The organism is Pseudomonas sp. zbq_18 (assembly GCF_043102245.1).
In the GTDB taxonomy this organism is placed as follows: domain Bacteria; phylum Pseudomonadota; class Gammaproteobacteria; order Pseudomonadales; family Pseudomonadaceae; genus Aquipseudomonas.
Genome location: NZ_JBICIT010000001.1, coordinates 1 through 56,423, shown reverse-complemented (window position 1 = coordinate 56,423; position 56,423 = coordinate 1). Strand labels below are relative to the sequence as shown.

Annotated in this window: 52 protein-coding genes, 3 tRNA genes and 1 pseudogene (1 of these 56 running past the window's edge); 30 read left to right on the top strand and 26 right to left on the bottom strand. The window is 63.9% G+C overall.

The window, feature by feature from the left end:
- Positions 1-701: the end of a membrane-bound lytic murein transglycosylase MltF gene (gene mltF, locus ACF8C6_RS00280; RefSeq protein WP_277689960.1), read on the top strand. It extends 790 nt beyond the left edge of the window; 701 of the gene's 1,491 nt are visible here — the last part of the coding sequence; its start codon lies off the left edge, out of view; it ends in the stop codon at positions 699-701.
- 13 nt (positions 702-714) lie between these two features.
- On the opposite strand, the gene tadA is transcribed toward mltF, so the two are convergent.
- The 5 genes from tadA to ACF8C6_RS00255 all read right to left on the bottom strand — a co-directional run bounded on the left by tadA (position 715) and on the right by ACF8C6_RS00255 (position 6,575).
- Positions 715-1,200 carry a tRNA adenosine(34) deaminase TadA gene (gene tadA, locus ACF8C6_RS00275; protein ID WP_392497470.1) on the bottom strand — a complete coding sequence of 162 codons (486 nt, stop codon included), beginning with the start codon at positions 1,198-1,200 and terminating at the stop codon, positions 715-717.
- 1 nt (position 1,201) lies between these two features.
- Positions 1,202-2,572: a multicopper oxidase family protein gene (locus tag ACF8C6_RS00270; RefSeq protein WP_392497468.1), complete on the bottom strand. Its 1,371-nt coding sequence runs from the start codon at positions 2,570-2,572 to the stop codon at positions 1,202-1,204.
- Positions 2,573-2,689: 117 nt separating this feature from the next.
- Entirely contained in the window at positions 2,690-4,267 is a 1,578-nt protein-coding gene (guaA, locus tag ACF8C6_RS00265) for a glutamine-hydrolyzing GMP synthase (RefSeq protein WP_392497466.1), read from the bottom strand.
- 209 nt (positions 4,268-4,476) lie between these two features.
- Complete coding sequence (gene guaB / locus ACF8C6_RS00260) at positions 4,477-5,946, bottom strand: IMP dehydrogenase (protein WP_392497465.1); 1,470 nt, start codon at positions 5,944-5,946, stop codon at positions 4,477-4,479.
- A gap of 80 nt (positions 5,947-6,026) precedes the next feature.
- Positions 6,027-6,575 (bottom strand): sugar ABC transporter ATPase, encoded by a 549-nt coding sequence (locus ACF8C6_RS00255; protein ID WP_392497463.1) that lies wholly within the window; start codon positions 6,573-6,575, stop codon positions 6,027-6,029.
- A gap of 85 nt (positions 6,576-6,660) precedes the next feature.
- Between ACF8C6_RS00255 and xseA the strand changes: the two genes are divergently transcribed.
- From xseA to leuA, 4 genes are all read left to right on the top strand, one after another.
- Entirely contained in the window at positions 6,661-8,040 is a 1,380-nt protein-coding gene (gene xseA, locus ACF8C6_RS00250) for an exodeoxyribonuclease VII large subunit (protein ID WP_392497862.1), read from the top strand.
- A 20-nt stretch (positions 8,041-8,060) separates the two neighbouring features.
- Positions 8,061-8,882, top strand: coding sequence for a peptidoglycan DD-metalloendopeptidase family protein (locus tag ACF8C6_RS00245; protein ID WP_392497461.1), 822 nt, complete (start codon positions 8,061-8,063; stop codon positions 8,880-8,882).
- Between the two features lie 93 nt (positions 8,883-8,975).
- Complete coding sequence (locus tag ACF8C6_RS00240) at positions 8,976-10,247, top strand: mechanosensitive ion channel family protein (RefSeq protein WP_392497861.1); 1,272 nt, start codon at positions 8,976-8,978, stop codon at positions 10,245-10,247.
- Between the two features lie 319 nt (positions 10,248-10,566).
- Positions 10,567-12,237 (top strand): 2-isopropylmalate synthase, encoded by a 1,671-nt coding sequence (gene leuA / locus ACF8C6_RS00235; RefSeq protein WP_392497460.1) that lies wholly within the window; start codon positions 10,567-10,569, stop codon positions 12,235-12,237.
- Between the two features lie 203 nt (positions 12,238-12,440).
- Here leuA and ACF8C6_RS00230 read toward each other — a convergent pair whose 3' ends face one another.
- Entirely contained in the window at positions 12,441-13,601 is a 1,161-nt protein-coding gene (locus ACF8C6_RS00230) for an OmpP1/FadL family transporter (RefSeq protein WP_392497458.1), read from the bottom strand.
- Between the two features lie 254 nt (positions 13,602-13,855).
- On the opposite strand from ACF8C6_RS00230, the gene ACF8C6_RS00225 reads away from it, so the two are divergent.
- Positions 13,856-14,905, top strand: coding sequence for an NAD(P)-dependent alcohol dehydrogenase (locus tag ACF8C6_RS00225; RefSeq protein ID WP_392497457.1), 1,050 nt, complete (start codon positions 13,856-13,858; stop codon positions 14,903-14,905).
- Between the two features lie 184 nt (positions 14,906-15,089).
- Here ACF8C6_RS00225 and ACF8C6_RS00220 read toward each other — a convergent pair whose 3' ends face one another.
- Entirely contained in the window at positions 15,090-15,881 is a 792-nt protein-coding gene (locus tag ACF8C6_RS00220; RefSeq protein WP_392497455.1) for an amidohydrolase, read from the bottom strand.
- Positions 15,882-15,952: 71 nt separating this feature from the next.
- Between ACF8C6_RS00220 and ACF8C6_RS00215 the strand changes: the two genes are divergently transcribed.
- The 11 genes from ACF8C6_RS00215 to ACF8C6_RS00165 all read left to right on the top strand — a co-directional run bounded on the left by ACF8C6_RS00215 (position 15,953) and on the right by ACF8C6_RS00165 (position 25,262).
- Complete coding sequence (locus tag ACF8C6_RS00215) at positions 15,953-16,249, top strand: helix-turn-helix domain-containing protein (protein WP_392497454.1); 297 nt, start codon at positions 15,953-15,955, stop codon at positions 16,247-16,249.
- A 246-nt stretch (positions 16,250-16,495) separates the two neighbouring features.
- The gene (locus ACF8C6_RS00210) at positions 16,496-17,443 is read left to right on the top strand and encodes a YbgA family protein (protein WP_392497452.1); all 948 of its coding nucleotides are present in this window, start codon (positions 16,496-16,498) and stop codon (positions 17,441-17,443) included.
- Positions 17,440-18,366, top strand: a complete 927-nt coding sequence (locus ACF8C6_RS00205; RefSeq protein ID WP_392497450.1) for a MerR family transcriptional regulator — start codon at positions 17,440-17,442, stop codon at positions 18,364-18,366. Before ACF8C6_RS00210 ends, ACF8C6_RS00205 begins: the two co-directional genes overlap by 4 nt.
- Complete coding sequence (gene phrB / locus ACF8C6_RS00200) at positions 18,354-19,793, top strand: deoxyribodipyrimidine photo-lyase (RefSeq protein ID WP_392497448.1); 1,440 nt, start codon at positions 18,354-18,356, stop codon at positions 19,791-19,793. Before ACF8C6_RS00205 ends, phrB begins: the two co-directional genes overlap by 13 nt.
- Positions 19,786-20,208, top strand: a complete 423-nt coding sequence (locus ACF8C6_RS00195; protein ID WP_392497447.1) for a nuclear transport factor 2 family protein — start codon at positions 19,786-19,788, stop codon at positions 20,206-20,208. The genes phrB and ACF8C6_RS00195 overlap by 8 nt, the downstream gene beginning before the upstream one ends.
- Positions 20,205-20,963 (top strand): SDR family NAD(P)-dependent oxidoreductase, encoded by a 759-nt coding sequence (locus ACF8C6_RS00190; protein ID WP_392497445.1) that lies wholly within the window; start codon positions 20,205-20,207, stop codon positions 20,961-20,963. The genes ACF8C6_RS00195 and ACF8C6_RS00190 overlap by 4 nt, the downstream gene beginning before the upstream one ends.
- On the top strand, positions 20,960-22,207 hold the full coding sequence (locus ACF8C6_RS00185) for an NAD(P)/FAD-dependent oxidoreductase (RefSeq protein WP_392497443.1): 1,248 nt from the start codon (positions 20,960-20,962) through the stop codon (positions 22,205-22,207). The genes ACF8C6_RS00190 and ACF8C6_RS00185 overlap by 4 nt, the downstream gene beginning before the upstream one ends.
- Positions 22,204-22,995, top strand: a complete 792-nt coding sequence (locus ACF8C6_RS00180; protein WP_392497441.1) for a DUF1365 domain-containing protein — start codon at positions 22,204-22,206, stop codon at positions 22,993-22,995. The genes ACF8C6_RS00185 and ACF8C6_RS00180 overlap by 4 nt, the downstream gene beginning before the upstream one ends.
- Positions 22,982-24,256 carry a class I SAM-dependent methyltransferase gene (locus ACF8C6_RS00175; protein WP_392497439.1) on the top strand — a complete coding sequence of 425 codons (1,275 nt, stop codon included), beginning with the start codon at positions 22,982-22,984 and terminating at the stop codon, positions 24,254-24,256. Before ACF8C6_RS00180 ends, ACF8C6_RS00175 begins: the two co-directional genes overlap by 14 nt.
- An 84-nt stretch (positions 24,257-24,340) precedes the next feature.
- Entirely contained in the window at positions 24,341-24,883 is a 543-nt protein-coding gene (locus tag ACF8C6_RS00170) for a DUF2878 domain-containing protein (protein WP_392497437.1), read from the top strand.
- Between the two features lie 70 nt (positions 24,884-24,953).
- Positions 24,954-25,262, top strand: a complete 309-nt coding sequence (locus ACF8C6_RS00165) for a YkgJ family cysteine cluster protein (protein WP_392497435.1) — start codon at positions 24,954-24,956, stop codon at positions 25,260-25,262.
- Between the two features lie 230 nt (positions 25,263-25,492).
- Here the strand turns inward: ACF8C6_RS00165 and ACF8C6_RS00160 are convergent, their stop codons facing one another.
- The 6 genes from ACF8C6_RS00160 to hemA form a co-directional block, all read right to left on the bottom strand.
- Entirely contained in the window at positions 25,493-26,005 is a 513-nt protein-coding gene (locus ACF8C6_RS00160) for an acyloxyacyl hydrolase (protein WP_277689983.1), read from the bottom strand.
- Positions 26,006-26,113: 108 nt separating this feature from the next.
- A complete protein-coding gene (murI, locus tag ACF8C6_RS00155) occupies positions 26,114-26,905 on the bottom strand; it encodes a glutamate racemase (RefSeq protein WP_392497433.1) in 792 nt (263 codons plus the stop codon).
- Complete coding sequence (locus tag ACF8C6_RS00150; RefSeq protein WP_392497860.1) at positions 26,902-27,657, bottom strand: molybdopterin-synthase adenylyltransferase MoeB; 756 nt, start codon at positions 27,655-27,657, stop codon at positions 26,902-26,904. The genes murI and ACF8C6_RS00150 overlap by 4 nt, the downstream gene beginning before the upstream one ends.
- Positions 27,658-27,659: 2 nt before the next feature.
- Positions 27,660-28,490: a peptide chain release factor N(5)-glutamine methyltransferase gene (gene prmC / locus ACF8C6_RS00145; RefSeq protein WP_392497431.1), complete on the bottom strand. Its 831-nt coding sequence runs from the start codon at positions 28,488-28,490 to the stop codon at positions 27,660-27,662.
- 132 nt (positions 28,491-28,622) lie between these two features.
- The gene (gene prfA, locus ACF8C6_RS00140) at positions 28,623-29,705 is read right to left on the bottom strand and encodes a peptide chain release factor 1 (RefSeq protein ID WP_392497429.1); all 1,083 of its coding nucleotides are present in this window, start codon (positions 29,703-29,705) and stop codon (positions 28,623-28,625) included.
- A complete protein-coding gene (gene hemA, locus ACF8C6_RS00135; RefSeq protein WP_277689987.1) occupies positions 29,702-30,970 on the bottom strand; it encodes a glutamyl-tRNA reductase in 1,269 nt (422 codons plus the stop codon). Before hemA ends, prfA begins: the two co-directional genes overlap by 4 nt.
- 177 nt (positions 30,971-31,147) lie before the next feature.
- On the opposite strand from hemA, the gene ACF8C6_RS00130 reads away from it, so the two are divergent.
- The 10 genes from ACF8C6_RS00130 (at position 31,148) to ACF8C6_RS00085 (ending at position 38,360) form a co-directional block, all read left to right on the top strand.
- Positions 31,148-32,875, top strand: a complete 1,728-nt coding sequence (locus ACF8C6_RS00130; protein WP_392497426.1) for a tetratricopeptide repeat protein — start codon at positions 31,148-31,150, stop codon at positions 32,873-32,875.
- Between the two features lie 2 nt (positions 32,876-32,877).
- Positions 32,878-33,492 carry a lipoprotein insertase outer membrane protein LolB gene (gene lolB / locus ACF8C6_RS00125; RefSeq protein WP_392497425.1) on the top strand — a complete coding sequence of 205 codons (615 nt, stop codon included), beginning with the start codon at positions 32,878-32,880 and terminating at the stop codon, positions 33,490-33,492.
- 78 nt (positions 33,493-33,570) lie between these two features.
- Positions 33,571-34,446: a 4-(cytidine 5'-diphospho)-2-C-methyl-D-erythritol kinase gene (gene ispE, locus ACF8C6_RS00120; protein WP_392497859.1), complete on the top strand. Its 876-nt coding sequence runs from the start codon at positions 33,571-33,573 to the stop codon at positions 34,444-34,446.
- Positions 34,447-34,462: 16 nt separating this feature from the next.
- A tRNA-Gln gene (locus tag ACF8C6_RS00115) sits at positions 34,463-34,537 on the top strand.
- 25 nt (positions 34,538-34,562) lie between these two features.
- A tRNA-Gln gene (locus ACF8C6_RS00110) sits at positions 34,563-34,637 on the top strand.
- 80 nt (positions 34,638-34,717) lie between these two features.
- Positions 34,718-35,659 carry a ribose-phosphate pyrophosphokinase gene (locus ACF8C6_RS00105; RefSeq protein WP_277690005.1) on the top strand — a complete coding sequence of 314 codons (942 nt, stop codon included), beginning with the start codon at positions 34,718-34,720 and terminating at the stop codon, positions 35,657-35,659.
- Positions 35,660-35,770: 111 nt separating this feature from the next.
- Positions 35,771-36,385 carry a 50S ribosomal protein L25/general stress protein Ctc gene (locus ACF8C6_RS00100; RefSeq protein ID WP_277689991.1) on the top strand — a complete coding sequence of 205 codons (615 nt, stop codon included), beginning with the start codon at positions 35,771-35,773 and terminating at the stop codon, positions 36,383-36,385.
- 30 nt (positions 36,386-36,415) lie between these two features.
- Positions 36,416-37,000, top strand: coding sequence for an aminoacyl-tRNA hydrolase (pth, locus tag ACF8C6_RS00095; protein ID WP_392497422.1), 585 nt, complete (start codon positions 36,416-36,418; stop codon positions 36,998-37,000).
- A gap of 38 nt (positions 37,001-37,038) precedes the next feature.
- Entirely contained in the window at positions 37,039-38,139 is a 1,101-nt protein-coding gene (gene ychF / locus ACF8C6_RS00090) for a redox-regulated ATPase YchF (protein ID WP_392497420.1), read from the top strand.
- Positions 38,140-38,283: 144 nt separating this feature from the next.
- Positions 38,284-38,360 (top strand) — tRNA-Met (locus ACF8C6_RS00085).
- Positions 38,361-38,435: 75 nt separating this feature from the next.
- On the opposite strand, the gene ACF8C6_RS00080 is transcribed toward ACF8C6_RS00085, so the two are convergent.
- The 11 genes and pseudogenes from ACF8C6_RS00080 to ACF8C6_RS00030 all read right to left on the bottom strand — a co-directional run bounded on the left by ACF8C6_RS00080 (position 38,436) and on the right by ACF8C6_RS00030 (position 48,512).
- Positions 38,436-39,086 carry a hypothetical protein gene (locus ACF8C6_RS00080; protein ID WP_392497419.1) on the bottom strand — a complete coding sequence of 217 codons (651 nt, stop codon included), beginning with the start codon at positions 39,084-39,086 and terminating at the stop codon, positions 38,436-38,438.
- 221 nt (positions 39,087-39,307) lie between these two features.
- Entirely contained in the window at positions 39,308-39,724 is a 417-nt protein-coding gene (locus ACF8C6_RS00075; RefSeq protein WP_392497417.1) for a type II toxin-antitoxin system VapC family toxin, read from the bottom strand.
- Positions 39,721-39,966: an Arc family DNA-binding protein gene (locus tag ACF8C6_RS00070; protein WP_392497415.1), complete on the bottom strand. Its 246-nt coding sequence runs from the start codon at positions 39,964-39,966 to the stop codon at positions 39,721-39,723. The genes ACF8C6_RS00075 and ACF8C6_RS00070 overlap by 4 nt, the downstream gene beginning before the upstream one ends.
- A 52-nt stretch (positions 39,967-40,018) precedes the next feature.
- Positions 40,019-40,591, bottom strand: a pseudogene (locus ACF8C6_RS00065) (tyrosine-type recombinase/integrase); the annotation flags it as partial.
- 203 nt (positions 40,592-40,794) lie between these two features.
- The gene (locus ACF8C6_RS00060; RefSeq protein ID WP_392497414.1) at positions 40,795-41,742 is read right to left on the bottom strand and encodes a DMT family transporter; all 948 of its coding nucleotides are present in this window, start codon (positions 41,740-41,742) and stop codon (positions 40,795-40,797) included.
- 47 nt (positions 41,743-41,789) lie between these two features.
- The gene (locus tag ACF8C6_RS00055) at positions 41,790-43,034 is read right to left on the bottom strand and encodes a C69 family dipeptidase (RefSeq protein WP_392497412.1); all 1,245 of its coding nucleotides are present in this window, start codon (positions 43,032-43,034) and stop codon (positions 41,790-41,792) included.
- Positions 43,027-44,388: a flavin monoamine oxidase family protein gene (locus tag ACF8C6_RS00050; RefSeq protein WP_392497411.1), complete on the bottom strand. Its 1,362-nt coding sequence runs from the start codon at positions 44,386-44,388 to the stop codon at positions 43,027-43,029. The genes ACF8C6_RS00055 and ACF8C6_RS00050 overlap by 8 nt, the downstream gene beginning before the upstream one ends.
- An 89-nt stretch (positions 44,389-44,477) precedes the next feature.
- Positions 44,478-44,930, bottom strand: a complete 453-nt coding sequence (gene rimI / locus ACF8C6_RS00045; protein WP_392497409.1) for a ribosomal protein S18-alanine N-acetyltransferase — start codon at positions 44,928-44,930, stop codon at positions 44,478-44,480.
- Positions 44,927-45,712 carry an energy transducer TonB gene (locus ACF8C6_RS00040; protein WP_392497407.1) on the bottom strand — a complete coding sequence of 262 codons (786 nt, stop codon included), beginning with the start codon at positions 45,710-45,712 and terminating at the stop codon, positions 44,927-44,929. The genes rimI and ACF8C6_RS00040 overlap by 4 nt, the downstream gene beginning before the upstream one ends.
- Positions 45,713-46,137: 425 nt before the next feature.
- Positions 46,138-47,382, bottom strand: coding sequence for a saccharopine dehydrogenase family protein (locus ACF8C6_RS00035; protein WP_392497406.1), 1,245 nt, complete (start codon positions 47,380-47,382; stop codon positions 46,138-46,140).
- A 32-nt stretch (positions 47,383-47,414) separates the two neighbouring features.
- Positions 47,415-48,512 (bottom strand): carboxynorspermidine decarboxylase, encoded by a 1,098-nt coding sequence (locus ACF8C6_RS00030; protein WP_392497404.1) that lies wholly within the window; start codon positions 48,510-48,512, stop codon positions 47,415-47,417.
- Between the two features lie 237 nt (positions 48,513-48,749).
- Between ACF8C6_RS00030 and mksB the strand changes: the two genes are divergently transcribed.
- From mksB to mksF, 3 genes are read left to right on the top strand one after another with little or no spacing between them, the layout of a single operon-like run.
- Entirely contained in the window at positions 48,750-49,997 is a 1,248-nt protein-coding gene (gene mksB, locus ACF8C6_RS00025) for an Mks condensin complex protein MksB (RefSeq protein WP_392497402.1), read from the top strand.
- Positions 49,994-50,695 (top strand): Mks condensin complex protein MksE, encoded by a 702-nt coding sequence (mksE, locus tag ACF8C6_RS00020; RefSeq protein ID WP_392497401.1) that lies wholly within the window; start codon positions 49,994-49,996, stop codon positions 50,693-50,695. Before mksB ends, mksE begins: the two co-directional genes overlap by 4 nt.
- The gene (gene mksF / locus ACF8C6_RS00015; protein WP_392497400.1) at positions 50,692-53,511 is read left to right on the top strand and encodes an Mks condensin complex protein MksF; all 2,820 of its coding nucleotides are present in this window, start codon (positions 50,692-50,694) and stop codon (positions 53,509-53,511) included. The genes mksE and mksF overlap by 4 nt, the downstream gene beginning before the upstream one ends.
- 55 nt (positions 53,512-53,566) lie before the next feature.
- Here mksF and ACF8C6_RS00010 read toward each other — a convergent pair whose 3' ends face one another.
- Together ACF8C6_RS00010 and ACF8C6_RS00005 are read right to left on the bottom strand one after the other, a co-directional pair.
- Positions 53,567-53,875: a PepSY domain-containing protein gene (locus ACF8C6_RS00010; protein WP_392497399.1), complete on the bottom strand. Its 309-nt coding sequence runs from the start codon at positions 53,873-53,875 to the stop codon at positions 53,567-53,569.
- A gap of 77 nt (positions 53,876-53,952) precedes the next feature.
- A complete protein-coding gene (locus tag ACF8C6_RS00005) occupies positions 53,953-56,259 on the bottom strand; it encodes an MlaD family protein (protein WP_392497398.1) in 2,307 nt (768 codons plus the stop codon).
- Positions 56,260-56,423 lie beyond the last annotated feature (164 nt).

Below are 56,423 nucleotides of genomic sequence, written 5' to 3'. Positions count from 1 at the left end.
GCCTCAAGGATCGCTACTACGGCCACGTCGACGTGCTTGGCTACGTTGGCGCCTACACCTTCGCCAAACACCTGCAGCAACGCCTGCCGCGCTACGAGAAGGATTTCCGCAAGGCCGCCGAGAAATACAAGGTGGACTGGCGCCTGCTGGCCGCCATCGGCTATCAGGAGTCACTCTGGACTCCGGACGCCACCTCCAAGACCGGCGTGCGCGGCCTGATGATGCTGACCCAGAACACCGCGCAGGCCATGGGCGTGGTCAACCGCCTGGACCCCAAACAGAGCATCGCCGGGGGGGCCAAGTATTTTGCCCTGGTACACAGCGGCCTGACCGAGGACATGAGCGAACCGGACCGCACCTGGTTCGCCCTGGCCGCCTACAACATCGGCATCGCCCACCTGGCCGACGCACGCAAGCTGGCCAAGGCCGAGGGTCTGAACCCGAACAAGTGGCTGGACGTGCAGAAGATGCTGCCGCGCCTGGCGCAGAAGCAGTGGTACAGCAAGACCCGCTACGGTTATGCCCGAGGCGGCGAGACCGTGCATTTCGTGCGCAACATCCGCCGCTACTACGACATTCTCAACTGGGTGACCCAGCCACAGATGGAAGGCTCCCGCGTGGCCGAAAGCGGCCTGCATGTGCCGGGCGTCAACCGCACCATTCCGCGTGGAGAAGCCGAGGCCAACCCCACGCAACTCTGACGCCCAACGCCGACTACTTGGCGCCGCCCCGCCTGGCCTTGAAGAAGGCACTCAACATAGCGCCGCACTCCTCGGCCAAGAGCCCACCCTCGACCAATACCCGGTGATTGAGAAAGTCCTGGCTGAAGAACTGGCCACGACTGACCGCCACCCCAGCCCTGGGCTCGGCAGCGCCATAGACCACGCGACTGACCCGCGAATGCACGATCAGCCCGGCACACATGCTGCACGGCTCCAGCGTTACGTAGAGGGTGCTACCGGGCAGCCGGTAATTCTGCAGCGCAGCGGCAGCAGCACGAATCGCCACCATTTCGGCATGGGCACTGGGATCTGAGGTACCGATCGGGCAGTTGAAACCACGACCGATCACTTCGCCTTCCTGCACCAGCACCGCACCCACCGGCACCTCGCCGCGTTGCGCACCTTCGGCGGCCAACATGAGGGCCTCACGCATGAAGCGCTCGTCCTGACTGCGGTCGATGATTTTCACTCTCTGCATGTCATACCACGGCGATGGCGGCCATCAGGCCGGTTTCCATGTGGTCGATCACATGGCAATGAAACATCCACACTCCGGGATTATCGGCGACGAAGGCAATGCGCGCTGTCTCGTTCTTGCCCAGCAGATAAGTGTCTGTGTAGTAGGGCGTGATGCGTTTGCGGTCGGAGTCCAGCACCTTGAAGGTCATCCCATGCAAATGGATCGGATGCAGGTACTGCGCCATGTTGCGCAGCTCGAAAATGTAGCTGCGATCCTTCTGCAGCGTGGCGATGGGCCGCTCCGCACAGCGTTTGTCGTTGATGTCCCAGGCCTGGCCGTTGATCTGCCAGTAACTCGCCGGCCCCTGCTGCTGCGGCGATGCCAAAACAGCCGACCACTCGAAGTTGAAGCGCAGGGTCTCGGCGCCGGTCAGGTCAGGCTCGGCTACCGGATTGGCCGGCAGAGCCGGCGGCCAGTCGCCGGGCACCTCGGCACTGGCCACACTGCGCAGGGTGGCCAGGCGCAGCGGACCATTGCGCAGGGCGATTTCCTGACCTGCGGCCGGCACCTTCACCGCCAGATCGATACGCATGCCGGCACCGAGGAGATACTCCTTGCCCAGCGGCCGTGGTGCTACCGGGTGACCGTCCAGCGCATAGATGCGCGCCTCGCCGCCGCCCTTGAGGTTGAGTCGATAGCTGATGGTGTTATCCAGATTGAGCAGGCGCAGACGCACCACCTGGCCAGCCGGCAGGTCGAGCACCGGCAGGTGCTGTCCGTTGATGGTCGACAGCCGGCCACGGGTCCCCTCGCGAGCGGCCAGGCGCGGTACCGAAAACGCAGTGAAGGCGCCCTGCTCGTCCACGTGCCAGCTCTTCAGGCTCAGCGTGCGCTCATGGACAAACCCTGTCGGTTCGCGCTCTTCGACGATCAGCGGGCCAACCAGCCCCCGCCCCAGCTGCTCGGAGCTGGCGGTATGCGGGTGATACCAGAAGCTGCCGGCATCGTGACAGAGGAACTGATAGTCGAAGTACTCGCCCGGCTTGACCGGCGCCTGAGACACGTAGGGCACGCCATCCATTTCCAGCGGCAGGCGGATGCCGTGCCAGTGAATGGTGGTCTCCACCTCCAACTGGTTGATGAAGCGCACCCGCAGCATATCGCCCTGGCGTACGCGCAGCTCCAGGCCAGGTGCCTGGCCGCCAAACGCCCAGGCCGGGGTTGTGTGCCCCGGTACCAGCTCCAAGTCCAGCGGCGCGGCAATCAGCTCGTAGTCGTGGGTTGTCACATTGGCCGGACGACCCAACCAATAGCGCACACCACCAGCGCCGAGCCCGGCCACGCCGAGGGCGCCAAGGCCGAGCAGTATCTGTCTGCGGGTAAACGTCATGTCTCTTCCGTCGCCGGTCATTTGCGACATTTTCTCATTGCCAAAAGCCCACGGCGAGCAGCCGATTGCCGCAGGCAGATACGACAAGGGCAGCTCACGCTGCCCTTGTCGGTCACATCACTCCCACTCGATGGTGGCAGGCGGCTTGCTCGACACGTCGTAGGTGACGCGGGAGATGCCGGAGATCTCGTTGATGATGCGGTTGGAGACCTTCTCCAGCAGCTCGTAGGGCAGGTGCGCCCAGCGTGCAGTCATGAAATCGATCGTTTCCACGGCGCGCAGGGCGACGACCCAGGCGTAGCGACGGCCGTCGCCGACCACGCCGACCGATTTCACCGGCTGGAACACCACGAAGGCCTGGCTGGTCTTGTGGTACCAGTCGAAGTTGCGCAGCTCTTCGATGAAGATGTGGTCAGCCAGACGCAGCAGGTCGGCGTACTCCTTCTTCACTTCACCGAGGATGCGCACGCCCAGGCCTGGGCCCGGGAAGGGGTGGCGGTAGACCATGTCGTAGGGCAGGCCCAGCTCCAGACCGATCTTGCGCACCTCGTCCTTGAACAGCTCGCGCAGCGGCTCGACCAGTTCGAACTGCATGTCTTCCGGCAGGCCACCGACGTTGTGGTGGCTCTTGATCACGTGGGCCTTGCCGGTCTTGGCGCCGGCCGACTCGATCACGTCCGGGTAGATGGTGCCCTGGGCGAGGAACTTCACGTCCTGCAGCTTGGTGGCCTCCTCGTCGAATACTTCGATGAAGGTGCGGCCGATGATCTTGCGTTTCTCTTCCGGGTCGCTGACGCCGGCCAGGCGGCCGAGGAACAGGTCTTCGGCGTTGGCACGGATCACCTTGACGCCCATGTTCTCGGCGAACATGGCCATCACTTGGTCGCCTTCCTTGTGACGCAGCAGGCCGTTGTCGACGAACACGCAAGTCAGCTGGTCGCCGATGGCCTTGTGCAGCAGCGCCGCGACCACCGAGGAGTCGACACCGCCGGACAGGCCGAGCAGCACCTTGGAGGTACCCACCTGGGCACGCACGGTAGCGATGGCATCTTCGACGATGTTGGCCGGGGTCCACAGGGCCTCGCAGCCGCAGATGTCGAGAATGAAGCGCGAGAGGATGCGCCCACCCTGCTTGGTGTGGGTCACTTCCGGGTGGAACTGCACGCCGTAGTAGGCGCGGCTGTCGTCGGCCATGGCGGCGATCGGGCAGCTCGGAGTGCTGGCCAGGATATGGAAACCTTCCGGCAGGGCGGTGACCTTGTCGCCGTGGCTCATCCACACGTCCAGGCCCAGTACGCCGTCGGTGTCCACATGGTCTTCAATGCCGTCGAGCAGGCGCGCCTTGCCAACCACGTCGACGCGGGCGTAGCCGAACTCGCGCAGGTCAGAGCCTTCCACCTTGCCGCCGAGCTGCTCGGCCATGGTCTGCATGCCATAGCAGATGCCGAACAGCGGTACGTTCAGGTCGAACACCGCCTGCGGCGCGCGCGGGCTGTTCGCCTCATGCACCGACTCCGGGCCACCGGCGAGGATGATGCCGCGCGGGGCGAAGGCTTGGATGGCGGCGTCGTCCATGTCGAACGGATGGATCTCGCAGTACACGCCGATCTCGCGCACGCGGCGGGCGATCAGCTGGGTGTACTGGGAACCGAAATCGAGGATGAGGATGCGGTGGGCGTGAATGTCGTGGGCCATGGCCGTCGTCTCGTAGAGGAATCACAAATGACAAAGGGCTGATAGCAGCCCCGTGTCTTATCAAAATTCAAAAATCGATTTGCCACGTCGCGAGCGCAGAGCCGGCAAGGCGGAGAGAAACGAGAAAGCGGAGTTGGCTGTAGCCAATGAGCATTTCGAATTTTTCTCCAACGCCGCCGGATCAAGCGCAGCAGCGGCAAATCGATTTTTCAGCCCACGCGATAGTTCGGGGCTTCCTTGGTGATCTGCACATCGTGTACGTGCGACTCGGCCATGCCGGCGCCGGTGATGCGCACGAACTCCGGCTTGGTACGCATCTCCTCGATGGTGGCGCAGCCGGTGTAGCCCATGGAGGCACGCAGGCCGCCCATCAGCTGATGCACGATGGCGGCCATCGCGCCCTTGTACGGTACACGGCCTTCGATGCCTTCCGGCACCAGCTTCTCAGCGCCGGCCGAGGAGTCCTGGAAGTAACGGTCGGAAGAGCCCTGCGCCTGGGCCATGGCGCCCAGCGAACCCATGCCACGGTAGGCCTTGTAGGAGCGACCCTGGAACAGCTCGACTTCGCCCGGTGCCTCTTCGGTACCGGCCAGCATGGAGCCGATCATCACCGCGGAGGCACCAGCGACGATGGCCTTGGACAGGTCGCCGGAGAAGCGGATGCCACCGTCGGCGATCAGCGGCACACCGGTGCCGGCCAGGGCGGCGGCAACGTTGGCCACGGCGGAAATCTGCGGCACGCCGACACCGGCGACGATGCGGGTGGTGCAGATCGAGCCCGGGCCGATGCCGACCTTGACGCCATCGGCGCCAGCCTCGACCAGCGCCTTGGCGGCGTCACCGGTGGCAATGTTGCCGCCGATCACCTGGACTTCCGGGAAGTTCTGCTTGACCCAGCGCACGCGGTCGATCACGCCCTTGGAGTGGCCGTGGGCAGTGTCGACGATGATTACGTCAACGCCGGCGTGAACCAGCGCGGCCACGCGGTCACCGGTGTCGGCGCCGGTGCCAACGGCAGCGCCGACGCGCAGGCGACCCTGGTCGTCCTTGCTGGCCAGCGGGTAGGCCTTGGCCTTCTCGATGTCGTTGACGGTCATCATGCCTTTCAGGCGGTACTGGTCGTCGACGATCAGCACGCGCTCGATGCGGTGCTTGTGCAGCAGCTTGCGCACGGCATCCTTGTCCTCGCCTTCCTTGACGGTGACCAGGCGCTCTTTCGGCGTCATCACCTCACGCACCTTGGCATCCATACGGCTTTCGAAGCGCACGTCACGCGAGGTGACGATGCCGACCAGGTCGCCATGGTGCAGCACCGGCACGCCAGAGATGTTGTGCTGGCGGGTCAGGTCGAACAGGTCGCCAACGCTGGCATCGGCCTCGATGGTGATTGGGTCTTTCACCACGCCGGACTCATAGCGCTTGACCTTGCGCACTTCGGCCGCCTGCTGCTCGATGGTCATGTTCTTATGGATGATGCCGATGCCGCCTTCCTGGGCCATGGCGATGGCCAGGCGCGCCTCGGTGACGGTATCCATGGCTGCGGACAGCAGCGGGATATTCAGCTCGATGCCACGGGTCAGGCGGGTCTTGAGACTGACGTCCTTGGGCAGGACTTCCGAGTAACCGGGGATGAGCAGGACGTCGTCGAAGGTGAGTGCTTCTTGGCTGATACGCAGCATGGCGGGGCTCCCGAGAGGGAAAAATAAGAAGCGCGGCATTATACCTAGCGGGCCACCTTCGCTCAATGGCGATACGCCACTCAGTCGTGCACCTGCACCAGGCGCATGGGAAAGCCCAGGCGCTCGGCAAACTGCTCCAGCAGCTGCGGCGAAAAGCACTCCGGCGGCCAGCCGTTGAACACGAATGCCAGGTTGGAGAAAGCACAGGGTTGCAGGAAGAGAAAGCCGTTGATGTCATCCTCATGGCCACATTCGGGGCAAGTGAAGTTGTCGCTGACCCCGGCCATCCACTCGTCAAGGCTCTCGAACAGCGCCACGCCGACTTCCTGGCGGCACTCGGGGCAACCGGCCTCTTCGAGAAAATCGCGGGTCGGCGTGTAAATGCTGCGCAGGGTCACCACCTGCAGGCCGTTGTAAGGCTGACCGAACGGCAGACGCTCGGCATGGGGCAGGCGCCGCGCACCCTCGCCAATGGCATGGGCCATGCCGTTGCCCAGGCGTCCGCAGGTGCTCAACTGGGCGTCGATCAGCCGCTGACCGCTGAGCCAGCGCACGATCCGCTGCGAGTGCGCGCCAAGGTGCGGCAGGCTGGAAATCTGCGGCACCAGGATGCTTTGTATGACGTTCATATAAGGAAGGATGGCTGAAAAGGCGGCGCAGTCTACTGGCTTGCCGCGCTTTGGGCACGCCGGGCAACCCGCTATCATGCCGGCCATGATTACCGACCCGTTCCAGCGCCTGGGCCTCGACCGCGAGGCCCTCAGCGTCAGCCAACTGAACAACCGTGCGCGCCTGCTGCTGGAGGACGTTTTCGCCCAGGTCTGGGTCGAAGGCGAAATCTCCAACCTGGCCCGCCCGGCCTCCGGCCACCTCTACTTCACCCTCAAGGACAACCAGGCCCAGGTGCGCTGCGCGCTGTTCCGGCAGAACGCCGCCCGCGTGCGCCAGGCGCTGCGCGACGGCCTGGCGGTAAAGGTACGCGGCAAAGTCTCGCTGTTCGAGGGCCGCGGCGACTACCAGCTGATCCTCGATACGGTCGAGCCCGCCGGTGATGGCGCCCTGCGCCTGGCCTTCGAAGCGCTCAAGGAGAAACTCTCTGCCGAGGGTCTGTTCGCCGCCGAGCGCAAACGCGCCCTGCCCACCCATCCGCAGCGCATCGGCATTGTCAGCTCGCCGACCGGCGCAGTGATCCGCGACATCATCAGCGTGTTCCGCCGCCGCGCGCCACAGGTGGCGCTGACCCTGATCCCCACCGCCGTGCAGGGCCGCGAGGCCACCGCGCAGATCGTCCGCGGCCTTGAGCTGGCCGACCGCGCCGGCTTCGACGCGATCATCCTGGCCCGTGGTGGCGGCTCGCTGGAGGACCTCTGGTGCTTCAACGAGGAGGCCGTGGCGCGCGCCGTGGCCGCCTGTCGCACTCCGATCGTCAGCGCCGTCGGCCATGAAACGGACGTGTCGATCAGCGATTTCGTCGCCGACGTGCGCGCGCCGACGCCCTCCGCCGCCGCCGAGCTACTGGCGCCGGACAGCTCCGACCTGCAACGTCGCCTGGACAGTCTCAAGCGTCGCCTGGCCCTGACCCTGCAAACCCGCCTGAGCCGCGAACGCCTGCGCCTGGACGGCCTGGCCCGGCGCCTGCGCCACCCTGGCGAGCGCCTGCGCCAGCAGGCTCAGCGCCTGGACGATCTGGACATGCGCCTGCGCCGCGCCTTCGCGCAACAGGCCAATAACCGCCACGAGCGCCTGGCCCGCCTGGAAGGTCGCCTCAGCGCCCAGCATCCGGGCCGTGCCCTGGCCCTGCTGCGCCAGCGCCTGGACAGCCTGGCCACGCGCCTGCCCCGCGCTATCGAGTTGCAGCTGCGCCAGCAACGCCGACAGCTGGAAAACCTCGCGCAAACGCTGCACATCGTCAGCCCGCTGGCCACCCTCGGCCGCGGTTACAGCATCCTTCTCGACGAGCGCGGCCAGGCCGTGCGTGCCGCCAGCCAGACCCATCCCGGCCAGCGCCTCAAGGCGCGTCTGGGCGAAGGCGAGCTGGACGTTCGCGTCGAGGACAACCACCTGGAGCCGGTGACCCTGTCACTGCTCGACTGATACCGCCACACGGACAGCCCATGCGCCTCGTCAGCCTGCTCACCCTGCTCTGCCTCGCCCTTCCCGTACAAGCCGAAGGCTTCCTCACCCGCCTGCTCAACAAGCCGGTGCCCGGCGGTGTAGCAGTCGTCGACCTGGGAGCTGGCGCGAGCGCGCCGCAGGTGCGCTACCAGGGCAAGCCGGTGCTGGTGGTGAAGGAAGATGGCCAGCGCTGGATCGCCATCGTCGGCATCCCACTGACGGTCAAGCCCGGCCAGCAACAGATCGAGGCCGGGGGCCAGAAGCTGAGCTTCCAAGTCGGCGGCAAGCACTATCGCGAGCAACGCATCACCCTGAAGAACCCCCAGCAGGTCAACCCGAACGCCAAGAACCTGGCCCGCATCGAACGCGAGCTGGCCGAACAGAATGCCGCCTACCGCCAGTTCAGCCCACGCCAGCCAAGCAACCTGCTGCTCGACAAACCGGTCAGCGGGCCACTGTCCTCGCCCTTCGGCCTGCGCCGTTTCTTCAACGGCGAGGAACGTAACCCGCACTCAGGCCTGGATTTCGCCGTGCCAGCCGGCACGCCGATCAAGGCCCCGGCCGCCGGCAAGGTGATCCTCATCGGCGACTACTTCTTCAACGGCAAGACCGTGTTCGTCGACCACGGTCAGGGGCTGATCAGCATGTTCTGCCACCTGTCGGCGGTGAGCGTGCAGCTTGGCGACGAGCTGCCGCGCGGCGGCGTACTGGGCAAGGTCGGCAGCACCGGCCGCGCCACCGGCCCGCACCTGCACTGGAATATCAGCCTTAACGATGCGCGGGTCGATCCGGCGATCTTTATCGGCGCGTTCAAGCCCTGAGCGGAAAACCGGACTTACAGTTGCAGGTTGGGCTCAGGCAAGGGCTTTGCTAAGGTTCTGCAGCTTGATCCGCAGCCCACGAGGCCCATGTACATGCCCGCCCAACTGCAACAAGCCCTGGACTGGCTGAACCAGCATCCCCAGTTGCATACCGTCATCGCCCTCGGCTTTCTGCTGTTTATCGCCTGGCTAGCCAACTGGCTGGTCAAACGCATTCTCGTGCGCGGCCTGAATCGCGTCATGGGCGCCACCCACCTGGGGCGCACCACGAACATCAGCCACAGCGGCATGATCAAGCGCTTATCCAACATCGTGCCGGCGCTGATCCTGATCAGTGGCGTACACCTGCTACCCAACCTGCCCGACGCGGTAGCCGTGGTGGTGGTCAATGTCGCCTCCGCCTTTATCGTGGTGACCGTGGCCCTGGCCCTCAGCGCCCTGCTGGACATCATCAACACCCTGTACCAGCTACGCCCCGACGCCCACATGAGGCCGATCAAGGGTTACCTGCAGGTGGTCAAGATCGCCATCTTCGCCATCGCCACCATCCTGGTCATCGCCAGCCTGATCGACCGATCGCCGCTGATCCTGCTGTCCGGCCTCGGCGCCATGGCCGCCGTGCTGCTACTGATCTTCCAGGACACCCTGCTGTCGCTGGTGGCCAGCGTGCAGATCAGTTCCAACGACATCATCCGCGTCGGCGACTGGGTGGAGATGCCACAGCTCAACGTCGATGGCGACGTGATCGACATCGCCCTGCACACGGTGAAGGTGCAGAACTGGGACAAGACCATCAGCACCATCCCGACCAAGCGTTTTATCACCGACGCCTTCAAAAACTGGCGCGGCATGGAGGAAAGCGGCGGTCGCCGGATCAAGCGCTGCCTGTATCTGGATCAGAACAGCGTGCACTTTCTCGACGCCGAGCAACTGCAGGAGCTACGCGGTTTTGCGTTGCTGGCCGACTACCTGGACGAAAAACAGGCCGAGCTCAAAGCCAGCAACGCCGGCCATGACGACCCGCGCAACACCCGCCGCCTGACCAACCTCGGCACCTTCCGCGCCTACGTCGAACGCTACCTGCGCCAGCACCCCAGCGTGCACCAGCAGATGACCCTCATGACCCGCCAACTGCAGCCGGGTGCAGACGGTCTACCGCTGGAGATCTACTGCTTCACCAACACCACCACCTGGCTGGTATACGAGGGCATCCAGGCCGATATCTTCGACCACCTGCTGGCGATCCTGCCGGCCTTTGGACTGCGCGTGTTCCAGAGTCCCAGCGGGGCGGATTTTCGTGTACTGATCGACAGTCGCCTAGCCATCGCCCAGCAGGATCGTGCAGCGCCTGCTGTACACCAGTGATGCCTCCGCCGGCAGGCACGCGCAGGACGTGCCTGCCGGAAAGCCTCAGCGCAATTTATTGCAAATAACACCAACAAAACGGCAACTAACAACCCAAATAGTGATTTAGCGGCAATTTTCAGGCGTTTTCTCCACAAGCATTGCCATCTTTCCCCCTCAGCAGTAGGGTTAGCGGCATGAAAACAGCTCATACCCTCATTCTTCTACGGCAACACGCCTGCCTGCGTCTGGTCAGCCCGCGACTGCGTAGCTGAACCCTCCTCTCGCCCCAACCCTTTCGTGTTGCCCCGGCCTGCCGCCGAATTCAAGGATTTGCCTGATGACCATGCTCAAAGACCCGTCGAAGAAATACCGTCCCTTCACCCAGATCCAGTTGCCCGACCGTACCTGGCCGGACCAGATCATCGACAAGGCGCCGATCTGGCTGTCCACCGACCTGCGCGACGGCAACCAGTCGCTGATCGAGCCGATGGACGCCGAGAAGAAGATGCGCTTCTTCAAGTGCCTGGTCGCCGTGGGCCTGAAGGAGATCGAGGTGGGTTTCCCGTCCGCCTCGCAGACCGACTTCGACTTCGTCCGCGAGCTGATCGAGGGCGGCCATATCCCTGATGACGTGACCATCCAGGTGCTGACCCAGGCCCGCGAGGACCTGATCACCCGCACCTTCGAGTCGCTCAAGGGCGCGAAGAAGGCCATCGTCCACTACTACAACGCCACCGCGCCGAGCTTCCGCCGCATCGTCTTCAACCAGGACAAGGCCGGCGTGATCGAGATCGCCACCAGCGCCGCACGCATCATCAAGCGCCTGGCCGCCGCCCAGCCGGAGACCCAGTGGGGCTTCGAGTACTCGCCGGAAGTGTTCAGCTCCACCGAAATCGACTTCGCCGTCGAGGTGTGCAATGCGGTGATCGGCGTATTCGAGCCGACGCCGGCGCAGAAGCTGATCCTCAACCTGCCGGCCACCATCGAGTGCGCCACGCCGAACAACTACGCCGACCAGATCGAGTGGTTCGGCCGCCATGTTGATCGCCGTGACAGCGTGCTGATCAGCGTGCACACCCATAATGACCGTGGCACCGGTGTAGCAGCCTCCGAGCTGGCCGTGATGGCCGGCGCCGACCGCGTCGAAGGCTGCCTGTTCGGCAACGGCGAACGCACCGGCAACGTCTGCCTGGTCACCTTGGCGCTCAACCTCTACACCCAGGGCGTCGACCCCGAACTGGACTTCTCCGACATCGATGCCGTGCGCAAGGTGGTGGAAGAGTGCAACCAGCTGCCGGTGCACCCGCGCCATCCGTATGTCGGCGACCTGGTCCACACCGCCTTCTCCGGCTCGCACCAGGACGCCATCCGCAAGGGCTTCGCCCAGCAGGACCCGGAAGGCATCTGGGAAGTGCCGTACCTGCCGATCGACCCGGCCGATATCGGTCGCGACTACGAGGCGGTCATTCGCGTCAACAGCCAGTCCGGCAAGGGCGGCATCACCTTCCTGCTCGAACAGGAATACGGCATCAGCCTGCCTCGCCGCATGCAGATCGAGTTCAGCCAGGTAGTCCAGCGCGAAACCGACCGCCTCGGCCTGGAGATGACGGCCCAGCAGATCTATAGCCTGCTGCAAAGCGAATACCTCGAAGCCAATAGCCCGTACGCACTGAAGAGCCATCGTCTGCAGGAAGAGAACGGCATCTGCAGCGTCGACGTCGAAGTCGCCTACGACGGCGAAACCCGTCGCAAGCACGGCACCGGCAAGGGCCCGCTGGAGGCGCTGGTCGCCGCACTGCCGCAGAACATCGAGATCATGGACTACCACGAGCACGCCATCAGCGCCGGCACCAACGCCCAGGCCGTGGCCTATATCGAGGTACGCCTGAACGGTGGCCGCCCGCTGCACGGCATCGGCATCGACGAAAACCTGACCACCGCGACCTTCCGCGCCCTGTTCAGCGCACTGAACCGGGCACTGGAGCAGGCCGAGGCGCAGGCTGCCTGATCGCTCAGAACCTGCTCACGATCTCCTGGCCGTCGGCCATACGGCGTTAAAAACAGCCTCGGAATGCTCATTTACAGCACGTAAACTCCGCTTCCTCGACTGTTTTTGCCTTGTCTGGCTCTAGTCCAAAAGATCGTGAACAAGGTTCTCAGAGGTGAATGAAAACGCCGGGTACTTGCCCGGCGTTTTCGTTGCTGCCCAGCCTAAAAGTGATAGGCGCCACTGATGATCAGCGCGTAGGGATTATCGGTCTCCCCCACCACCCGCCCGCGGACGGCCGACGCGCCGGTGTCGACCGGCCCTTCGCCGAAATCGACCAGATGCACATTGAATTCGACCAGTTGGCCCTTGCCATGGTCGACCTGCACCCCTGCCCCGAACCCCCAGATACGGTCTAGCGCCAGCGCCAGGGTGCGCTTGTCGTCGTCCACCGGCGCCTGCACATAAAAGGCATCCAGGGTGTAGCGCAGGCCATTGTGCTCGGGGAAGCCATAGCCCACGGCCCCCGCCCAGAAGTTGTTGAAGCCGCCCTCCTCGACATTGAGGTCTTGGCCATCGAGGGAAATCGAGTTGGCGCCGAAACGCGAGAACTCGACCCAGCCGATATCGGCCACGATGAAGTCACCCGCCTCCAGCTCGTGATACAGACCACCGATGATGCGCTGCGGCTGTACCTGCTCGACCTCGATCTCGTCGCTGAGAATGCCGCGTTCCAGCAACCCGCCGATCACCGGACCGGTATTGCGGAATTTCAGGTCGCCATCGATATCGGTTTTCGACTCGCTGGTGTAGGACAGCCCGAAGCGGGTCTTGTCGGTCATCTCCCACAACAGCGACAGCGTGAAGTTGGTGCCGACACCGTCGAGCTCAGCCTTCATCCGCCCATCGGCCGCCCCCGGCACCAGGGTGTTGATGGCCACTTCCGACTCCGAGGCGATGTAGTTGATACCCACGGCAGCCCCTATCGACCACTGCTCGTTGATACGCCAGGAAATCGCCGGTGTCAGGGCGACATAGACCAGCGAATAGCTGTCCGTGTAATAACGCCCGGCCCAGTCCGAGCCGTACTCCGAGCCAAAGCCGGTGGGCACGGTCAGGGAGAGGCCGACATGCACATCCTCGCTCAACGGCCGCACATGGTAGGCCTGGGGCAGAAACACCGGACTGGAGTCATTGTCAGGGTTACCGCCGCCGGTCGTGGTCTTGCCCTCATCCACCTCGAACTCGCCAAAACCCCGGGCCATCATCAGACTGAGGCTGGTCGTCGGCTCCGCCAGGCGCGACATCCCCGCCGGATTGCTGTTGGCGGTCTCCGCCGAATCGGCGCTGGCGACAATGCCGGCGAAGCCTGCCGAACCAGCCACGACCGGCCCCGTGAAACATCCCGCCAGTGAAACCACCAGCCCCAAATGTCGTGAAGATTGCATGGCGCCCCCGTCTGCAAACCGCAATGGTGATGTGTAGTCCGGATGAGCATAGACGGTCGCCAGAACGCTTTTAGGAAAGAGCCTGGCGCAGCCGTGCACCTCTGGGCATGGATTCGGCAGGATCGGGCAAGCCGTCTGTAACCTGCCTGCCTTAGCCTCTCCTGCATCCTTTGCATACCCCAGGAGACGCCATGAGCAGCACCCTCGCCTTCGCCGCACAAAATCCAGAATCCCCACTGGCCGCCATGGAAATCCAGCGCCGCGCCGTCGGCCCGGACGACGTGGCCATCGACATTCTCTACTGCGGCGTCTGCCACTCCGACCTGCACACCGCACGCAACGAGTGGAACAACACCCTGTATCCCTCGGTGCCGGGCCACGAGATCGTCGGCCGGGTCAGCGCCGTCGGCAGCAATGTCAGCCAGTTCAAGGTTGGCGACGTGGCCGGCGTCGGCTGCATGGTCGACAGCTGCCGCCAGTGCGCCTCCTGTGGCGAAAGCCTGGAGCAGTACTGCGAGAGCGGCTTCACCGGCACCTACAACGGTCCGGTGTTCGGCGGCGAAAACACCTTCGGCGGCTACTCCCAGCACATCGTGGTCGACCAGCGCTTCGTCCTGCAGATTCGCCACAGCGCCGAGCAACTGGCGGCCGTGGCGCCGCTGCTGTGCGCCGGCATCACCACCTACTCGCCGCTGCGCCAGTGGAAGGTCGGGCCAGGGCAGAAGGTCGGCATCGTCGGGCTTGGCGGTCTCGGCCACATGGGCGTGAAGATCGCCGCGGCGATGGGCGCCCATGTGGTGCTGTTCACCACCTCGCCGAACAAGCGCGATGACGCCCTGCGCCTGGGCGCCAGTGAAGTGGTGGTATCCAAGCATGCCGAGGAAATGGCCGCGCACGCCGGCAGCTTCGACTTCATCCTCAATACCGTGGCCGCGCCCCACGACCTCAACCCGTTCCTCAACCTGCTCAAGCGCGACGCCACCCTGTGCCTGGTCGGCGCGCCGGATTCGCCACACCCGCCGGCGGACGTATTCGGCCTGATCTTCAAGCGCCGCCGCATCGCCGGCTCGCTGATCGGTGGTATCGCCGAAACCCAGGAAATGCTCGACTTCTGCGCCGAACACGGCATCGTCTCGGACATCGAGATGATCCCCATGCAGGCGATCAACCAGGCCTACGAGCGCATGCTCAAGAGCGACGTGAAGTACCGCTTCGTGATCGACATGGCATCGCTGGGTTAAGACAGCAGTTGCACAAAGGGCTAAGAGCATCGCGGCTGAAGCCGCTCCCACGGAAGCGCGTAGGTGCACCGGTAGGTTGGGTTGAGGCGCAAAGCGCCGAAGCCCAACAGCGGAGTTGCCTGAAAGCTCGTTTGTTGGGCTTCGCTGCGCTCAACCCAACCTACACGCTACCTGTTCCTAGCTCTTACTGCCCAGCCAGATAGAACCGATCCGCATCCAGATACGCCGGGAAGCGCTGCCGGTAGGCCGCCAGCTCGGCTGCCGACAGCCGCACGCGAAACACGCCGGCAGCATCGCCCGGCGCCAGCAGGCTCTCGCCCTGGAAGTCCAGTACCTGGCTGTCGCCGCTGTAGGGGTGGCCGTTGCCGTCGCGGCCGATGCGGTTCACCGCAGCCACGTAGCACAGGTTCTCGATGGCCCGTGCCGGCAGCAGGCGATTCCAGTGCTGCCGCCGCGCCGCCGGCCAGTTGGCGGTGTACAGCAACAGGTCGGTTTTCTCGGGATCGCGGCTCCACACCGGGAAGCGCAGGTCGTAGCAGATCAGCGTGCGCACCCGCCAGCCCTTAACCTCCAGCACCACCTGCTCCTCACCCGCCGCATAGTGCTTGTGCTCGCCGGCCATGCGGAACAGGTGGCGCTTGTCGTAGTGTGCCAGCGAACCGTCCGGGCGCGCCCACAGCAGGCGGTTGCGGTAGCTGCCGTCGGCAGCCTGGATGATCAGGCTACCGGTGACCACCGCGCCGATACGCTGCGCCTGCTCGCGCAGCCAGAGCGTGGTGGGGCCGTCTTCCGGCTCGGCCAGCTCGGCCGAATGCATGGAGAAGCCGGTGCTGAACATCTCGGGTAGCACCACCAGGTCGGCGCCGCGCGCCTGCTCCAGCTGGGCTGCGAGGTATTCCCGGTTGGTCGCGGGGTCCTGCCAGGCCAGTTCACACTGCACCAGCGCCACTTCCAGGTCGTCGTTCTGCTCGTTCATCGCTATCCTCCGCAAGACCTGCGTAGATACCCCCGCGCCACCTCGCCTGGCAAGCCACCTCAGGAGAAAACATGGACGTCAGCAAGACCCGCACCAGCTTCTACCGCCGCCTCTATGTCGCCTGGCTGGTCGACAGCGGCAGCGCCACCAGCGTGCCGGCGTTGATCGAGGCCACCGGCATGCCCCGGCGCACCGCCCAGGACACCCTGGCGGCGCTGGCCGAGCTGGATATCCAGTGCGAGTTCATCCAGCACGATGGCGAGCGCAACAACGCCGGGCACTATGTGATCCGCGACTGGGGCGCCATCGACAAGCGCTGGGTCGCTGCCCACCTGGCCCAGATCAAGGCGCTGCTGGGCTATCCGTGATCCCAGCTGTGATCACAGCTCGGACTACATTCACAGCAACTGGCCGCTTTCGGCCAGCTATTCGCCTCCGTCGGACGCCTAGGACGCCCCCACCGCGCCTGGATACAGCGTTGCTGCGGGCATCGGGGTCACGGCCGTCACCCTGCAAAAAGCTGTACACAAATTAATACTTGCACAACTTTTATCTCGCGTATTTACTTGTACAAGATTCAACTCAGGTACAAGTAATCGCGGGAGGTACAGGTTGTGGAACGTCTCAAGCTCGGTATCAGCGCCTGCCTGATCGGCGCCCCGGTACGCTTCAATGGCGGTCACAAGGAGTCGCGTCTGTGCAGCCAGGTATTGGCCGAACACTTCGACTTCGTGGCGCTGTGCCCGGAAGCCGCCATCGGCCTGGGCACGCCCCGAGAGCCCATTCGCCTGGTCGGCGATCCCGCCGCACCGCGCGCCGTGGGCACCGTACACCCCGACCGCGACCACACCCAGGCGCTGGCCGATTACGGCACGCGCATCGCCACCGAACTGCAGGATATCTGCGGCTACATCCTCATGCAGAAATCGCCCTCCTGCGGCATGGAGCGGGTCAAGGTCTACCGCGACAACGGCTACCCCGAGACCGAAGGGGGCTCCGGCATCTTCGCCGCCACCCTGGCACGCCTGCGTCCTGACCTGCCCATCGAAGAGGACGGCCGGCTGAATGACCCCGTACTGCGCGAAAACTTCCTGACCCGCGTATTCGCCTATGCCGAGTGGCAGCGTCTGCTGGCGGCTGGTCTGACCCACAAGGCGATCGGTCAGTTTCACGCCCGCTACAAATATCAGCTGATGGCCAGCCATCCGCAGCAGTACAAGGCCCTTGGCCGCCTGCTGGCCGACCTGGGCAAATACGACCCGGCCGAGTTCGGCCCGCGCTACTTCAGCCAGCTGATGGCTGCGCTGAAGCGCTGCGCCACCCGTGGCACCCACAGCAATGTGCTGCAGCACCTGAGCGGCTACCTCAAGCGTGCCCTGAGCAACGAGGACCGCCAGGAGATCGCCCACATCATCGAGCAGTACCGCCGCGGCATCGTGCCTCTGGTGGTGCCACTGACCCTGCTCAAGCACCACTTCCGCCGCCATCCGGATGACTACGTGGCCCGCCAGGCCTACCTGCAGCCACACCCGGAAAACCTCAGCCTGCGCAACGCCCTATGAGCCCGCCGGACGACTATCAGGACGCCCTCGCCCAGGGCTACCTGCCGATTCGTGAGGTGGCCCGCCATACCGGGGTCAACCCGGTAACCCTGCGCGCCTGGGAGCGCCGTTATGGGCTGATCGTGCCGCACCGCACGCCCAAGGGACACCGCCTGTATTCGCAGGAACATCTGACGCGCATCCACGCCATCCTCGGCTGGCTGGAGCGCGGCGTGGCCGTCAGCCAGGTCAAGGAACTGCTCAGCACCCGCAGCACGCCACCCGCGCCGGGCAGCAACCAGTGGCTCACCCTGCGCGCGCAACTGCTGCAGTGCATCGAGGATCTGCAGGAGCGCCAGCTGGACGAACATTTCAACCGTGCCCTGGCTCTCTACCCGCCGCGCACCCTCTGCCAGCAACTGTTCCTGCCTCTGTTCGACGAGCTGCACCAACGCTGGCAGGGCGCCCCCTTTGGCGCACAGCTGGAGCGAGTGTTCTTTTATTCCTGGCTGCGCAGCAAGCTGGGTACGCGCCTGGCGCAGAACAACCGCCAGCTCAGCGGCCCACCGCTGTTGCTGGTCAACCTGTCCGATCTGCCGCTGGAGCCGGGTCTGTGGCTGTGCGCTTGGCTGGCCAGCTGTGCCGGCAGCCCGGTGGAAGTGTTCGACTGGCCACTGCCTCTGGTCGAACTGGCCGTGGCCCTGGAGAGCCTCACCCCTCACGCCCTGCTGCTGTACTCCAGCCAGGCGCTGGACAACAGCCTGCTGCGCCGCGAGTTGCCGCGCCTCAACAACACCTGTGCCGTGCCGCTGCTGCTGGTTGGCGCAGCTGCCCACATCCATGCCGAAGACCTGCAGCACCTGCCTGGCCTGCACCTGGCCGAAGACCCCCTGGGCGCCGACCTGCACCTGCAACAACTCAAGGCCTCCCCATGCGCCAACTGATCTGGTTCCGCACCGACCTGCGCGTGCACGACAACACCGCCCTCGCTGCCGCCATGCAGGCCGGGCCGACCATCGCCCTGTTTCTGCTCAGCCCGCAGCAGTGGCTGGAACATGACGACGCCGCCTGCAAAGTCGATTTCTGGCTGCGCAACCTCAAGGAATTGCAGCAACGCCTGGCGGAGCTGAACGTCCCGCTGCTGATTCGTACCGCCGCGCACTGGCGCGATGCGCCCAAGGTGCTGGCGGATGTCTGCCGCGACCAGACCATCGGCTGCGTACAGGTCAACGAGGAATACGGCATTCACGAAACCCGCCGCGACCGGGCGGTACGACAGCACCTGGCCCTGCAGGGCGTCGAATGGCGCAGCCATCTCGACCAACTGCTGTTCCAGCCCGGCAGCGTGCTGACCCGCAGCGGCACCTACTTCCAGGTGTTCAGCCAGTTCCGCAAGGTCTGCTACCAGCACCTGCATACGGCCATGCCCGGCCTGGTGCCGACACCCAAGGCCCAGGCTCCGCTCGACCTGGCCAGCGACGCCATTCCCAAGGCGCTGCCGGAGTTCCTCTCGCCCAGCGACAACCTGCGCCAGCTCTGGCCGGCCGGTGAGGCGCATGTGCGCCAGCGGCTGGACCAGTTCGCTGACGAGGCCCTGTTGTACTACCAGGAGCAACGCGACTTTCCCGCCCGTCCCGGCACCAGCCGCCTGTCGCCCTACCTGGCCGCGGGCGTGGTGTCCCCGCGCCAGTGCCTGCATGCCGCCCTGCAAGGCAACCGTGGCGAATTCGACAGCGGCAACCCCGGCGCCATCACCTGGATCAACGAACTGCTCTGGCGCGAGTTCTACAAGCACATCCTGGTCGGCTATCCGCGCGTCTCGCGGCACCGTGCCTTCCGCCTGGAAACCGAGGCCCTGCCCTGGCGCCAGGCGCCGAGTGAGCTGGCCGCCTGGCAGCAGGGGCGCACCGGCATCCCCATCGTCGACGCGGCCATGCGCCAGCTGCTGGCCACCGGCTGGATGCACAACCGCCTGCGCATGGTGGTGGCGATGTTCCTGAGCAAGAACCTGATGATCGACTGGCGCGAAGGTGAACGGTTCTTCATGCGCCACCTGATCGACGGCGACCTGGCGGCCAACAACGGCGGCTGGCAGTGGAGCGCCTCCACCGGCACCGACGCGGCGCCCTATTTCCGCATCTTCAACCCGATCAGCCAGTCACAGAAGTTCGATCCGGACGGTCGCTTCATCCGTACCTGGGTGCCGGAACTGGCCGAACTGAACAAGCGCGACATCCACGACCCGGCGGCCCTGGGCGGATTGTTCGGCATGGCCAATTACCCGCGTCCCATCGTCGACCTGGCCCGTTCGCGTGAGCGGGTGCTGCAGGCCTTCAAGAGCCTGCCGCAAACGGAGGTTGCGCATGCCTGACTTTCTGCATCATTTCGCCGAACGCTTTGCCGAGCTGGATGCGAGCAATCTGCAGCAGCTCGACGAGCTGTATAGCGCGGACATCCTGTTCCGCGACCCGCTGCATGAGGTGCGCGGGCTGTCGGCACTGCAGGATTACTTCGCCGAACTGTATGCCAACGTCAGCCAGCTGCATTTCGACTTTCACAGCCACGACCAGATCAGTGATGGCGAAGGCTACCTGCGCTGGACCATGACCTACCGTCATCCGCGCCTGCGCGGCGGGGCCCCGATCCGGGTTGATGGCTGCTCGCACCTGCTGTGGTGGGACAAGGTCTACCAACACCGCGACTACTTCGATGCTGGCGCCCTGCTTTACGAGCACCTGCCGCTGATGGGCGGCGCCATTGCCTGGCTGAAACGGAGACTGGCATGAACAAGCGTATCTGGCTGACCGGCGCCAGCAGCGGCATTGGTGCCGCCCTGGCGGAAATCCTCCTGCAGCAAGGCCATCGCCTGGCGGTCAGCGCACGCAATGCCCAGGCTCTGCAGAGCCTGGCCAGCCGCTACCCGCAACAGGTGTTGCTGGCACCGGGCGACCTCAGTGATCGCCAGCAGGTGCGGGCTATCGGTGAACGCATCAAGGCGCACTGGGGGGCGCTGGATCAGGTGATCCTCAATGCCGGCACCTGTGAATACATCGAGGTCGAGCACTTCGAGGCCGACCTGGTCGAGCGCGTCATGCGGGCCAACCTGCTGAGCGCCAGCTACTGCGTGGAGGTCGCCCTGCCATTGCTGCGCCAGGGCCAGCGCCCGCATCTGGTGGCGGTGAGCAGCTCGGTCACCTATCTGCCCCTGCCCCGCGCCGGTGCCTACGGCGCCTCCAAGGCCGCCATGCGCTACCTGTTCGAGTCACTGCGCATCGACCTGGCGGCCAGCGGTATCGAAGTCACCCTGGTCAGTCCCGGCTTCGTCGACACGCCGCTGACGCAGAAGAACGACTTCCCCATGCCCATGCGCTGGCCGGTGGACAAAGCCGCTCGGCATATTGCCCAACGCCTGGAAAAGCGCCCCTTGGAGATTGCCTTTCCGCGCCTGTTCATCGCCACCCTGATCCTGCTCTCCCACCTGCCCGGGCGCCTGCAACTGGCTCTCGGTAAACGCCTGGCCCGTTCGGAACAACAACCATGAAAATCGCCATCATCGGCAGCGGCATCGCCGGCCTGACCAGCGCCTACCTGCTCAATCGCCAGCACGACATCACCGTGTTCGAAAGCAGCGACTGGATTGGCGGCCACACCCACACCGTGGATGTCGAGGTGGCCGGCCGGCCGTACGCCATCGATACCGGCTTCATCGTGTTCAACGACTGGACCTACCCCAACTTCATCCGCCTGCTCGACCAGCTCGGCGTTGCTTCGCAGCCCGCCGAAATGAGCTTCTCGGTGCACGACCCGGTCAGCGGCTGCGAGTACAACGGCAACAACCTCAACAGCCTGTTCGCCCAGCGCCGCAATCTGTTCTCGCCACGCTTTATCGGCATGCTGCGCGACATCCTGCGCTTCAACCGCGAGGCTCTGTTCGACCTGGAGCAGCAGCGTATCGGCGCCGATACCACGCTCGGCGACTACCTGCGCCAGCGCGGTTACGGTCAGCGCTTCATCGACCATTACATCGTGCCCATGGGCGCGGCTATCTGGTCCATGTCACTGGCCGACATGCTCAGCTTCCCCCTGCAATTCTTCGTGCGCTTTTTCAAGAATCACGGCCTGCTCTCGGTCAATGACCGCCCGCAATGGCGGGTGATCGCCGGTGGCTCGCGCAGCTACGTGGCGCCCCTGACAGCCAGCTTTGCCGAGCGCATTCGCCTGAGCTGCCCGGTGCAACAGGTCGAGCGCGACGCCGATGGCGTGACCATCCGGAGTACGCACGGCACCGAACGTTTCGACAAAGTGGTTTTCGCCTGCCACAGCGACCAGGCCCTGAGCCTGCTCAGCGCACCGAGCGAGGCCGAGCGGGACATCCTCGGTGCCCTGCGCTACGCCGACAACGACGTGGTGTTGCACACCGACACCCGCCTGTTGCCACAGCGCCGGCTGGCCTGGGCCAGCTGGAACTACCGCCTTGGTGGGCCGAGCGAGCAGCCTGCCGCCGTCACCTACAACATGAACATCCTGCAGGGTATTCGCAGCGAAACAACCTTTTGCGTCAGCCTCAACCAGACCGCAGCCATCGACCCGAGCAAGATCCTCGGCCGCTATCGCTACGCCCACCCGCAATTCAGCCTGGCCGGCATCGCGGCCCAGGCGCGCTGGCAGGAAATCCTCGGCGCTCAGCACAGCTACTACTGTGGCGCCTATTGGGCCAATGGTTTTCACGAGGACGGCGTGGTCAGCGCACTGCGTGTGGCCCGCGCCTTCGGCGAGCAACTGTGAACAGCGCGCTCTATCAAGGCTGGGTCAGCCATCGCCGCTACCTGCCGCGCGGCCACGCCTTCCGCTATCGCATGGGCCTGCTCTACCTCGACCTGAGCGAGCAGGAGGCCGTGCTGGCGCTCTCGCCACTGGCAGGCCGCTCGCGCTGGGCCCCCTTCGCCTGGCGTGAGACTGACTTCCTGCCACAGCTCACCGGCCAGGGCATGCGCCTGATCGATGCCGTGCGCCAACGTGTCGGCGAGGCCCTCGGCCACACGCCTGAAGGCCGCATCTGCCTGCTGGCACAGCCGCGCAGCTGGGGCCTGGCCTTCAACCCGGCGAGCTTCTTCTACTGCTACGACGCGCAGGATCGCCTGGCCGCCATCCTCTGCGAAGTCAGCAACACGCCCTGGCGCGAGCGTTACCACTATGTGCTGCCAGCCAACGCCGAGGGTGAGTCCCGCCATCGCGTGGCCAAGAGCTTTCACGTTTCGCCCTTCCTGCCGCGTGAGCTGGAGTACCGCATGCGCTACTCGCCACCTGGCGAACACCTGCATATCCGCATGGAGGACTGGCAGGGCGACGACAAGCTATTCGAAGCCGGGCTCGGCCTGAACCGCGTCGAACTCAGCCGTAGCAGCCTGCACCGGCACCTACTGGCGTTTCCCTGGATGACCGGCAAGACCCTGCTGGCCATCTACTGGCAGGCCCTGCGCCTGCTACTCAAGCGCACCCCGATCTTTTCCCATCGCACTGCGGACGGCGAATTTCGTACCGCACACCTGGAGCCCCGCCATGAAGAGTCCTGATCTCAGTTCCGCGAAAACCAGCGTGCGTGCCGGCAATGGCATCGGCGCCAGCTTGCTGCGCCGCGCCGTACTGCGCCAACTCGGTCAGCTGCGCCACGGCCAGCTGGCGGTAATCGAGGACGGCGAACGGCAGACCTTCGGTCGGGCCGGCTCGCCGTTGCACGCGGAAATCCAGGTGCAGGACGCTGCAGTCTGGGCGATGGTCGCCGGCAATGGCTCGATCGGCGCCGGCGAAGCCTATATCCACGGCTACTGGACCACCCCGGACCTGACCGCGGTGATCCGTGTGTTCGTCAGCAATCTCGACGTGCTGGACGGCATGGAACGCGGCCTGGCCCTGCTCGGCAGGCCGCTGCTGCAGGGCCTGCACTGGCTCAACCGCAATACCCGCAAGGGTTCGCGCAAGAACATCGCCGCTCACTACGACCTGGGCAATAGCCTGTTCGAGCAGTTCCTCGACCCGACCATGATGTACTCGGCCGCCATGTTCCAGAGCGAGCAGGACAGCCTGGAGCAGGCCCAGCTGAACAAGCTCGAGCGCATCTGCCAGAAGCTCGACCTCAAGGCCGACGACCACCTGCTGGAGATCGGCACCGGCTGGGGCAGCATGGCCATCTACGCCGCTAGCCACTATGGCTGCCGGGTGACCACCACCACCTTGTCGCGCGAGCAGTACGAGTACACCCGCCAGCGTATCGAGGAACAGGGGTTGCAGCAGCGCATCACCCTGCTGCTCAAGGACTACCGCGACCTCGACGGCCAGTACGACAAACTGGTGTCGATCGAGATGATCGAGGCAGTCGGCCATCGCTTCCTGCCCACCTATTTCAAGCAGTGCTCACGCCTGCTCAAGCCCCACGGGCAGATGCTGTTGCAGGCCATCACCATCCGCGACCAGCGCTACGAACAGGCCAAACGTTCGGTGGACTTCATCCAGCGCTACATCTTCCCCGGCGGCGCGCTGCCCTCGGTGAACACGATGCTGCAGATCGTCAGCCGCGATACCGACCTCAATCTGCACCACATGGAGGACTTCGGCCTGCACTACGCCAAGACCCTTCGCCTGTGGCACGACAACCTGCGCCACGCCCGGCACCGCCTGGAGCAGCTCGGTTACGACGACTACTTCTACCGCCTGTGGGAGTTCTACCTGTGCTACTGCGAGGGCGGCTTCCTCGAGCGCACGATCGGCACCGCCCAGCTCCTGCTGGTCAAGGAAGGGGCGCGGCCAGCGCCTTTGCTGGGCCGCTTCGATGCCTGAGCAATTCCACCCTCGCCCCTTGGGCCAGGGCCGGGCTGAGGGTAACCTCAGCCTTTTGCTGACCACCGGCCGACTCGCATGCCCATGACCGCGCCCCGCTCACTGATCCTCAACGCCCTGCTGTTTCAGGTGGGCTGGTTCGCCTGCATCTTCGGCGCCACCCGGCCCTGGCTGCTGACGGTAGCGCTGGCCTGCCTGGCCGCACACTTCATCTGGATCGCCCACTGGCGCAACGAAGGGCGTCTGGTCGCCAGCGTGGCGCTATTCGGCTGCGCCCTGGACAGCTTCCTGCTCAACCTCGGCGTGTTCGACTTCGCGGGCGATAGTCGTCTGCTGCCCGCCTGGCTGGCCCTGCTCTGGGCCCTGTTCGCCACCACCCTCAACCACAGCCTGGCCTGGAGCGCCCGCCCCTGGTGGCTGGCCAGTGTACTCGGCGCCGTAGGCGGGCCACTGTCCTACTATGCCGGCGCGCAACTGGCTGGCGTCGGCCTGCCGCTGGGGCTATGGCCAACCCTGCTGTTGCTCTCCGCCCTCTGGGCCGCCGTGATGCTGGTAGCACATGGCTTTGCGGGCATGTATCGGGCCAAGGCCTTGTCCGGGCACAGATCACCTGGTGGGCAGGCCTGATTAACGCTCGCTGCGCGCGCCTGTCGGCCAGGCAAGCCATCCTCGGTTGCCTGCCGTACACTGCGCGCCCATGACCCGCATCCCCCTCACCCAACTCCCCAGCGATTCCGCAACCAGTTGCAGCACCTGCGCGGCCTGCTGCTGTCAGCTGGAAGTCATGCTGATCACCGACACCGGCGTACCGCAGCGCTTCATCGAAACCGACGACTGGGGCGGCGAAGTAATGCGCCGCCTGGACGATGGCTGGTGTGCAGCACTGGACCGCGACAGCATGCGCTGCACCATCTACGAGTTGCGCCCGCTGATCTGCCGCGAGTTCGAACTGGGCTCGCCCGAGTGCCATGACGAGCGACGCGGCATGGTCGGCATCTATCGCTGAACGGACGGCGCAGCGGACTTCACTGGCCTATGGGAGCGGCTTCAGCCGCGATGCGCGCCAGACGAAATGATTCCGGCCAAACCGAAGTGCCGCCCGCCACTGCTGCCGGTGTACGCAGCCGAGGTGTTGCCGACATGCCCGGAGCCCGTCTGGTTAAAGCAGTTGCTCCCACCCGTTTGGCGCATAAAAAAACCGGGCATCAGGCCCGGTTTCTCATGTCTGCGGCTCGCTCAGAAGCTGGTGCGGTAATGCAGGGTGTAAGCCTCGACACCGTCGTTGGGGTTCTTGATCCCGGCGTTGGAGTAGTGCAGCGCACGGATGCCGATTTCCTGCCCGGAGAAACGCAGGCCAGCGCCGATGCGATCCTCGAACTGGAAGGACGAACCGAGGTCGTTGTCTTCCAGCTCGGTGCTGGAGAACGCCGCCACACCGATACCTGCCTCGATGTAGGGCTGTACGCTTTCACCGGAAAACTCATAAACGAAAACCGGAGCAAACGACAGGCTGTGGTTGCTGGCGGTTTCATCCCCTTCCCAATAGGTGTAGCCGGCATCCCAGTAGCCGGTCAGGCGACCGACATCACTCTGCCACCAGCTGGTATTCCAGTCCCATTGGGCGCCAAGACGGTAGACCATGGTCGAGTCACCGCTCTGGCCAATGGCTGCCGTGAAATCGACAGCCTGTGCAGAGAAACTTCCCATTGCCAAAGCAGCTGCCGTAGCCAGAGAAAGGATCTTTTTCATTCTTCTAACTTCCTGTAGTGAAAAGTATCGGCGTCATAGCGATAACCAGAGTATATAACCCCGGATTATTAAGGAAAGCCGACTAAAGCCGGATTCCTGTCTACTCGCTCAAACACAGAGCGGCTGAACGTCGGCGAGTTCAGACAATAATTTCGGCAGTACCCGGGCCATTGCCTGCGGATCGGCACTGGACCAATAGCGCGTCGCTTGCGCGGTACCGACAGCACGCAAGCCATGACGATCAAGTAGCGCCTGCAACTGACAGGCCACTGCCGCACCGGTATCCACCAGGCGCACCGACGCCGGCACCAGTTCGGCCAGCAATGGCTTGATAAAGGGATAGTGTGTGCAACCCAGGATCAGCGTGTCGCAGCCCTCGGCCAGCAGCGGCTCGACCCAGCCGCGCAGCAGTTCCCGAGTGCGTGCACTGTCCAACTCACCGGCCTCGACCTGCTCCACCAATCCCGGGCAGGGCTGGGTAATCACGCGCACGTCATGGGCGAAACGGTCGAGCAAGGCTGCGAACTTGGCGCTTTTCAGTGTGCCGGTGGTGGCCAGAACACCCACCACGCCGCTACGGGTAGCCGCTGCAGCTGGCTTCACTGCCGGCTCCATACCGACGATAGGTACCTTCGGGTAACGCTCGCGCAAATCGGCCACCGCGGCCGCCGTCGCAGTGTTGCAGGCCAGCACCAGCGCCTTGGCGCCCTGGCTCAGCAGAAACGCGGCAATCGCCTGGCTGCGTTCGCGGATGAATTCCGGGCTCTTCTCGCCGTAGGGCACATGACCACTGTCGGCCACATAGAGCAGTGACTCCTGCGGCAGACGGGCACGAATCTCGCGCAACACCGACAGGCCACCGACGCCGGAGTCGAACACACCGACTGGCGCTGCGCTCACGGGCGCGCTCCACACACCACGCAAGCGGGATCACGTTTGACCCGCAGCTCGCGAAAGCGCGAACCCAGCGCATCGATCAGCAGCAGACGGCCCACCAGGGGCTCGCCGAAACCGGCCAGCAACTTGAGCGCTTCCAGGGCCTGCAGGCTGCCTACCAGCCCGACCAGCGGGCCGACCACGCCAGCCTCGCTGCAGGTCAGCTCGGCTTCGCTGCCATGGCCATACAGGCAGTGGTAACAGGGGCTGGCCGCCTGGCGTGGGTCGAACACCGCGAGCTGGCCTTCCAGGCGGATCGCCGCGCCGGACACCAGCGGCTTGCCAGCCGCCACACAGGCCGCGTTGACGGCCTCACGGGTGCCGAAGTTGTCGCTGCAGTCCAGCACCAGATCCACGGCCGCCACGGCGGCGGCCAGCGAATCCTCATCCAGCGCCGAGCGGTACGGCACCAGGCGGATCTGCGGGTTGATCGCGGCGAGCCGGCTCATGGCCGAATCGACCTTGGCCACGCCAACCTGGTTGCCGTCGTGGATGATCTGGCGCTGCAGGTTGGTCAGGTCGACCGTATCGAAATCGGCCAGGTGCAGCTCGCCGACGCCAGCCGCCGCCAGGTACAGCGCCACCGGCGAGCCCAGGCCGCCGAGGCCAACGATCAATGCGCGGCTGTTCTTCAACCGCAGCTGTCCGTCCACGTCGATTTGCGGCAAAAGGATCTGCCGGCTGTAACGCAGCAGTTCGTCGTCGCTCAGTTCCATCGTCATGCTGGCCATTGCCCCAGGGAAATACGTTCGTGGCCACCCAGGTCGCGGCGGCTCTCGGTCAGGTGGAAACCGGCGGCACCGAGCAATGCACGCACCGCCTCGGCCTGATCATAGCCGTGCTCCAGCAACAGCCAGCCACCAGGCTGCAGGTGCTGCGGTGCCTGGCCCACGATCAGGCGGATATCGTCCAGGCCATCGGCACCGGCGACCAGGGCGCTTTGTGGCTCGAAGCGCACATCCCCCTCACCCAGGTGACGGTCATCGGCGGCGATATACGGTGGATTGCTGACAATCAGGTCGAAACGCTCGCCGGCCAGGCTGTCGAACCAGCTGCTCAGGCGAAACTCGGCATTGCCCAACTGGAGGCGTTGGCGATTGCGCTCGGCCAGGGCCACGGCTTGCGCGATGCGATCCACGCCCATCACCTGCCAACCACCGCGCTCGCTGGCCAGGGCCAGGGCGATGGCACCGGTGCCGGTGCCCAGGTCGAGTACGCGCCGCGGCGTCGCCGGGGCCAGCTGCAGAGTGGTTTCCACCAGTAGTTCAGTGTCCGGTCGGGGAATCAGGGTATGCGGCGCCACTTCCAGATCCAGGCTCCAGAAACCCTGGTGACCAAGGATATAGGCCACCGGCTCGCCGCTGCGGCGACGCCCGACCATCTGGGCGAATGCATCCAGTTGCTCGGCAGTCGGCTCGCGCTCGGGCCAGGTGCGCAGGTAGCTGCGCGGCTTGTTCAGGGCAGCGGCCAGCAGCAATTCGGCATCCAGCCGCGCGGTCGGCGAGTCGGGTAGATCGGTACTGTCGAGCAGGGTTTGGATACTGGCCATGTACAAGGTCCTATGCCTTCAACAACCCCCTCTCCCCCTGGGAGAGGGCTGGGGAAAGGGTGACATAAGCAGCTCGGAGCGGCCCGAAGATCCCTCACCCCCACCCCTCTCCCAGAGGGAGAGGGGTGTCAATCAGTCGCTCAACGCAGCCAACTGGTCGGCCTGGTACTCCTGCAGCAACGGCTCGATCACCTGCTCCACAGCGCCGCCGATCACCTCGTTCAGGGAGTACAGGGTCAGGTTGATGCGATGGTCGGTGACCCGGCCCTGGGGAAAGTTGTAGGTGCGGATGCGCTCGGAACGGTCACCGGAGCCCACCAGCAGCTTGCGCGTGTCGGAGATTTCCTTGTGCGCGGCGGCTTCCTGCTGGTCTTTCAACTTGGCCGCCAGCCAGGCCATGGCCTTGGCGCGGTTCTTGTGCTGCGAACGTTCTTCCTGGCATTCCACCACGGTGCCGGTGGGAATGTGGGTGATACGGATCGCCGAGTCGGTGGTGTTGACGTGCTGGCCGCCGGCGCCGGAGCTGCGGTAGGTGTCCACGCGCAGGTCGGCCGGGTTGATGTCGATGGCAGCCTGCTCATCCGGCTCCGGCAGCACCGCCACAGTGCAGGCCGAGGTGTGGATGCGGCCCTGCGACTCGGTTTCCGGCACACGCTGCACGCGGTGGGCGCCGGACTCGAACTTGAGCTTGGCGTAGACGTTTTCGCCCTCAACGCGCGAGATCACCTCTTTATAGCCGCCGTGCTCGCCTTCGTTGGCCGAGAGAATCTCGACTCGCCAGCCCTGGCGCTCGGCATAGCGCGAGTACATACGGAACAGGTCGCCGGAGAAGATCGCCGCCTCGTCGCCGCCAGTGCCGGCGCGGATTTCCAGGTAGACGTTGCGGCTGTCGTTGGGATCCTTGGGCAGCAGCATGCGCTGCAGGCTGTCTTCCAGCTCGAGCAGGCGCTGCTTGGCGCTGGCCACTTCTTCCTCGGCCATCTCGCGCAGGTCCGGGTCGCTGTCCTTGAGCAGCGCCTGGGCGCCCTCCAGATCGGACTGCACCTGGCACAACTCGCGGTAGCCCTGCACCACCGGCTCGACTTCGGCGTATTCCTTGGAGTACGCGCGGAACTTGCTTTGCTCGCTGATCACCTCGGCATCGCCGAGCAGCGCGGTGAGTTCCTCGAAGCGGTCTTGGAGGATGTCGAGTTTCTTCAGCAGGCTGGGTTTCATGACTTGCTCGGGCCCTCGTCGAGGGCAAAGAGTTCCTGGGCCACGGCCAGCGCTTCATAGCGACCGTCGGCAGATAGTTTCTTCAGTTTTACGCTGGGCGCGTGCAACAGCTTGTTGGTCAGGCCACGGGCCAGCTGCGCCAGTACATCTTCGACATCAACGCCATTGGCCAGCAAACGCTGGGCCCGGCTGAGTTCCTCGTCGCGCAGGCGCTCGGCCTGCTGGCGATAGGCCTTGAGCACATCCACCGCGGCCAGCTCGCGCAGGCGCTGCATGAAGTCCTCGGCGCCGCTGGCCACCAGGGCTTCGGCAGCCTGGGCGGCATCCTGACGGCTCTTGAGGTTTTCCTCGATGACTTCGTGCAGGTCGTCCACCGTATAGAGGTAGACGTCGTCCAGCTCGCCCACTTCCGGCTCGATATCCCGTGGCACGGCAATATCGACCATGAACATCGGCTTGTGCTTGCGCTGTTTCAGTGCCCGCTCCACCGCGCCCTTGCCGAGGATCGGCAGCTGGCTGGCGGTAGAGCTGATGACGATATCGCTGTACGCCAACTCCTGGGGAATGTCGGACAGCAGCACGGCATGCGCGCCGAACTGCTCGGCCAGCTGGCTGGCGCGCTCCAGGGTGCGGTTGGCGACGACGATGCGCTTGATCCCCTGGTCGTGCAGGTGACGGGCGACCAGGCTGATGGTCTCGCCGGCGCCGATCAGCAGCGCCTGGCTGCGGTGCAGGTCGGCGAAGATCTGCTTGGCCAGGCTGACGGCGGCAAAGGCCACGGAAACCGGGTTTTCACCAATGGCGGTATCGGTGCGCACCGTCTTGGCGGTACTGAAGGTGGCCTGGAACAGGCGCCCGAGCAGCGGCCCGACGGTACCGGCCTCGCGCGCGACGGCGTAGGCGGACTTCATCTGGCCGAGGATCTGCGGCTCGCCCAGCACCATGGAGTCCAGCCCGGAGGCGACACGCATCATATGGCGCACTGCATCGTTGTCCTGATGCACATAGGCGCAGGCGCGCAGGTCGTCGATATTCAGGCGGTGATAGTCGGCCAGCCAGCGCAGCACATCGTCAGCCTGCAGCTGGTCCTGCTCCAGGTACAGCTCGCTGCGGTTGCAGGTGGACAGAATCGCCGCCTCTCGGCTGGGCGTCAGACGACACAGCTGCTGCAAGGCCTCGACCAGCTGCTCGGGCGTGAACGCCACGCGCTCGCGGACGTCCACCGAGGCGGTCTTGTGATTGATGCCGAGGGCGAGGAAAGCCATGCAGGGTCGCTAAGGGAATTCGAGAGAGCGGGCGATTGTCCTACGTCGCCCATGGGAGAACAACTGTTGCGACAAATTGACCCAATAGACAAGAGCCCGAGAAAGCCCGCCACCGCGTTGGGTTTGCCTCGGGGTCTGTGTCATGATGCAAACACGCCACGGAACGCACTTTCCCTCATGAACAGAACCCTCGCGCTGCTTACCGCCTCCCTTCTGCTCGCCGGCTGCCAGAGCCTGGCCACCAACCCGGACGGTACGCCGCCGGTCGAAGATACGGCGATCAGCCCACCACCGGCCCAGGCCAAGCAATACGCTTCCTTTAGTGAGGAAACGTTGTTCGCCCTGCTCTCCGCCGAGCTGGCCGGCCAGCGCGACCGTTTCGATATCGCCCTTGGCAACTACGTGCAGCAGGCCAATGCCACCCAGGACCCCGGCGTCGCCGAGCGTGCCTTCCGCATTGCCGAATACCTGGGCGCGGAGCAGGCGGCCCTGGACAGTTCGCTGATCTGGTCGCAAAACGCACCCGACAATATCGATGCCCAGCGGGCCGTCGCCATCCAACTGGCTCGCGCCGGTCGCTATGACGAAGCCATGGAACACATGGAAAAAGTCCTGCAGGGCCAGGGCGATACCCATTTCGACTTCCTCGCCCTGTCCGCCGCCGAAACCGACCCGGACACCCGCGCCGGCCTGCTACAAAGCTTCGATCGCCTGCTGCAGAAGTATCCGGATAATGGCCAGCTGCTGTTCGGCAAAGCCCTGCTGCTGCACCAGGACGGCCGCCCCGAAGAAGCACTGACGCTGCTGGAGAACCACCCAGCCAGCGAGGAACTGATCCCGCCGCTGCTGCTCCGCGCCCGCCTGCTACAAGGCCTGAACCGTGGCGATGAAGCCGTGCCATTGCTGGAAAAAGGCATCGAACGCTTCCCTGAAGACAAACGCCTGCGCCTGACCTATGCGCGCCAACTGGTCGAACTGCAGAGGCTGGACGACGCCCGACGCGAGTTCTCCGGCCTGGTCCAGCAATTCCCCGACGATGACGACCTGCGCTACTCCCTGGCGCTGATCTGCCTGGAAGCCCAGGACTGGGACGAAGCCGCCGTGCACCTGGAAGAGCTGGTAGCACGCAACGCCCACGTCGATGCCGCGCACTTCAATCTCGGCCGCCTCTACGAGCAGCGCGAAAACACTGAAAGCGCCCTGATCGAATACGCGCTGGTCGGTCCCGGCGACGACTACCTGGCCGCCCAGGTACGCCAGACCGAAATACTCTTTGATAGCGAGCGTGCCGAAGAGGCCAGCCGCCGCCTGGCCCGCGCCCGCGATAGCCAGCCCGACTATGCCATCCAGCTGTACCTGATCGAGTCCGAGGCCCTGGCCAACCGTCAGCGTGTAGACGAAGCCTGGCAAGTGGTGGACCAAGCGCTGCAGCAGTTCCCAGGCGACACCAACCTGCTCTATACCCGCGCCATGCTGGCCGAGAAGCGTGGCGACCTGGCCGGCCTGGAGCGCGACCTGCGCACCATCATCGAGCGCGAGCCGGACAACGCCACCGCGCTCAACGCCCTCGGCTACACACTGGCCGACCGCACCACCCGCTACGAAGAAGCCAAGGCACTGATCGAGAAAGCTCACCAGCTCAACCCCGAGGACCCTGCCACCCTCGACAGCCTGGGCTGGGTCCATTATCGACTGGGTAATCTGGACGAAGCCGAGCGCTACCTGCGCGCCGCCCTGGCCAAATTCCCGGATCACGAAGTGGCCGCCCACCTGGGTGAAGTCCTCTGGGTCCGGGGCAAACAACAGGAGGCTAGCAAAGTCTGGGCCGAAGCCCTCACAGACCAACCTGACAGCCCTATCCTGCGCGCTACCATCAAGCGCTTGACCGGTTCCGAGAAGCTTTGACCATGTTGCGCCACGCCCTCGTTTTCAGCCTGATCACCCTTATAACCGGCTGCGCCGGCCTCAGCAGCCGCGAGTCCGTCGAAGGCCAGGGCGACGCCAAACGCTGGCAAGCTCACAAGGCTCAGGTCACGGCCCTCGATGGCTGGCAGATCAGCGGCAAGGTCGGCATCCGCGCCCCCAAGGACTCTGGCAGCGGCACCCTGTTCTGGCTGCAGCGCCAGGACTACTACGACATCCGCCTGTCCGGCCCCCTGGGCCGCGGCGCAGCGCGCCTCACTGGCCGCCAAGGCAATGTGCTGCTGGAGGTTGCCAACCAGGGCCGCTACGAAGCCGAATCACCCGAGGCGCTACTCGAAGAACAGCTGGGCTGGCGCCTGCCAATCTCCCACCTACTCTGGTGGGTACGCGGCCTGCCCGCCCCCGGCAGCAAAAGCCGCGTAACCCTGGATGCCAGCAGCCACCTGGCGCAGCTGGAGCAGGACGGATGGCAACTGCAGTACCTGAGCTACGCCGAACAGAATGGCTACACCCTGCCCGAGCGCATCAAGCTGCATGGCAGTAATCTCGACATCACCCTGGTGATCAAGGACTGGCAGCCACGCCAGCTGGGCCAGTAAACCGATGAACTTGTAGCCCGGATGCAATCCGGGATGACACCAGCAAAGCCCCGGATTACATCCGGGCTACGACCGCCCATGACGACCCCTGCCATTCCCTCTCACGCCGAACTGATCCTGCCCGCCCCGGCCAAGCTCAACCTGATGCTGCACATCCTCGGCCGCCGTGCCGACGGTTATCACCTGCTGCAGACGCTGTTCCAGTTTCTCGACTACGGCGACGAACTGGGCTTCTCACGGCGCGATGACGGCAAAATCATCCTGCACACCGAAATTCCCGGCGTCCCTCACGACAGCAACCTGATCGTGCGCGCCGCCCATAAGCTGCAACGTGAGAGTGGCTGCCCACTGGGCGCCGACATCTGGCTGGACAAGCGCCTGCCCATGGGCGGCGGTATCGGCGGCGGCAGCTCGGATGCGGCCACCACCCTGCTCGGCCTCGACCACCTGTGGCAAACCCATATCGGTGAAGAGCGCCTGGCGCAGCTGGGACTGGGCCTGGGCGCCGATGTGCCGGTATTCGTCCGCGGCCGCGCCGCCTTCGCCGAAGGCGTGGGCGAGCAGCTGCAGCCGGTGGAACTTGCAGAACCCTGGTTTCTGGTCGCCATCCCCCAAGTCAGCATCAGCACAGCAGAAGTTTTTGCCGACCCCGAGTTGACACGTGATACCCCCGCCATTACAGTTCGCAGCCTTCACGAGGGGGGCGGTCATAATGACTGCCAGCCAGTTGTCGAGAAACGCTACGCCGAAGTGCGTAACGCTCTGAAAACGCTCAACAAATTTGTTGACGCCAAGATGACTGGAACCGGAGCTTGTGTGTTTGGGAGCTTCCCAAACCGGGCCGATGCTGATAAAGTCTCGCGCCAACTTCCGGACACCCTGCCGAGCTTCATCGCTCGCGGCTGCAACAGGTCTCCTTTGCACCGCAGTCTTGAAACGGCAACTCGGAAGTGAATGCGGGACGCAATACAGGGGCGTCGCCAAGCGGTAAGGCAGCAGGTTTTGATCCTGCCATGCGTTGGTTCGAATCCAGCCGCCCCTGCCATCTCCCAGCATTCGACTAATACCTTAGGGGCGTCGCCAAGCGGTAAGGCAGCAGGTTTTGATCCTGCCATGCGTTGGTTCGAATCCAGCCGCCCCTGCCATACACTCGGAAGCTGTTCAAAGAGCCTGGCTTTTTGGACAGCTTTTGTTCATCGGAACCACTCCCAGGCAGGTACTGCGCGTGTCCAAGATGATGGTCTTCACGGGGAACTCCAACCCCGACCTGGCCCGGCGCATTGTGCGTCAATTGCACATCCCTCTGGGCGATGCATCCGTAGGCAAGTTCTCTGACGGCGAAATCAGCGCCGAGATCAACGAGAACGTGCGCGGCAAGGATGTTTTCATCATTCAGCCGACCTGTGCACCGACCAACGACAACCTGATGGAACTGGTGGTAATGGCTGATGCCTTCCGCCGCTCCTCGGCGACGCGTATCACTGCCGTGATCCCCTACTTCGGCTATGCCCGCCAGGATCGCCGCCCGCGCTCCGCTCGCGTGGCCATCAGCGCTAAAGTCGTGGCCGACATGCTGACCGTGGTGGGCATCGACCGCGTGCTGACCGTCGACCTGCACGCCGACCAGATCCAGGGCTTCTTCGATATCCCGGTGGACAACATCTACGGCTCCCCGGTACTGACCGACGACATCCAGGATCAGCGCTTCGAGAACCTGATGATCGTCTCCCCGGATATCGGCGGCGTCGTCCGCGCCCGCGCCGTGGCCAAGAGCCTGGGCGTCGACCTGGCGATCATCGACAAGCGTCGTGAGAAAGCCAACCACTCCGAAGTCATGCACATCATCGGTGATGTCGAAGGCCGTACCTGCGTACTGGTCGACGACATGGTCGATACCGCCGGCACCCTCTGCCACGCCGCCAAGGCGCTGAAAGAGCACGGCGCCTCGAAGGTCTATGCCTACGCCACCCACCCGGTGTTGTCGGGCCGCGCCATCGAGAACCTGGAAAATTCCGTACTGGACGCACTGGTGGTGACCAACACCATCCCGCTGTCCGCTGCCGCCCAAGCCTGCTCGCGCATTCGCCAGCTGGACATGGCCCCGGTGATCGCCGAAGCGGTTCGCCGCATCAGCAACGAAGAATCGATCAGCGCGATGTTCCGCTAAGCGGAACAGGCCTGAACGTGAAGCGCCCTGCCCCGTGCAGGGCTTTTTGCCCAACCGCCCATAACGCTGGTCGCAAGCGTGAACGCGGTTTGGTTATTTTGGAGAACTGTAATGACTGATTTTGCCCTGAATGCCGACGTGCGTTCCGACCTGGGGAAAGGTGCGAGCCGCCGCCTGCGTCGTAACGAAAACCTGGTTCCTGCCGTAATCTACGGCGGCGAGAAAGCCGCTCAATCCATCAGCCTGCAGGCCAAAGACCTGGCCAAGCTGCTGGAAAACGAAGCTGCCTTCAGCCACGTACTGGCTCTGAACGTTGCCGGCGCGACCGAAAACGTCCTGATCAAGGCCCTGCAGCGCCACCCGGCCAAAGGCTACGTGGTACACGCTGACTTCGTTCGCGTTGTCGCTGGCCAGAAGCTGACCGCTCACGTTCCGCTGCACTTCATCAACGAAGCAACTGCTGTTGGCGTCAAGCAGCAGGGTGGCGAGATTTCTCACACCATCAACGAAGTCGAAGTTTCCTGCCTGCCGAAAGACCTGCCGGAATTCATCGAAGTCGACATGGCTAAAGTAGAAGTTGGCCAGACCGTTCACCTGTCCGACCTGAAACTGCCGAAAGGTATCGAGCTGGTGGCCCTGGCCCACGGCAACGACCTGGCCGTTTCCAACATTCACGCTTCCCGCGTGAAGGATGACAGCGCTGAAGGCGAAGGCGCTGCCGAGTAATACTCGCGCGCCTGGCAAGGGGCTCCCGTCGTGACTGCCGTACAACTGATCGTCGGCCTGGGTAATCCAGGCCCTGAATACGACCAGACCCGGCATAACGCGGGAGCCCTTTTTGTTGAGCGCCTGGCCGACAGCCAACGCGTCAGCCTTGCCCTCGACAAGAAATATTTTGGCCTGGTGGGTAAATTCAGCCATCAGGGCCGCGACGTTCGTCTGCTTATCCCCACCACCTACATGAACCGCAGCGGTCAAGCCGTGGCGGCGCTGGCGAATTTCTTCCGTATCCCGGTCGACGCCATGCTGGTGGCCCATGACGAACTCGACATGCCTCCCGGCGTCGCCAAACTGAAGCTCGGCGGCGGCCACGGCGGCCATAACGGCCTGCGCGACATCATCGCGCAGTGCGGCAATCAGAACGGCTTTCACCGCCTGCGCCTCGGCATTGGCCACCCCGGCCACGCCAGCCTGGTCTCCGGCTTCGTCCTTGGGCGCGCCCCGCGCAGCGAGCAGGAGTTACTGGACAAGAGCATCGATAACGCTCTGGGCGTAGTGCCCGAAATGCTCGCCGGCGACTGGACCAAGGCCATGCAGAAGCTGCATAGCCAGAAAGCCTGACCCTTTTTCTACGACTTCATCTCCGCGAGGGATACATCATGGGATTCAACTGCGGCATCGTCGGCCTGCCCAACGTCGGCAAGTCCACCCTGTTCAACGCCCTCACCAAATCCGGCATCGCCGCGGAGAACTTTCCCTTCTGCACCATCGAGCCGAACAGCGGCATCGTACCGATGCCCGATCCTCGCCTGGATGCCCTGGCCGCCATCGTCAAGCCGGAGAAGGTCATTCCCACGACCATGGAGTTCGTCGACATCGCCGGCCTGGTGGCGGGCGCCTCCAAAGGTGAAGGTCTGGGCAACAAATTCCTCGCCAACATCCGCGAGACCGACGCCATCGCCCACGTGGTGCGCTGCTTCGAGGACGACAACGTCATCCACGTGGCCAACAGCGTCGATCCCAAGCGTGACATCGAGATCATCGACCTCGAACTGATCTTTGCCGACCTCGACAGCTGCGAGAAGCAACTACAGAAAGTCGCCCGCAACGCCAAGGGCGGCGACAAGGAAGCCCTGGCACAGAAAGCCATCCTCGAGAAGCTCATCCCCCACTTCAGCGAAGGCAAGCCGGCTCGCAGCCTGATGAAGAACATGAGCCCCGAGGAGAAGCTGATCGTCCGTGGCTTCCACCTGCTCACCAGCAAGCCGGTAATGTACATTGCCAACGTCGCCGAGGACGGTTTCGACAACAACCCGCATCTGGATGTGGTCAAGGCCATCGCCGAGGAAGAAGGCGCCATCGTCGTGCCGGTGTGCAACAAGATCGAGGCCGAGATCGCCGAGCTCGACGACGGCGAGGAGAAGGACATGTTCCTCGAATCTCTGGGTCTAGAAGAGCCGGGCCTGAACCGTGTGATCCGCGCCGGTTACTCTCTGCTCAACCTGCAGACCTACTTCACCGCCGGCGTGAAGGAAGTCCGCGCCTGGACCGTACGCATCGGCGCCACCGCCCCACAGGCTGCCGCGGTGATTCACACCGACTTCGAGAAAGGCTTCATCCGTGCTGAAGTCGTGGCCTACGATGACTTCATCCAGTACAAGGGCGAAGGCGGCGCCAAGGAAGCCGGCAAATGGCGCCTGGAAGGCAAGGATTACATCGTCAAGGATGGCGACGTGATGCACTTCCGCTTCAACGTCTAAGCCTTGCAAAAGCCCCGCTATCGCGGGGCTTTTCATTTCCGGCCTTCGGCATAGGCCGCCCTGCTAAGCGCTTGATAAAGAATCAATTTATCTGCAAAACAGGGTTGACAGCCCGCACCGACAAGAGAATAATGCGCGCCACTCGGCTACATAGCTCAGTCGGTTAGAGCGCAGCATTCATAATGCTGATGTCCCAGGTTCAAGTCCCGGTGTAGCCACCATACAAAACAAAGGGTTAGCGAAAGCTAGCCCTTTGTCGTTTCTGGGATAGTGACTACGAAATGACTACAGAGTGCCTACCCGCCTGAAACACACGACTTCACCTCAAAGACAGTCGCCTCTTCTGCCCTAGTGGCCATGAGCACCTCATCCCCATCTAGGAAAGCCACACGCTGGCCCTCCCCAAGAGTGCAAGGCGCTCTGTCATACATTTCAAAGCTGTACAGAAACCAGCGGGCCTTTTCTTCGACAAAGGTGCGGTAACTCGGCTGCTCAGTACTTACCCACCCCATTGCAAAGCCACAAAGAGCTAAGAAGCTCAAAACCTGCATGATGACGGTCAACTTCTTATACGGGACATCAGTGCGCGGGCTGTGCCAAGGGAAGATAACAGACACAAGTCTCTCGCCATCGACCAAGTGAAGCATGAGCAACATGACACCAAAGCCAAGCCCCACCACAAAAAGCACAGCCAAGATCGTCAACCCGACCGCCACCCCCTCGAATAGCGCAACGAAGGCAATCGTATGGACGAACGAACCAGGGTTTATCCCGATCAGCTTGTTTACCGTCTGAGATGCCAAGGTGATAGACAGATTAATTCCACCACCCGCCACAACGACCAAGCAGAGCTTTCCGAAAGCAGACTCGGCAAATCGGCCATAGAAGTCGGAGATATCGGAGCCCAAGGCCATTGCCCAAGCCAGCATTGAAAGCCAGAAGAACACACCGCCTAGTTCGAAGTGAAACGGCGCACCACAATGAACAAAGCGAACAGAACGACCGCGTTTACATACGATTTCTGGTTAGGAAGCAGTGCGTTGTACTCATCCCGTAGAGCCACCCAAGCCCGTTTAAACCAGCTCTGAACTTCTACGCCCGTTGTACTCATCTCTCCCTCCCTGGAACATCAAGCAGAATGGTTGAACCCTGTAACTGCGACCGTAGCTCAAAGCCAGGGATCAACCAGATCCACACCTAGGGGCTCAAAATGGCGAATGTTGCGGGTGGCAATCACCGCATCGTGCAGTCGGCCAATCGCAGCAACTTGGACATCTGCCATTTCAACCGCCCTACCCCGTGCCTCACTCGCTGCAGCAAGCTCTGCGTAGTGCACTGCTGCATCAGCATCGAAGGGCAGAATGTTGCCCGCAAAGTCTTCATCGAACATGGCAGAGGCCAGATCCAGCAGACCTTGCTTGCGCTTACCATCCGGCATCCGAGCGATGCCATACAGAATCTCGGCCACAGTTATGGAGCAGATGACTAACTCGCTTGCAGGTTGAGCGTCTACCCATGCCAGAACTCGCGGATCAGGCTTAGCCCGCATCAGCTCAGACAGTACGTTGGTATCAAGCAGGATCATTCGTCAAAGCTCGCCGCTCGGGCTTTGTCCTTGCGCTCAGGGATAGCCAGATCCACACCACCGACAGCAGCGAAACGAGCGTGGATACGGCTACCCAAACCACCGCGTTTTTCCTGACGAGAAAGAGCTTGGCGGATGATCATGCGGGCCTCTTCTTCCATAGAGCGGCCATGACTAGCAGCCACGACGCGCAGCTGTGCCTTGAGATCGTCATCTAGGTTTCGAATCGTGATGCTGGCCATGTCGCCCTCCAATGAATACATTGCAATCATTGACAGCATACATGCATACAAGTTACGTGCATACGACATGGCCACTCTGATGGAGAGGCGAAAGGCGTAGTGCCGACTCCAGATGATCCGGTGACAAGTGCGCATAGCGCATGGTCATCGTGATCGAGGAGTGCCCCAAGATCCGCTGCAAGCCGAGAATGTCACCTCCCGCCATCATGTAATGACTGGCGAAGGTATGCCGGAGAATGTGGGTCATCTGGCCCGGGGTATCGAAGCCACAGCGCACGTAGGCGCTACGAAACGCCGACCGGCACGAATGGAACAGCCGGCCACTTCCAGGCGCACCGACCTTGAGGGCGATTTCTTCGACCTCTTTCGGGATCGGAACCGAGCGCGATTGGCGGTTCTTTGTCCGGTGAAAGTGAGCCTTGCCACCAAAGATGGCCGACCGTTGTAGAGACTCGGCCTCATCCCAACGGGCGCCCGTTGCCAAGCAGATCAGGGCCACCGGATAGGTATGGTTATTCGTGGACTTTCGGCACTCATCGAGCAGCTGGCTGATTTGATCCAGGGTGAGAAAGGACAGCTCGGTCTGGTCGGTCCTGATCTGGCTTACCTTGGCCAGTGGGAGGGTATCTGCCCAAGTACTGTTGTGGTCAACGAAAACTGGACACTAGTTTAGGTTTATCCGTTCAGTGATTCGGTTTCCGCTAGCGTTCTGTATTGGGGTGTCCAGAATCATTGAGCCACAACAGTCCCAGGTTCAAGTCCCGGTGTAGCCACCATACAAAACAAAGGGTTAGCGAAAGCTAGGCCTTTGTTGTTTCTACCGGGCAATTATCCCTGTTGCCCCTGCCCTCTCCCCGCCAGCAATAGCCCACTGACGATCAAAGCGCCGCCAACCCAGTGGTAGTCCTGTAGATGCTCGCCCAGAAGCACCCAACCGAGAATGGCGGTGAACACCGGCATCAGGTAGTTGCTCATGGAGGTACGGGCAGGGCCCAGTTCGCGTAGGCCGATGTTCCACAGCTGGTAGGCCAGTACCGAGGCGAACAGCGCGGTGTAGCCGATGGCGGCGAGGTTGGGCAGGCTTGGTTCGAAGCGCGCGCCCTGCCACAGCTCCCAGGCATACAGCGGTGTCAGCATCAGCAGGCCGAGCAACACCAGTGCACCGAGCAAGGTGAAGGGTGGTAGCGGGAAGTGTGCACGCCAGCGCCGCAGCAGTAGCGAGTAGAGGGCCCAGTCCAGGGTGGCCAGCACCATCAGCAGGTCACCCGGGGCAAAGGACAGGCTGGCCAGCACCTGCCAGTTGCCCTGACAGATCAGCCAGAGCAGCCCCACTAGCGCCAGCAGTAGGCCGAGCCAGGCCTTGCGCGCTGGCCACTCGCCGAGCAGCAGCCCGGCACCGATAAAAGTTGCCAGCGGCAGGCAGGTACTGACCAGGCTGAGATTGATCGCCGCCGTGCTCAGCGCGGCGGTGTACAGCAGGCAGTTGTAGGTGGCGATGGCCAGCGCGGCCAACATCCAAAGGCGCCAGCCGGCCTGGCGCAAGATATGCCGATGCTGCCACAGCGAGGGACCAACCAGCGGCAGGAGGATGGCCAGGGCCGTGGCCCAGCGCCAGAAGGCCAGCGACAGCGGCGGAATCTCACCGCTGAAGGCGCGCGCCACCAGCGAGTTGCCAGCCCAGAACAGGCTCGCAAACGCCAGACCGGCCCAGGCCAGGAGAGCGCCACGGCTCAGGCCGGAGGACGTGGGTTGGGCAGGCTGCTGCAGATCGCTCATGGTCATCTCCGGAGTCGCCGCGCGACCATACGGAGGCCATCGAGGATTTACAAGCGGGCGCTGCGCCGCCACCAGCGCGGCAACACCACATCGCGTTCAGCCGCTTCAGCCTGCCACTGCGCATGCCAGGCGGCACCCTGCTCGGCCAGGGACGCCCAAGGCGGCGCCGACTCATCGAGCGCCGCCAGAAGTTGCGGCTCCAGGGCATCGCGACTGGCACGCAGGGCCTGGCGAAACTCGACATCGACCAGGGCACGGCGGTGCACAGCCTCGAAGCGCCACCACAGTGATTGCTCGACAGTCTGCCCTGCCGCACTGAGCACCCCCGCGCCCGCCCCAGGCGTCAGGTCGAGCGGCTGGAACAGACTCAGGCAAGGTGCCGAGGTAGCGGTGGCGGCGATTCGCGTGACCGCCCCCTGCAGCCGGGCGATCAGGCTGGCGGTGGTCTGCGACGGGCGCCAGAAAGCGCCGGCATGCAGGCACACCTGGCGGTTGTCGTGACCGTGCAAATCGTCGCCGCGCGCGCCGTGGCTGCGCAGCGCAGCAGCCAACTCGGGCCAGCCGGCATCTACCGAACAGGTGGAGAGGAAGTCCTGATTGAGCTGCCGACGGCGATGCGCACCTCCGATCCAGGGCAGCAGACGGGTATCGAAGGCGCGGGCGAAGTGGAAATCACCGCGCCCGTCCCAGCAGCCCAGCTTGCGCGCCTGGCCGGGCAGGTCAGCGCTGCACAAATCGAACTCGTGACCCAGGGTGAGGACATTGGAGATAGCCCAGCGCTCCACGCGCTTGGCCGCCCATAGCTGGCCGGCGCTCTCCAGCACCCAGGCCTCGCCGGCATCGGCGATGAGGAAACTGTTGTCGTAGCGGAAACCCTTGTCGCGATAGCCCGCCGGGCCGCCCTGACCGAAGCGTTCGAGGTGCTCGACCAGCACCTGCAGCGCCTCGCGCGCCGTGGCGCCGCGCTCCAGGCCCAGGCGTAGCAGGTCCATGCCGAGCAGCGCCTGGCCGCGCTTGCGGGTCAGGCGAGTGAACACCGCCTCGTTGCCGATGGCCACGCCATGCTGGTTGACGCCCATTTCGCCGCCCCAGAGCCAGCTTGGCTGGCTGAGGATCAGACCATGGCGGTCGGCCGTCTGCGGGATTCGCAGGTAGGTGGCCTGCAACTCGGCGCTGCGATCGCCGCGCACTTCGGCCAGGCGCAACAGGCGTTGCGGCTCGGCAGCCTCGCGGTCGCTGTTCTTGGCGAACCAGGTCTGGCCATTCTGGCGCAGCACCAGGGTGTCACACATGGCCACGCCCCTCGGCGCTCAGCACTTCGGCCGCAGCCCGTTCGGCGGCCTGCACGGCGCCGTCGAAGTAGCCCAGCCAGCGGGTGGCGGTCTCGGTGCCGGCGAAGTGCACGCGCCCGACCGGCTCGCGCAGACGCGCCGCGCCGCTGGTCCACAGCCCAGGCGGGAACAGCGCGGCATAACAGCCACGGGCGTAAGGCTCGTCGGCCCAGCACTTGTCCACGTAGTCCAGCGGCTGGCGAGCCTGCTCGCCGAAGTAGCGGGCGAAGCAGTCGAGCACCACGGCGCGTCGCTCGGCCTCGCTGCGCGCCGCCCACTCGCGCGCGTCCTCACCCTCGATAAAGCCCATCAGCACGCCGCGCGGCGAGTCCGGCAGGCTGTTGTCGAAGGTCAGGCGCACCGGCCCGACCTCGCTGGTGATCTGCCCGGACAGGCCCTGCTCGCGCCAGAACGGTCGCTCGTACAGCGCCATGCACTTGACCACCGCGCCCTGCGGCTGGCGCTGCAGCAACTGATCGCGCCAGCCCGGCAACGGCGGTTGCTGGTCGATGCGCAGGAGCATGGTCGGCGGCACAGCGAAGATCACCCGCGCCGCGCGGTGACTGCCCTGTTCGGTGATCAGCTCGACGCCCGCCGCGTCATGGCGCAGCGCGCGCACCGGCTCACCGAGGCAGACCACATCGCCGAGGCGCTCGGCCAGGGCCAGGCAGATGCGCTGCGACCCGCCGACGATGCGGTCCTGCTGGGCGCCGCCCTCGACCGCGAGGATGGTGTCGAAGTCGGTGCCGCTCTTCACGTAGAACAGCACGTGGAGGAAGGACAGCTCGTGGGAGGCGGCGGCGAACACCGCGCCGCTGAGCAGCTCGAACACCTGGCGGCCGTGAGCGGTCTTCAGGGTGCGAGCGATCCACTCGGCGAAGGTCATGCGATCCCACTGCGCGGCCTTGGGATGGCGCGCCGGGTCGTCCAGGGGGATCTGCCGGCACAGCCGCTCGAAACGCAGCTGCGCCTGCAGCACGTCGAGCAACACGTGCGGGGCGAAGCGTGGAATGGTGCCGCGATAGCGCTTGAGCGCCCCGCCGAACAGGGTGAGGTTGTCGCCCTGGTTCCACAGTGGGAAGGTCTGCAGACCGAGCTCGGCGATCAAAGCGAGAACGCGATCCTGAGTCGGGCCGACCCACTGGCCGCCAACCTCCACCTGCTCGCCGGTGGCGAAGGCGTGGTTGAGCGTGCGCCCGCCGACCCGATCATTGGCCTCCAGCACTCGTACCGACAGCCCTGCCTGCTGCAAGCGCCAGGCCGCGGTCAGCCCGGAGATGCCCGCCCCCACTACCAATACATCGACCGGCTGCATGGCCCCATCCTTTCTTGTGGTTATGCAGCGATGCTAGCGGGGCGCGAACACGGCGACAAAAGCCGGAACCGCCAAAGCAGGCGACTTATTCAGTCGATCAGGGTGCAGGCCATGACCAGGGCGTCTTCGCGCCCGCCGGGTGCCGGGTAGTAATCGCGGCGGCGGCCGATCTCGTTGAAGCCGTAGCGTTCGTACAGGCGATAGGCGCCCTGGTTGCTGGCGCGTACTTCGAGGAAGCACTCGCCAGCCTTGAGCTCCATCGCCCGACGCATCAGGTGCTCGAGCAGCTTGAGCCCCAGGCCCTGGCCCTGGCTCTGCGGGCGCACGGTGATATTGAGCAGGTGCGCCTCGTCGAGAATGATCTGGATCACACCGTGGCCGACCTGCTCCTCACCCTCGAACATCAGCCAGCAGTCATAGGACTTGAGGCCGTCGGCGAACAGGTTGCGACTCCAGGGATGACTGAAGGCGGCATTCTCGATCTGCACCACGCGGTCGAGGTCGGCCTCGGTCATCGGGCGGAAACTAATGGCGCCGCTCATACAGACGCTTTCCAGCGCGGCATCACCCGGCGCATGGCGCGCCAGACATCGGCCTTGCGCTCAGGTTCATCCATCAGCAGCTCCAGACTCGGCAGCGCCCAGGCGGTGCCCAGGCCTTCGACCTGCAGCTCGTGGTAATAGGCCTCGTCAGCCACCTCGCCGGCAAAGCGCACGGCGGGCAGGCCAATCAGCCACAGGCAGCGGCAAGGCTGTGCCTCCAACTGGCCGGCCAGCACGCCCTGCACGTAGTCGCGGGCGGCGTCCGGGCCCTGGTCGAGGTTACCGCGCGACAGCAATGGCCAACGGATCGGCGAGCCATCACCAACCTGCTGCGGAGCATCCGGCAAGCCGGCGGCGCGCAGCAGATCCTTGAGCAGCAGGTAGGACGGATCGCGACTCTGGAACGGCTCGCCGGTGGCCAGCTCGACCAGAAGCGCGCAGTCGCCGGCACGCAGCAGCTGCAAGGCGAAGCGCGGTGGCGCCACGACCGGTTTGGCTTCAACCACCTCGGGCAGCTCCGGCTCGTCCTTGGGCTCGGGTTTGGCAAACACCTTGGAAGCCGCTGAAGGGCGCGGCACTTCGATAGTCGGGCGCGGCGCGGCAACGGGGACCGCAGCCGGCGTCTCGTTAACCGGCGCAGCTTCGACCTCTGGCTCAGGCTCGGGCAAGGGCTGCAACAGCTCGGGGCGCGATGGCGCGGCGAAGGGCAGCTCCACGCGCGGCAACCAGCTGGCCACCTGCATGGCGCCCAAGTAGGCGCGACGACGCAGTTCGCTGATCACGGGCGCACCGGCGGGCAGTGAGTCACAGGAATACGGCTCAAAGGCTCTGGCCTCGGGGATAACACAAAGACGGCCATTGTCGCGTGAAACACGGCGAGCGGAAAGCCGCTGCGAACAGACAGGGGCCACCTGCGTCGCGGTTTATCCCCTCTCCCCTCGGGGAGAGGGCTAGGGAGAGGGGGCCAGGCCCCGCCCCCCCTCTCCCCCGCCCCTCTCCCGTAAACGGGCGAGGGGGGACGAATCCTGTAATCCGGATGCCAATCCGGGAGCGGGGCTGCCGGCTTCCCGGATTGCATCCGGGCTACGACAACACCATGAACCCCCACCAGCCCGGTGGAAAAGCCTGCGGCGTTTTTCACCCTACAACCGCAATCTGCGACCCAGAATGCACAAGGCCCGCCGATTGGCGGGCCTTGTAGGGTGGATCAGATGGCCTGATCCCAGGGACGGTCGCCGTGCTCGTCCTTGATGCGGGTGGGCAGGCCCATCACATCGAGCAGCTTGAGGAACGGCTCGGCCGGCAGTTCCTCGACGTTGACCATGCGCGAGACATCCCACTCGCCACGTGCCACCAGCAGGGCAGCGGCCACCGGCGGAACGCCGGCGGTGTAGGAGATACCCTGGCTGTCGGTCTCGACATAGGCATCCTTGTGGTCGGCGACGTTGTAGATGAACAGCTCGGTTGGCTTACCGTCTTTCGTGCCTTTGACCAGGTCGCCGATGCAAGTCTTGCCGCTGTAACCCGGCGCCAGCGAGGCAGGGTCCGGCAGCACGGCCTTGACCACTTTCAGCGGCACGACCTGTTGGCCTTCGGCAGTAGTGACCGGCTGCTCGGAGAGCAGGCCGAGGTTCTTCAGCACAGTGAACACGTTGATGTAGTGATCGCCGAAGCTCATCCAGAAACGCACGTTCGGTACGTCGAGGTGCTTGGACAGCGAGTGCACTTCATCGTGGCCGGTCAGGTACAGGTTCTGCACGCCCACTACAGGTAGGTCGTCGGTGCGCTTGACCTCGAACATGCTGTTGGGGGTCCACTGGCTGTTCTGCCAGCTCCAGACCGTGCCGGTGAATTCGCGGAAATTGATTTCCGGGTCGAAGTTGGTGGCGAAGTACTTGCCGTGCGAGCCGGCGTTGACGTCGAGGATGTCGATCGACTCGATCTTGTCGAAGTACTGCTGTTGCGCCAGAGCGGCATAGGCGTTGACCACGCCCGGATCGAAGCCGACACCGAGGATGGCGGTGATGCCCTTGTCCTGGCATTCGGCCAGGTGCTTCCACTCGTAGTTGCCGTACCACGGCGGGGTTTCGCAGATCTTGCTCGGATCTTCGTGAATCGCGGTATCCAGATAAGCCACGCCGGTGTCGATACAGGCGCGCAGCACGGACATGTTGAGGAAGGCGGAGCCAACGTTGATGACGATCTGCGACTCGGTCTCGCGGATCAGTGCCTTGGTCGCTTCCACGTCCAGAGCATTCAGCGCGTAGGCCCGGATATCCGCGGGCTGCTTCAGGCTACCTTTGGCCTGCACGCTGTCGATGATGGCCTGGCATTTGGAGATGTTGCGCGACGCAATTGCAATGCGACCTAACTCGTCATTGTGTTGCGCGCACTTATGGGCCACCACCTTGGCAACACCTCCTGCACCAATGATAAGAACGTTCTTCTTCAATTCGTTATCTCTCCTTTACCCGTACACCAGCCTCAGGAGAGGCTGGAGAGGTAATCGTCAAAGGTAAATTCGCGAACCACCTCGACGCTGCCGTCGAGCTGCTTCACCACGATGGACGGCATTTTCAGGCCGTTGAACCAGTTTTTCTTGACCATGGTGTAGCCTGCCGCGTCGATGAACGACAGCCGATCGCCGATGGCCAGCGGACGATCGAATTGGTACTCACCGAAGATGTCGCCGGCCAGACAGGACTTACCGCAGACCATGTAGGTGTGCTCGCCGTCGTTGGGCGCCATCTTGGCGTTGAGGCGGTAGATCAGCAGGTCGAGCATGTGCGCTTCGATCGAGCTGTCGACTACCGCCAGGTTCTTGCCGTTGTACAGGGTGTCGAGCACGGTGACTTCCAGCGATGCGCTCATGGTGATCGCCGCTTCGCCCGGTTCCAGGTAGACCTGCACCCCATATTTCTCTGAGAAGGCTTTCAGGCGCGCGCAGAAGGCATCCAGCGGATAGCCCTCGCCGGTGAAGTGGATGCCGCCGCCGAGGCTGACCCACTCGACCTGGGCGAGCAGATGCCCGAAGCGCTCCTCGATGGTGCTCAGCATCTTGTCGAACAGCTCGAAGCTGCCGTTCTCGCAGTTGTTGTGGAACATGAAGCCGCTGATCTTGCCCATCACCGGGGCGATCTTCTCGGCGTCCCACTCGCCCAGGCGGCTGAACGGCCGCGCCGGGTCGGCCAGCAGGTAGTCGGAGCTGCTCACCTGCGGATTGACGCGCAGGCCGCGGATGGTGCCTTCGGTTGCTGCTTCGAAACGTTCCAGCTGGCTGATCGAGTTGAAGATGATCTTGTCGCAGTTGGCGACCATCTCTTCGACTTCGTCATCGGCCCACCCCACGCTGTAGGCATGGGTCTCGCCGGCGAACTTCTGCCGACCGAGCTTGAGCTCATATAAGGAAGAGGACGTGGTGCCGTCCATGTACTGCTGCATCAGGTCGAATACCGACCAGGTGGCGAAGCACTTGAGCGCCAGCAGCGCCTTGGCCCCGGAGTGTTCGCGCACGTAGGCGATCTTCTCCAGGTTGGCCAGCAGCTTCTGTTTGTCGATGAGGTAGTACGGCGTCTTGATCATCTCGTAGCCCCGGCAAGGTCGACCAATGGAGGGCCCCGGCCCCCCTGGAAAAAAGAGGACGCGAATTGTGCCGACAACCGGCGCATATCGAAAGAGCAGTGTGCATTTTTCGATCAAAGGAGTGAGCCGAAAGCCTGCCGCAGCACCATTGCAGCGACATGACGGACGCGGGTATCGCCCCCGGATCGATAAGCTACAATCGCCCCTTTTTGATCCTACGGATATCACGGCCCCGCGATGATCGATCCCAAGCGCGTACTGCGCGCCCTCGCCGAGCACTGGATGCTGCTCGAACCGCTGTGCGAACGCTTCGACACCGGCACCCTGAGCCTGGTCGAGCTGCGCAATCAGCTCGGCACGCAACTGCCCGAAGGCAGCCCCGCCGATATCACCGCCCTGCTCGACCAGTGGATCCGCCTGGACATCCTGGTGCCGGTGGCCAAGAGCCCCAACCGTTTCGAGCTCAACGCGCAGATCCACGACTTCCTCGCCTACCTGCGCCGCGAGCACCGTTTGGGCCTGTGCCTGGAGATCGAGGCCTACCTGCGCCATCTGGAGCGCCTGGCCGGCTATATCCAGGACGCCTTCGAGATGCGCGACGGTAACGACCTGGCGCGCCAGCTGCGTCTGCTCGATATGCGTGTCAGGGACGTTCTCAAGAAGCTGGCCAACGACGAGCAGGCCCTGGTCGGCGTGGCCGAACGGGCCAAGACCAGTGACCGGCAGATTCCGCTACGCCAGCGCTATGCCGAGGTGCTGGCGACCTGGGACGAATATGTCGAGCCGATGATCCAACTGGTCTCCGCCGACGGCGCCTTCGAGCAGGGCGTGCGCCGCGTCGAACAGGTGCTGCTGCGCCTGCTCGGCGAACAGCAGCGCCTCGGCCAGCTAGTCGACGACGACCTGCTGCTGCGCACCCATGCGCGCATCCTGGAGATGCAGACCGTCGCTCAGCTGACCCTGCGCAAGGCTCGCGAGCTGCTGCTGCCGCTGCGCGAGGAAGCGCGCCGGCACAACGCCGTGACCCGTGGCGCGGCGCTGGCCCTGTCGGTGATCCGCAAGAAGGGCCTGGACGCCCTGCCACAGGCCTCACTGCCGCTGTTCACCCGGCCGCAGAGCACCTTCCTCGGCACCGCCAGCCAGGTGGAAAGCTACGTCTACGCCCTGGCCCGTTTCCAGCCCAAGCCCAATCAGTTCCCGCGGGCCAGCGGCTCGCGCAAGGGCGCACCGCCCAAGGCGCCACGCACCGCGCGCGAGATGATCGAGCGCTGCGAGCAGGCCCTGCCGCTGCCGGACCTGATGGTCTGGCTGCTGGAACAGGAGCCGGAAGGCGCCACCGACGAGCTGCTCTACTGGTTCTCGCGCCTGTCGCGCGACGGCCGCTTCCAGCGCGAGCGCCTCGAGCGTCGCGACTACCTCACCCGCGAGCATCAGGTCAGCCTGAGCTCCTATGCCCTGATCAAGCCGGCCGGGACCTCCGCATGAATATCGATCTGAAAGAACTCACCCAGCTCGCGCCGATCTTCCGCGAGCTGTTCAAGGGCTACCACATCAGCCGTGCCGCCCCCGAGCTGTACACCCAGCTGTCCAACCAGCAGGACGCCTACCGCGCGCTGTTCAAGTCGCTCGGCTACGAGCTGGTGTGCGACAGCCGCGGCTTCTACTACTTCGTCCCCGAGCAGATGGGCGCCCAGGTGAACAAGACCGCCCAGCGTCTGGCGCTGTTCACCTTCATCCTGGTTGAACACCTGGCCGACCAGGGTCGCGACCCGCTGGCCGTGCTCGACGGCGGCAGCCTCGGCCGCGACGAGCTGCCGCCGCTGCTGGAGAAGTACAAGGACCTGTTTCTGCAGGCCGAGGTCACCACCCAGGACGAGCTGGAAGAGAAGGTCATGCGCCGCCTCACCCAGCTCGGCTTCGCCAGCGAGGACAACGGCGTGTACCGCTTCCTCGCGCCGATGCACCGCTTCCTCGACGTGTGCCTGTCGGTGCAGCAGGACCGCGACCTGGCCGCCAGCCTGCACAGCAACCTGCCGCTACCGACACCGGAGCTGGTAGTCGACGAAGCCGAGGAAGACATCGTGCGCATCGAGCCGCTGCCCGAAGCCACCGAGGAATCCGAGGAAGAGGCCCTGGCCCGCGCCATGGCCGAGGAACGTGACGCCCAGGAGATCGACGCATGAGCCAGGAACGCTACGGCATCCGCCGCTTCGCCCTGCTGAACACCGCCGGCTACAGCCTCGGCATCTTCCCGCTGGAGAACCCGCTGTCAGTGTACGGCGCCAACAACCTGGGCAAGTCGGCGTCGATCAACGCGCTGCAGTTCCCGATCCTGGCGCGCATGTCGGACATGAGCTTCGGCAAGTACAGCCTGGAAGCCTCGCGCAAGTTCTACTTCGCCAGCGACACCAGCTACATCCTGGTCGAGGTCGCCCTGCCCCACGGCCCGCACGTGATCGGCGTGGCCGGTCGCGGCCCGGGGGGCGGCTTCGGCCACCAGTTCTTCGCCTACCAGGGCGAGCTGGACCTGGCCCACTACCAGCAGGACGGCATCTGCCTGCGCCAGCGCGAGCTGTTCAAGAACCTCGGCCAGGCCGGCATCACCCCCTATGAGCTCAAGCCCGAGGAACTGCGGCGCCTGCTGGTCGGCGGCCACACCAGCATTCCGCTGGACCTGACCCTGATCCCGCTGCGCTCCACCAGCGAGCAGAGCCTGAAGACCTTCCGCGCCCTGTTCATCAACCTGCTGCATATGCGCGAGATCACTGCAGCCAAGCTCAAGCAGCTGTTCCTCGATGCATTCGAGCACAGCCTGCGCTCCGGCAGCGTCGACTACATCGCCGCGACAGAAGAGGCGTTCCGTGACGTGCGCCGCATGGAGCAGGACTACCAAGCACTGGTCGCCGCCGGCCCGCTGGTCGAGGCCCTGAGCGGAGGTGTGGCCCAGCGCGAGGTTCTCCGCGGCAAGCTGCACCGCCTCTCGCCGCTGCTGGATAACCTGCTCGGCGCCTGGCAGGACTACTCCGGCGCACGCAAGGAAGAGCTGGTGATCCAGGCCGAGCACTATAAGCGTGAGCAGGATGGCCTGCAGAACGAACAACGCGGCGGCACCGCCGAGCTGATGCGCCTGGAACGCGAGATCAGCGAGATCCAGCGCTGGCTCGGCGAACTGGCAGTACTCAAGAACCGCTTCGCCCTGGTCGAAGATGCCAAGGTGCTGGAAGAGCAGCTGCTCGCCGCCAAGGACGCCCACGACGAGCTGGCCGGCGCCCTGGCGCAGTCACGGCAGTTCTCCAGCGAAGACCTCGACGAGCGCGTACGTGATCTGGAAAAACGCCTGAAGTCGGTCAAACAGCAGCTCGATCACGCCGACAACAACAGCTACTCGCGCCTGCGCGAGGAGTTCAGCCAGCAGGACGTCGAGCGCCTGATGCGCCTGTTCAACGGCCAGCTGTTCAGCCTGCCGCTCGGCGAGAAAGGCATCCAGGCCGAGGGCGATGATTGGGTCAAGGCCGTTGAGGCCGTGCTGGACCGCTTCAAGGGCGACACCTTCGCCGTGCCGGGCCTGTCCATCGATCTCTCGCACATCGAGCCGCCGGCCCTGCAGGCCCTGGCTGACCGCGCCGCCCTGCGCGACCAGAAGGACCGCCTGGAGCGCGAGCTCAAGCAACTCAAGACCCAGCAGGCCGTAGCCAACGACCGTGCGGCGAGCAAGGCCCAGGCCGAGCAGCTGTACCAGGCCGTACTGGATGCGCAGAAGGCCCTGGAGGACTTCCGCAAAAGCCAGACCCTGGCGGCCGAAGAACCGGCCAAACTGGAGCAGCTGGCCCAGGCCGAGGCCGCCCAGGACGAACTCAAGCGCGCTTCGGACGCCTTTGCCGAGCGCGTGCAACAGCTGTCCGCCAAGCTGCAGCTGATCGGTCGCCAGCTGGCCGATCTGGAAGCCAAGGAGCGCACCCTGGAAGATGCCCTGCGCCGTCGCCAGCTGCTGCCGGCCGACCTGCCGTTCGGCACGCCGTTCATGGAGCCGGTCGACGACAGCCTGGAGAACCTGCTGCCACTGCTCAACGACTACCAGGACAGCTGGCAGGCACTGCAGCGCATCGACGGCCAGATCGACGCGCTCTATGCCCAGGTACGCCTCAAGGGCGTGGCCAAGTTCGACAGCGAGGACGATCCGGAGCGCCGTTTGCAACTACTGGTCAACGCCTACGCGCACCGCCAGGACGAAGCCCTGACCCTGGCCAAGGCGCGCCGTGCGGCGGTCACCGATATCGCCCGGACCCTGCGCAATATCCGCAGCGACTACGACAACCTGGAACACCAGCTGGCGCTGTTCAACCGCGAGATCAACAAGCGCCAGGTGTCCAACCTGGAGAGCTTCCGCATCGTCCTGGCGCCCAACCGCGACGCGCTCAGACACATCGACCAGATCATCCACAGCGCCGGCCAGTACGAGGAAGGCGAGACCCTGTCGGTGTTCGACCTCTCGCAGAGCGCCGAGCAGGACGCCAAGAACGAGGAGGCCAAGGACTACCTGTCGCGGCTGGTAGCCGCCAACGGCAACCAGCTGGGCCTCAAGGACCTGTTCGAACTGGCCTTCGAGATCACCAAGGTCGGCGGTCAGCCGGTGATGCACACCGACATCGATGGCGCCGCGTCCAACGGCACCACCATGACCATCAAGGCGCTGACCAACATGTACCTGCTGCTGCACCTGATGGACCGCGAGCAGGCCGGCAAGGTACGCCTGCCCTACTACCTCGACGAGGCGGCGGATATCGACGAGCGCAACCAGCAGGCGCTGATCGAGACCAGCCTGCAGCTGGGCTTCGTGCCGATCCTGGCATCGGTGAAACCGCAGGTCTCGGCCCACGTGGCCATCGACCTGGAAGGTGGCAGCGGGCCGAACGGCATCTACATCGACGAGGCCGACTGGAAGTTCATCAAGCGTCGCGAAACCGCCAAGGCGACCGAGGAACAGGCCGAGCCGGCCTGATTCTTCCGCGCAAACGAAAAGGGCCGCTGATGCGGCCCTTTTTCTTGGGGGTGGATCAATCGTCCTGGTGATCCTGGAGGATCTGGCCATTGGTGGCGTCCAGCTCCAGGTCCCACTTCACACCCTGAGCGTCGCGCACTTCCACCTGGTAGATGTAGCGACCGTATTCCTCTTCCAGCTCGGTCTCGGTGACCTGGCCGCCGGGGTGCTTAGCCAGGGCCGCGGCATTGAGCTTCTCGAAGCTCTGGATAGTACCGGCATCGCGCAGCTTGAGTGCTTCATCGGGACCGAGGTCACGGGCCTGGGCGATACCGGCAGTGGCGGCAAGGGTGGTGATGGCGAAAAGGGCGGTCAGCTTGTTCATCTTGATTCTCCGTCGGGAGTGAATGGTTTCGACGGAGATCAAGATAGCCAAGCCGACTTAAACCAAACTGAATGGGCCTAGTTCTCCAGACGAATTTTCGGCGCCCACTTCAGCCACTCTTCGTTGACCTCATCATTCAGGGCAAAGGTCTGACCGGGGAGCGCAGGCCCGCCCATTACAGGGTTATCCGGAGTGGCGAAGGCAATACCACCTTCCAGCAGAGCCTCCAGAGACTCGGTCCGCACTTTGACCCCTTTGAACAAGCCAGCATCCACGCCAATGCCACTGGCATTCCAGAAGCGCGTTCCGCTGCGTACCAGGGGCGCATAGCGTGGCTCGATCAGTATATGAATCAAGACGCGATCAGAAGTCGGCCCCAGCTCGAAGTCGGTCACCTTGCCTACGGGAATTTCGCGGTAGCTAACCACCACACCAGGCTTGAGCGAGCCGCGGCGGGCAGCACTGAGCACGAGTCGCAAGCCGGTTTCACGAACAGACAAAGCAGGCGCCTGCTGGCGAGCTTCGAAATAGGTCTGTGTCTTTCCGGCCTTGGTTGCGGGCAGTACTTCCAGATATTGCCCACTGACCAAGGTATCCAAATTAGCGGTACGCACCAGACCGAGCTCAGGTTTGACCACCCAGAACTCGCTGCCAGCGCTGGCAATACGCCCTGCTGCTTTGGTGATGCGCGCATTGAGCAGCACCGCCTTGAGATCACCTGTAAGCTCTACGCTTTCAACCTTGCCGACCTCTATGCCCTTGAAGCGGATGGCCGTACCAGGATTGATGCCATCGCCTGTCGGTAACTTAATCTGGATGGCTACACCTTCCTGCATAGCCGTGTCGCGGTCTGCATGGAGGGTGAAGCGCTGGACCTTACGATTGACAGGCGCGCTCATGTTCGGTGTCTCGAAGGTCACACCACCGGCCATCAGCGTCTGTAGCGACTCGCTTTTAACCTCGATACCGCTAGAGATTCCACCTTTCAGCGTGATGCCACTGGAGTTCCAGAAGCGCGTTGAGCTATTCACCAAGCCGGCATAGGTGGGCTCGATATGGGCCCCCAGAACAACCTTCTTGCGATCGCGCGAGAACTGAAAGCTCTGGATACTGCCAACCTTCACCTGCCGGTAGAGAATCGGACTGCCAATCTCCAACGAACCCAGCGTATCGGCGAACAACACCATATGCAGACCCGGTGCCCCTACGTCCAGCGGCGGCGCCTTCACGCGCGCCACGAAGTCGCGAACCGGAGGATTCCCCCTGGGTCCCGGCTTGATGGCAATGTAGTTTCCTTTAACCAGCGCTTCCAACCCGGTGATACCCGCCAGGGATATGGATGGCTTGACCATCCAGAACTCAGCACCCTCGGTCAGGTAATCCTCCGCGCGCGGATCCAGCATCAACTCAACCTGAGCCGACTCGAGGTTCTCAGCAACGTTCAACGTCTTGCGCAAAGTACCAATCGCAAAACCCTTGTACATGACCGGCGTACGGCCCGGGTCCAGCCCCTCGAAGTCCTGTAGGGTCAGCGTCACCCTGATCCCTGCCTGAGCGGCCTCAAAGTCTTCATATAAACGAAAGGGAATTGCCGGGTCGGTGGGCGGACTGTCCTTCCGATGCTCAGGCGTGGCAAAGGCGATCCCGCCAGCCACAATGCTTGAAAGCGACTCGGTCCGTACCTTGACCCCCGATAGCCCGGCATCGATGGACACCCCACTGGCATTCCAGAACCGCGTATGTTTCCGTACCAGGCTCGCAAACTCAGGCTGAATGAACACCTTGACCTCGACCGTGGTTTGGTCATCAGCTAATTTGAAGCTCTTAACCCGACCGACCTGAATCTGCTTGTAGAACACCGGGCTATCGCGATTTAGCGAGCCCAGACGCTCAGCCTTGAGCGTCAGGTGCAGTCCAGGAACACTGTCAGCGAGCGGGGGCTGCTCAGCCAAGGCAACAAACTGGCGAGTAGGCTCACCATCACCGGGACTGGCGGTGATGTAGTTGCCGGACACCAGCGTTTCCAGTCCAGTTATCCCCGCCAGGGAAACATTCGGTTTTACCAACCAGAAACGCGTGTTGGTGCGCAGCTGAGACTCTACTCTTTTGTCCATCTCAAGCGTCACACGAACACCGCGCTCATCGCCATGATCGTCCAGCTCCATGCCGATGACCTTGCCGATGGTCATACCCTTGTAGATCACCTCGGTCTTGTTGACCTGGATTCCCTCACCGGACGGAAAGAACACCTCAATCTCGATCCCGGCCTGCTGATAAGCCTGCCACGCTAGCCATCCTCCGATCAGCAAAGCTATCAGGGGCAATATCCAGATCGCAGACCAATTGGTGGTATGACGGGTCTTGGCTGTACTGATTTGACTCATGGTCGGGAAAGACTCCGTTCCTTTTGATCAGACATAGAAAGGGCGCATCAAGCTAACAATTGAGCCTTGGCAATAGCAAAGCCTATCGCAAAGAACCGAGCAGACTATGTAAGTTTCTCGGCGCAAAGACAAACCCCCGACCAGCATGAGCGGGTCGGGGGTTT

What these genes read in the sequence shown, in the direction of transcription:
- tadA (WP_392497470.1), bottom strand. Translation starts at nt 1,200, where the DNA reads ATGCAGAGAGTGAAAATCATCGACCGCAGTCAGGACGAGCGCTTCATG.
- ACF8C6_RS00270 (WP_392497468.1), bottom strand. Translation starts at nt 2,572, where the DNA reads ATGACGTTTACCCGCAGACAGATACTGCTCGGCCTTGGCGCCCTCGGC.
- guaA (WP_392497466.1), bottom strand. Translation starts at nt 4,267, where the DNA reads ATGGCCCACGACATTCACGCCCACCGCATCCTCATCCTCGATTTCGGT.
- guaB (WP_392497465.1), bottom strand. Translation starts at nt 5,946, where the DNA reads ATGCTGCGTATCAGCCAAGAAGCACTCACCTTCGACGACGTCCTGCTC.
- ACF8C6_RS00255 (WP_392497463.1), bottom strand. Translation starts at nt 6,575, where the DNA reads ATGAACGTCATACAAAGCATCCTGGTGCCGCAGATTTCCAGCCTGCCG.
- xseA (WP_392497862.1), top strand. Translation starts at nt 6,661, where the DNA reads ATGATTACCGACCCGTTCCAGCGCCTGGGCCTCGACCGCGAGGCCCTC.
- ACF8C6_RS00245 (WP_392497461.1), top strand. Translation starts at nt 8,061, where the DNA reads ATGCGCCTCGTCAGCCTGCTCACCCTGCTCTGCCTCGCCCTTCCCGTA.
- ACF8C6_RS00240 (WP_392497861.1), top strand. Translation starts at nt 8,976, where the DNA reads ATGCCCGCCCAACTGCAACAAGCCCTGGACTGGCTGAACCAGCATCCC.
- leuA (WP_392497460.1), top strand. Translation starts at nt 10,567, where the DNA reads ATGACCATGCTCAAAGACCCGTCGAAGAAATACCGTCCCTTCACCCAG.
- ACF8C6_RS00225 (WP_392497457.1), top strand. Translation starts at nt 13,856, where the DNA reads ATGAGCAGCACCCTCGCCTTCGCCGCACAAAATCCAGAATCCCCACTG.
- ACF8C6_RS00220 (WP_392497455.1), bottom strand. Translation starts at nt 15,881, where the DNA reads ATGAACGAGCAGAACGACGACCTGGAAGTGGCGCTGGTGCAGTGTGAA.
- ACF8C6_RS00215 (WP_392497454.1), top strand. Translation starts at nt 15,953, where the DNA reads ATGGACGTCAGCAAGACCCGCACCAGCTTCTACCGCCGCCTCTATGTC.
- ACF8C6_RS00205 (WP_392497450.1), top strand. Translation starts at nt 17,440, where the DNA reads ATGAGCCCGCCGGACGACTATCAGGACGCCCTCGCCCAGGGCTACCTG.
- phrB (WP_392497448.1), top strand. Translation starts at nt 18,354, where the DNA reads ATGCGCCAACTGATCTGGTTCCGCACCGACCTGCGCGTGCACGACAAC.
- ACF8C6_RS00195 (WP_392497447.1), top strand. Translation starts at nt 19,786, where the DNA reads ATGCCTGACTTTCTGCATCATTTCGCCGAACGCTTTGCCGAGCTGGAT.
- ACF8C6_RS00190 (WP_392497445.1), top strand. Translation starts at nt 20,205, where the DNA reads ATGAACAAGCGTATCTGGCTGACCGGCGCCAGCAGCGGCATTGGTGCC.
- ACF8C6_RS00185 (WP_392497443.1), top strand. Translation starts at nt 20,960, where the DNA reads ATGAAAATCGCCATCATCGGCAGCGGCATCGCCGGCCTGACCAGCGCC.
- ACF8C6_RS00175 (WP_392497439.1), top strand. Translation starts at nt 22,982, where the DNA reads ATGAAGAGTCCTGATCTCAGTTCCGCGAAAACCAGCGTGCGTGCCGGC.
- ACF8C6_RS00170 (WP_392497437.1), top strand. Translation starts at nt 24,341, where the DNA reads ATGACCGCGCCCCGCTCACTGATCCTCAACGCCCTGCTGTTTCAGGTG.
- ACF8C6_RS00165 (WP_392497435.1), top strand. Translation starts at nt 24,954, where the DNA reads ATGACCCGCATCCCCCTCACCCAACTCCCCAGCGATTCCGCAACCAGT.
- ACF8C6_RS00160 (WP_277689983.1), bottom strand. Translation starts at nt 26,005, where the DNA reads ATGAAAAAGATCCTTTCTCTGGCTACGGCAGCTGCTTTGGCAATGGGA.
- ACF8C6_RS00150 (WP_392497860.1), bottom strand. Translation starts at nt 27,657, where the DNA reads ATGGAACTGAGCGACGACGAACTGCTGCGTTACAGCCGGCAGATCCTT.
- prmC (WP_392497431.1), bottom strand. Translation starts at nt 28,490, where the DNA reads ATGGCCAGTATCCAAACCCTGCTCGACAGTACCGATCTACCCGACTCG.
- prfA (WP_392497429.1), bottom strand. Translation starts at nt 29,705, where the DNA reads ATGAAACCCAGCCTGCTGAAGAAACTCGACATCCTCCAAGACCGCTTC.
- hemA (WP_277689987.1), bottom strand. Translation starts at nt 30,970, where the DNA reads ATGGCTTTCCTCGCCCTCGGCATCAATCACAAGACCGCCTCGGTGGAC.
- ACF8C6_RS00130 (WP_392497426.1), top strand. Translation starts at nt 31,148, where the DNA reads ATGAACAGAACCCTCGCGCTGCTTACCGCCTCCCTTCTGCTCGCCGGC.
- lolB (WP_392497425.1), top strand. Translation starts at nt 32,878, where the DNA reads ATGTTGCGCCACGCCCTCGTTTTCAGCCTGATCACCCTTATAACCGGC.
- ispE (WP_392497859.1), top strand. Translation starts at nt 33,571, where the DNA reads ATGACGACCCCTGCCATTCCCTCTCACGCCGAACTGATCCTGCCCGCC.
- ACF8C6_RS00100 (WP_277689991.1), top strand. Translation starts at nt 35,771, where the DNA reads ATGACTGATTTTGCCCTGAATGCCGACGTGCGTTCCGACCTGGGGAAA.
- ychF (WP_392497420.1), top strand. Translation starts at nt 37,039, where the DNA reads ATGGGATTCAACTGCGGCATCGTCGGCCTGCCCAACGTCGGCAAGTCC.
- ACF8C6_RS00075 (WP_392497417.1), bottom strand. Translation starts at nt 39,724, where the DNA reads ATGATCCTGCTTGATACCAACGTACTGTCTGAGCTGATGCGGGCTAAG.
- ACF8C6_RS00070 (WP_392497415.1), bottom strand. Translation starts at nt 39,966, where the DNA reads ATGGCCAGCATCACGATTCGAAACCTAGATGACGATCTCAAGGCACAG.
- ACF8C6_RS00060 (WP_392497414.1), bottom strand. Translation starts at nt 41,742, where the DNA reads ATGAGCGATCTGCAGCAGCCTGCCCAACCCACGTCCTCCGGCCTGAGC.
- ACF8C6_RS00055 (WP_392497412.1), bottom strand. Translation starts at nt 43,034, where the DNA reads ATGTGTGACACCCTGGTGCTGCGCCAGAATGGCCAGACCTGGTTCGCC.
- ACF8C6_RS00050 (WP_392497411.1), bottom strand. Translation starts at nt 44,388, where the DNA reads ATGCAGCCGGTCGATGTATTGGTAGTGGGGGCGGGCATCTCCGGGCTG.
- rimI (WP_392497409.1), bottom strand. Translation starts at nt 44,930, where the DNA reads ATGAGCGGCGCCATTAGTTTCCGCCCGATGACCGAGGCCGACCTCGAC.
- ACF8C6_RS00030 (WP_392497404.1), bottom strand. Translation starts at nt 48,512, where the DNA reads ATGATCAAGACGCCGTACTACCTCATCGACAAACAGAAGCTGCTGGCC.
- mksB (WP_392497402.1), top strand. Translation starts at nt 48,750, where the DNA reads ATGATCGATCCCAAGCGCGTACTGCGCGCCCTCGCCGAGCACTGGATG.
- mksE (WP_392497401.1), top strand. Translation starts at nt 49,994, where the DNA reads ATGAATATCGATCTGAAAGAACTCACCCAGCTCGCGCCGATCTTCCGC.
- mksF (WP_392497400.1), top strand. Translation starts at nt 50,692, where the DNA reads ATGAGCCAGGAACGCTACGGCATCCGCCGCTTCGCCCTGCTGAACACC.
- ACF8C6_RS00010 (WP_392497399.1), bottom strand. Translation starts at nt 53,875, where the DNA reads ATGAACAAGCTGACCGCCCTTTTCGCCATCACCACCCTTGCCGCCACT.
- ACF8C6_RS00005 (WP_392497398.1), bottom strand. Translation starts at nt 56,259, where the DNA reads ATGAGTCAAATCAGTACAGCCAAGACCCGTCATACCACCAATTGGTCT.